The sequence below is a fragment of the Microbacterium testaceum genome, from assembly GCF_020781835.1.
Taxonomy (GTDB): Bacteria; Actinomycetota; Actinomycetes; order Actinomycetales; family Microbacteriaceae; genus Microbacterium; species Microbacterium testaceum_H.
This window is the reverse complement of sequence record NZ_JAJGNJ010000010.1, coordinates 1-56765: the sequence shown is the minus strand read 5'-3', so window position 1 is coordinate 56765 and position 56765 is coordinate 1. Positions and strand designations below refer to the sequence as shown.

Here is a 56765-nt window from a genome sequence, read left to right as displayed (position 1 = left end):
GCCGCCCCGTGACCACCCCGGCAGCCGCTCACACCCCACGAATGACGGAAGCCCCCGTCCCGAAGGACGAGGGCTTCCGGCGAGGAACTCCGCGACTCAGCGGGAGCCGAAGTTCTTGAAGCGCTGGTTGAACTTCTCGACGCGACCGGCCGAGTCCATGATGCGCTGCTTACCCGTGTAGAAGGGGTGCGAGGCGGACGAGATCTCCACGTCGATGACGGGGTACTCAACACCGTCGAGCTCGATCGTCTTGTCGCTCGTCACCGTCGAACGGGTGAGGAACGTCTCGCCCGAGCCGAGGTCGCGGAACACGACGGCGCGGTAGTCCGGGTGGGTGTCAGTCTTCATGGGAGGTCCTTTGAGAAGTGGTGCCCTGGATTCTGCCAGGACGGTCAAAGTCTGCGGCGCCGGAGGCACCAAAGGGCAAGTCTACCAGGCCCGGCGCCCGCTCACGACGCGAGTCGACGACGCTCAGGACGCGCGCGCCGCGTAGCGGCCGGCATCCTGCGTCAAGGTGATCTGCACACCGAACGTCGCGCTGAGGTTCTCGGCCGTGAGCGCCTCCGAGAGGGGCCCGGATGCCACGACCTCGCCGTCGCGCAGCAGCAGCACGTGGGTGAAGCCGACGGGGATCTCCTCGACGTGGTGGGTCACCATGATCATCGCCGGGGTGGTCGGCGCCTGCGCGTAACCCGACAGCAGCGACAGCAGCTCTTCGCGGGCGCCCAGGTCGAGGCTCGCGGTCGGCTCGTCCAGCAGCAGCAGTTCGGGGTCGGTCATGACGGCGCGCGCGATCTGGACGCGCTTCTGCTCGCCGTCGGACAGCGTCCCGAACGTGCGGTCGGCGAGGTGGTCGAGGCGCCACTCCGCGAGGACGCGGAGCGCGCGACGCTCGTCGATGTCGTCGTACTCCTCGCGCCAGCGGCCGGTCACCGAGTACGCGGCGGTCAGCACGACGTCGAGCACCGTCTCCTCGGGCGGCACGCGGCGCGCCATCGCGGACGAGGCGAAGCCGATGCGCGGACGCAGCTCGAACACGTCGGTACGCCCGAGACGCTCCCCGAGGATGGTCACCGTCCCCGCCGTGGGGTGCAGAAGGGTGTCGGCCAGCTGCAGCACCGTGGTCTTCCCGGCGCCGTTGGGCCCGAGGATCACCCAGCGTTCATCGTCCGAGACGGTCCAGTCGAGGTGGGACACGATGTCCCGGGCGTTCCGGCGGACGACGACGTCGGAGAACTCCAGAACCTGCGGCATGCGTCCAGCCTAACGGCCTGAGCCCACCGGCAACGGCGCGCCACCCCGACCCGGGGACAGCGTTGGAGACAGCGCGTCTACCGCCCCGCGACCTCGGCGTACAGCGCCGCGGTGGTCTGCGCGATCGCGGTCCAGCTGAAATCCTCGATCGCGCGTCGGCGCCCGGCCTCGCCGTACTCCGTCGCGCGGGTGACATCCGTCACCACCTCCGTGAGCACCCGGGCGAGGTCATCGACGAAACGCTCGGGATCGACGGGGGTACCGGTGCCGTCCTGCACCTGCTCGATGGGCACGAGGCGCCCCGTGACGCCGTCGACGACGACCTCGGGGATGCCTCCGGTCGCGGTGCCGACGACCGCCGCGCCGCACGCCATGGCCTCGAGGTTCACGATGCCGAGCGGCTCGTACACCGACGGGCAGACGAAGGTCGTCGCAGCCGTGAGGATCGCGCACAGCTCGTGACGCGGCAGCAGCTCGTCGATCCACACGACGCCGTCGCGGGTCTCCTGGAGCCCGCGCACGAGCCCCTCGACCTCGGCGAGGATCTGCGGAGTGTCGGGCGCTCCGGCGCACAGCACCAGCTGCACGTCCGGCGGCAGCTGCTCGGCGGCGCGCAACAGGTACGGCAGCCCCTTCTGACGAGTGATGCGCCCCACGAACACCACGGACGGACGGGCGGGGTCGATCCCGAAGCGTGCCAGCACGTCCGGATCGGAGACCGGATGCCACGCCTCGGTGTCGATGCCGTTGTAGATCACGCGCACCTTGTCGGGGTCGAGCGACGGGTAGCTGCGCAGGATGTCGGCGCGCATGCCTTCGCTCACCGCGACCACGGCCGCAGCGCCCTCGTAGGCGGTCTTCTCGATGTAGCTCGACACGGCGTACCCACCGCCGAGCTGCTCGGCCTTCCACGGGCGCAGCGGTTCGAGGCTGTGCGCCGTGACGACATGGGGGATGCCGTGCAGCAACGAGGCGAGATGACCGGCGAAGTTCGCGTACCAGGTGTGCGAGTGCACGACATCGGCGCCGGCGACGTCGGAGACGATCTCGAGGTCGGTGCCGAGCGTCTGGATCGCGCCATTGGCGGAAGCCAGTTCCGTCGGCACCGCGTAGGAGGTGGTGTCGGCCTCATCACGCGGGGCGCCGAAGGCCCGCACCTGCACTTCGGTGCCCTCGGCGCGAAGGGCCCGCACCAGCTCGGTCGCGTGGACACCCGCTCCCCCGTAGATCTCCGGCGGGTACTCCTTGGTGACGACGTCGACGCGCATGAGACGAACCGTAGCGCAGCGCAACCCCCACCGCGCGCCGGTTCCCGCGATCGCACTCGCCCCCTAGTGTTGTGCCATGCCTGCAGCGCCGAAGGTCTTCGGAATCATCCTCGCCGGCGGCGAGGGAAAACGTCTCATGCCCCTGACGGCCGACCGCGCGAAACCGGCCGTCCCCTTCGGCGGCCAGTACCGCCTGATCGACTTCGCGATCTCGAACCTCATCAATTCGGGCCTGCGGCAGCTCGTCGTGCTCACGCAGTACAAGTCGCACAGTCTCGACCGTCACATCTCCCAGACGTGGCGCATGTCCCCGATGCTCGGTTCGTACGTGGCATCCGTCCCCGCCCAGCAGCGCCTCGGCAAGCGGTGGTTCTCCGGCTCGGCCGACGCGATCCTGCAGTCGATGAACCTCATCCGCGACGAGAAGCCCGACATCGTCGTCGTCATCGGGGCCGACCACGTCTACCGCATGGACTTCGCACAGATGCTCGACGCGCACATCGCCTCCGACGCGCGGGCGACGATCGCCGGCATCCGCCAGCCGATCTCGCTGGCGAACCAGTTCGGTGTCATCGACACCGATCCGAGCGACCCCACGATGATCCGCGAATTCCTCGAGAAGCCGCAGAACCCGACAGGGCTCGCGGACGCCCCCCACGAGGTGCTCGCCTCCATGGGCAACTACATCTTCGATGCCGACGCGCTCGTGGAGGCGGTGACGCACGACGGAGAGCTGCCGACGTCGGCGCACGACATGGGTGGCGACATCGTGCCGTACTTCGTCAACCGCGGCGAGGCTGCGGTCTACGACTTCCAGCGCAACGATGTTCCGGGCTCGACGCCGCGCGACCGGTCCTACTGGCGCGACGTCGGCACGATCGAGTCGTTCTACGACGCCCACATGGATCTCATCTCGACGCTGCCGATCTTCAACCTCTACAACACCGACTGGCCGATCTACTCGCAGACCTTCAACGCGCCGCCGGCGAAGTTCGTGCGCGACTCGGTCGGCCGCATCGGCAACGCGATCGACTCGATCGTCTCGCTCGGGTCGGTGCTCTCGGGCACGCACCTCGAGCGCAGTGTCGTGGGTCCCTGGGCGCTCGCCGGCGGCGGATCGACGATCACCGACTCCGTGCTCTTCGACGGGGTGCAGGTCGGTGCGGGAGCCCGCATCCACCGCGCCATCCTCGACAAGAACGTGACCCTCGCCCCGGGCGCGACGATCGGCGTCGACCGCGAGCGCGACCTCGCCCGCGGGTTCACCGTCACCGAGACCGGCATCACCGTCGTCGGCAAGGACGTCCGCGTCCAAAGCTGATCCCGGATGCCGGAAGGGGCGGTGACCGCGATGGTCACCGCCCCTTCCGCGTGCGGGGTCGCGGGTCGTCAGACGCCCACGCGCGCGAAGGCGTCGCGGCTGATGCCCTGGGCGAGCACGGCCTTCGACCACTCGCGTGCCGTGTGCAGACTGTGGTCGCGGTAGTTGCCGCAGCTGAAGGCATCCGTGCCGGGGACGTCCTCCCACTCGACGTCTTCGGCGATCGCGCGCAGCGAGTCGGTGACCGCAGTGACGACGTCGCCCAGGTCGGGCTCGCCCCACATGATGAGGTGGAACCCGGTGCGACACCCGAACGGCGAGATGTCGATGACGCCGTCGATGCGGTCGCGCAGCAGGCTCGCGAGCAGATGCTCGATCGTGTGGATGCCGGCCGTGGGGATCTCTCCCTCGTTCGGCTGCACGAGGCGCACGTCGAAGTTCGAGATGACGTCGCCGCGCGGACCCGACTCGGTGCCGATGAGGCGAATGTACGGGGCGAGGACGGCGGTGTGGTCCAGCGTGAAGCTCTCGACGTCGGCCATGGAGATCCTTTCGGCGGCATTCGGGGACGCGTCGAGCCTACGCGCGCGGTCGACGATCGGTGTCGCATGCGTCTCCCGGTGACACGCTAGGGTCGAGGCCGTGCCCGCGCGTTTCCTCGTCGTCCTGGATGCCGATTCCACCCTCATCCGCAACGAGGTGATCGAACTCCTCGCCGACGAAGCCGGCCGCGGCGCCGAGGTGGCCGCGGCGACCGAGGCGGCGATGCGCGGCGAGGTCGACTTCGCCGCGAGCCTGCGCTCGCGCGTGGCCGCGCTGGCCGGAGTCCCGGTCGAGGCTTTCGCGCGCGCCGTCGCGCGCATCGAACCGACACCGGGCGTGCGGGATCTGATCGATGCCGTGCACCGCCGTGGCGGGCGCGTCGGCGTCGTGTCCGGTGGCTTTCACGAGGTGCTCGACACGGTGGCGCCGGATCTGGGCGTCGATGTGTGGCGCGCCAATCGACTCGTCGTCGCCGACGGCGCGCTCACGGGAGAGGTCGACGGCCCGATCGTGGATGCCGCGGCCAAGGCCGACACCCTGCGTCGGTGGGCGTCCGACCACGGTGTGCCGATGGGGCGGACGTTCGCGATCGGCGACGGCGCCAACGATCTGCTCATGATGGAGGCCGCGGGTCTCGGGCTCGCGTTCAATGCGAAGCCCGCCGTCCGTGCGAACGCCGACCTGGTGATCGGGCGCGTGGACCTCGCCGAGGTCATCGCGCTGCTGCCGCGCTGAGACCGGACGCTTCGCGTGTCGGAGGCCGTCCCTAGAGTGACGTCATGGACGTGATTCTGATTCCGGGCCTCTGGCTCGATGCATCGTCGTGGGATGCCGTGACACCGGCGCTCACCGAGGCGGGGCACCGCGTGCACCCGCTGACCCTCCCGGCCGCCTCCGACGCCCGCATCGACGACTGGGTCGCCGCCGTCGTCGATGAGATCGACGCGGCGGAAGGACCCGTCGTGCTCGTGGGGCATTCCGGCGGCGGCAACGTCGTGTGGGGCGCCGCCGATGCGCGTGCCGATCGTGTTCACCGCGTGGTGTTCGTCGACACCATGCCGCCGCCGCCGGGCGCCATGATCTCCGAGTTCCCGGTCCGCGACGGCGTGGTGCCCTTCCCCGGGTGGGACTTCTTCGATGAGCCCGACGTCGCCGACCTCGACGACGAGACGCGCCGACGCGTCGCCGCCCGAGCCGTCGACGTGCCCGGAGCGGTGCCCACCGATCCTCTCCCTCTCACGGACGACCGGCGCCACGGCATCCCCGTCACGGTCCTGTCCGGACAGCTCGACGCCGAGGCCGTCCACGCCGCGCTGGCGGAGTGGGGGGCGTGGGCCGACGAGTTCGATGCGATACGGGACACCGAGGTCGTGACGCTGGGCTCCGGCCATTGGCCGCAGTTCTCGCAGCCCGAGGCCTTCGCCCAGACGCTCCGGGAGGCCGTGCGCTGAGGAGAGATCTTCTCCTCAGTGCCCCATGCCGAGGCCGCCGTCGACGGGGATGACGGCACCCGAGATGTACGCGGCGTCATCCCCGGCGAGCCAGGTCACCACCCCGGCGACCTCGTCCGCCGACGCGAAACGCCCCGCGGGGATGTTCTTCTTGTAATCCGCCTGGGTGTCGGCCGGGAGCTCGGCGGTCATGTCGGTCTCGATGAAGCCGGGAGCCACCACGTTCGCCGTGATGCCGCGGCCGCCGAGCTCGCGCGTCAGCGATCGCGCGAAGCCCACCAGGGCGCTCTTCGAGGCGGCGTAGTTGATCTGACCCGCCGAGCCGTAGAGGCCGACCACGCTCGAGATGAGGATGACGCGGCCCCATCGCGCCTTGAGCATGCCTTTCGAGGCGCGCTTGACGACGCGGAACGCGCCGCCGAGGTTCGTGGACACGACACTGTCGAAGTCGTCCTCGCTCATTCGCAGCAGCAGGGTGTCCTTGGTGATGCCCGCGTTGGCCACGACCACGGCGATCGGGCCGAGCTCCGCTTCGATCTGTGTGAACGCGGCGTCCACCGCTGCGGCGTCGGTGACGTCGGCGCGCACCGTGAGCGTCCCCTCGGGGCCCTCGCCCGACCGTGCCGTGACCGCCACGCGCCACCCCTCGGCGACGAAGCGTTCGGCGATGGCCCGCCCGATGCCGCGGTTTCCTCCGGTGACGACGACGACGCGGTCCTGGGACATGTGAGACTCCTGCAGTGCGAGGGACGGAACCGGCCCAGCCTACCGACGACCCCGCACCGCCCGTCTCCCCGGGCGTTTGACACGGCCCGCACGGCGCTGGAACGCTGGAGGCCAGTCTGATGAAAGGGACACCCGTGAGCGACGACCAGACCCCCGCACCCCGCAGCGGAGACGACACGCCCACGGCCCCCGGAGCACCCGAGGCGGCACCGCGGACCGTTCCCCCCGCTCCGCCTGTCCCGCCGGCTCCGACGACGGACACGCCCTCCCCCGCAGCCCCGGCCGGCGACGCCCCGCCCGCCCCCGCGTACGGCGTTCCGCAGGCGCCCCCGGCCTACGGCCCGCCCGCGTCGCCGATCTACGACGCCCCGGCGGCCCCGAGCGCGCCGTCGTACGGCGCCCCGGGCGGCCCCGCCTACGGCTCCGCGCCGTACGGCACCGGATACGGGGCCGCCGTGCGCACCAACGTGCTCGCGATCATCTCGCTCGTGGCATCCATCGCCGGCTTCCTGTGGGTGCTCCCGGTCATCGGTCCGATCGCGGCGGTCGTGACGGGACACATCTCGCTCGCACAGATCAAGCGCACGGGCGAGAAGGGCCGCGGCATGGCGCTGGCCGGCACGATCGTGGGCTGGGTGGGCGTGGGATTCCTCGTCGTGTCCGTGGTCGTGCTGCTGTTCATCGGCGTGGGGATCGCCGCGAGCAACTCCTCTCGATACGGCGCCTAATCGCGACCGGCCCCCGCCCGACGGGCGTACCCTGGGTTCACCGTGAAGACATCGACCCGCGCCCAGTCAGCGACGTCGCTCCCGCAGGCCCCGCGGGACGACGCCGGATCCCGTTTCGCCAAGTACATGGTGATGATGGGGATCCGCATCGCGTGCTTCGTCGCGATGGCCGTGGTGACCCCGTACGGCTGGTACACGTTCGTGTTCGCCGCGGGTGCGATCTTCCTCCCCTATCTCGCCGTGATCGTGGCGAACGTGGGGCAGGATGCCGCGGTGTCCGGTGCCGTGAACCCGGAACGCATGATCGAGGCGGCACCGTCGACCCCCAGCGCCCCGGCCGCCGAGGCTCCGACCGTCATCCGTATCGCCGAGACCCCGCGCCTCGAGCAGCCGCGCGACGAGCGGTCGTGACCGGCGACACCGTCGAATGCTCCCGCGCCGGCTGTCGCGCACAGGCCGCGTGGGCGATCCGGTGGCGCAACCCGCGCATCCACCCCGTTGACCGGCGCAAGACCTGGGTCGCGTGCGACGAACACGTGGCGTATCTGCGGGAGTTCCTGAGAGCCCGCGACTTCCCGGTCGAGGTCGCCGCCCTGGCGGGTGACCCGGCGTGAGCGCGCGCAGCATGCCGGCGGCCGCGAGGTGGGCCGCCTACGTCGGAGTCGCGATCCTGTTCGCCATCGCGTGCGGATTCCTGTCGAACTGGCAGTTCTCGCGCAACGCGGAGCGCTCCGAGCAGCTGCGGCTGGTCGCCGACAACTACGACGCCGAACCGGTCGCCCTCGGCGACCTGCTCGCACCCGGAGGCGAGCTCGACCCGGGCGACGAGTGGCGCCCCGTCCGGCTGACCGGCGAATACGAGGCCGACGAAGAGCTGCTGGTGCGCAACCGCGCCCACGGCGGATCCGCCGCGTACGAGGTGCTCGTGCCGTTCCGCCTCGACGACGGCCGCGTCCTCCTCGTCGACCGCGGGTGGCTGCCACCGGGCGATCGCCAGCCCGAACCGGATGCCATCCCCGCACCCCCGAGCGGTCCGGTGGAGGTCGTGGTGCGACTGCGTCCCGGCGAGCCGGTGCCCGCCTCGGGACGCACCGCCGAGGTCGGGCAGGTGCCCACGATCAACCTCGGACTGGTCGCCGAGCAGACCGGCGCCCTCGAGCCCGGCGCCTATGGTCTCCTCGTGTCGGAGGACCCGGCTCCCGCGCAGGCTCCGCTGCCGATCGACCCGCCCAGCGACGACCCCGGGCCGCACCTGTCGTATGCGATCCAGTGGATCCTGTTCGCCGTGATGGGTTTCGGCTTCCTCGCCTACGTCATCGTCAGCGAGCGCCGCATCCGCCGCGAGGAGATCGAGGACGCGCGCGAGCGCGGCGAGGAGCCGCCCGCGCCCGGCCGCACCAAGCTCGACCCGGTCGCCGCGCACCGCGCGCGCAAGCGCCCACGCGACCGCGACGGGGCCGACGAGGACGCGCTGCTCGACGCGCGCTGATCCCGGGTCGCTGCGCGGCGAGCGGCCTCCGGAGCACCCGTCCGGCGACGTTACGCCAGCGTCACCAGATCCGCGTAGTCCCGGCCCCAGATGTCTTCGACTCCGTCGGGGAGGATGAGGACGCGCTCGGGGTTGAGCGCCTCGACCGCCCCTTCGTCGTGCGAGACGAGCACGACCGCACCCTCGTAATGCGCGAGCGCGCCGAGGATCTCTTCGCGCGAGGCGGGGTCGAGGTTGTTCGTGGGCTCGTCCAGCAGCAGCATGTTCGCGGACGAGACCACGAGCGTCGCGAGGGACAGTCGTGTCTTCTCTCCGCCCGAGAGCACGCCGGCCGGCTTCAGCACGTCGTCGCCGACGAACAGGAAGGAACCCAGCACCTTCCGCGCCTCGGTGGCGGTGATGTCGGGCGCCGCGGACATCATGTTGTCCAGCACCGACCGGTTCACGTCGAGGTTCTCGTGCTCCTGCGCGTAGTAGCCGATCTTGAGGCCGTGGCCGGGCTCGAGCTGCCCGGTGTCGGGCTTGTCGACGCCGGCGAGGATGCGCAGCAGCGTCGTCTTCCCCGCGCCGTTGAGGCCGAGGATCACCACGCGCGAGCCGCGATCGATCGCGAGATCGACGTCCGTGAAGATCTCGAGCGACCCGTACGACTTCGACAGGCCGGATGCCATGAGCGGCGTCTTGCCGCACGGTGCGGGCTTGGGGAACCGGAGCTTCGCCACCCGCTCGTCCTGGCGGACGTCATCCAGGCCCTTGAGCATCTTCTCGGCGCGCGCGACCATCTGGTGGGCGGCGGCGGCCTTGGACGCCTTGGCACCGAATCGCGCGGCCTGCTGCTGGAGGGCGGTGGCCTTCTTCTCGACGTTGGCGCGCTCCTTCTTACGGCGCTCCTCGTCGGCCACCCGCTGGCGCAGGTAGTTCTTCCAGTTCATGTTGTAGACGTCGATGACCTGGCGATTGGCATCCAGGTAGAACACGCGATTGACCGTCTCGCCGACGAGCTCGACATCGTGCGAGATCACGATGAGTCCGCCCTTGTACCCCTTCAGGAACTCGCGCAACCACACGACGCTGTCGGCGTCGAGGTGGTTCGTCGGCTCGTCGAGGATCATCGTCTGCGCGTCCGAGAAGAGGATGCGCGCGAGCTCGATGCGACGGCGCTGTCCGCCGGACAGCGTCTTCAGCGGCTGGTCGAGGATCCGGTCCGGCAGCGAGAGGTTGTGGGCGATGGATGCCGCCTCGGCCTCGGCCGCGTAGCCCCCCTGGGCCTCGAAACGCTCGGTGAGGTTGGCGTACTTCTTCATGGCCTTCGCGGCGACCGCCGGGTCGTCGCTGCCCATCGCGAGGGAGGCCTCCTGCATCCCGAGGGCAAGAGTTCCGAGCCCGCGAGCGTCGAGGATCCGGGTGCGCGCGAGCATCTCGGGATCGCCCGAGCGCGGGTCCTGCGGCAGGTAGCCCAGTTCACCGCTGCGGTCGACACCGCCGGCCGAGGGGAGCAGGTCTCCGGCGAGCACCTTCGTCAACGTCGTCTTGCCGGCACCGTTGCGGCCGACGAGACCGATCTTGTCGCCGTCCGAGACGCGGAACGACACCTCCGACATCAGCACGCGCGCGCCGACGCGGATCTCGAGATCGTGCACGGCGAGCACAGCAGACGTCCGTTCGCTAGAGGAAAGGGAGAAACGGCCGATGATGGCCAGCCACCCAGTATACGGCGACGCGAAACTACCTCGCCGTCGAGAGGTTTCCGAGGCCGGACGGCATCCCGGTTTGCGGTCGGCAGCGGGCCGTGATCTAAACTAAGCCTATCCTTACCTAACCCGCAGGAGGCCCTCTGTGTCCCGTTTCCGCGCGCTGGCCGCTCTCGCCGCCGCCACGGCCCTCGTCCTGACCGGCTGTGCCGGCACCTCCGCCTCCCCGGGCGCCTCGGAGGGCTCCACGACGGCGGACGGAAGCTTCCCCCTCACGCTCACGAACGTCTTCGGCGACACGACGATCGAAGCCAAGCCCGAACGCGTCGTCACGGTCGACTGGGGCAACCAGGACGTCGCACTGGCTCTCGGCATCGTTCCGGTCGCGATGCCCAAGGTGACCTACGGCGACGAAGACGGCGACGGCCTGCTGCCCTGGACCAAGGACAAGCTCGCCGAGCTCGGCGCGGAGACGCCCACGCTCATGGACGAGACGAACGGCTACGACTACGAGGCCATCGCCGACGCACAGCCCGATGTCATCCTCGCCGCCTACTCGGGCATGACGCAGGAGCAGTACGACACCCTCACCAAGATCGCGCCGGTCGTGACGTACCAGAGCGTCGCCTGGGGCACCACCTGGCAGGACATGACCGTTCTCGACGGCACGGCCCTGGGGCTGAAGGACGAGGCCGAGAAGCTGGTCGCCGACAAGGAACAGCACATCGCGGACGAGGCGGCGAAGTACCCCGCCATCGCCGGGAAGAAGTCGCTCCTGACCTACTTCGATCCGACGAACCTGTCGACCCTCGGCTTCTACAACACGCTCGACCCCCGCATGGGCTACCTCGAGGAGCTCGGGCTCGTGCCGTCCTCGTACGTGGCTTCGCAGTCGGCAGCGTCCGAGACCTTCTGGTTCACGCCCAGCACCGAGCAGATCGAGAACTTCACCGACGTCGAGATGATGGTCGCCTACGGCGCAGACGGCATGATCGCCGCGATGCAGGCCGACCCGCTGCTGTCGAAGATCCCGGCGGTGGCGAACGGCGCGATCGCCGTGATCGAGAGCGGCTCGACGCTCTCCTCGGCCATCACGCCGACTCCGCTGAACATCGGTACGAGCTACGGTGACGAATACATCGGTCTCGTCGGAGCGGCCGCCGAGAAGGCCTCGTCCTGATGCGGATCCTCGCGACGTCGGCACGATGACCGCTCTCGCTCCGACCTCGACCGCCCCCGGCGACGCCCGTCCGCGTCGCTGGGGGCGGCGGCGGGTCGTGGGGGTGGCGGCTCTGGTGCTCGTCCTCGTCGCCGCAGCGGTGCTCTCCGTGACCTTCGGCGCACGCGACGTCTCCCCCGCGGATGTGTGGGCGGGGCTCACCGGTTCCACCGACACTGCGTCCGCAGCGGCGGTCGCCAAGCGCGTACCGCGCACGCTCCTCGCGATCCTCGTCGGGGCGGCACTCGCCGCCGCCGGAGCAGTCCTGCAGGGCGCGACACGCAACCCTCTCGCCGACCCGCAGATCCTCGGCATCAACGGCGGTGCGGGCCTGGCGATCGTCGTCGGCATCGCCTTCTTCGGGCTCGGCTCCGCCACGGCGTACATCTGGGTCGGCATGATCGGTGCCGGAGCCGCCGCGGTCCTGGTCTACGCCGTCGGATCGCTCGGGCGCGGCGGGGCGACACCTCTGCGCCTGGCCCTCGCCGGAGCCGTGACGGCGGTCGCGTTCAGCTCCCTCACGAGCGCCATCCTGCTCCCGCGCGTGAACGTGATGAACGAGTTCCGGTTCTGGCAGATCGGCGGCGTCGGCGGCGCGACCGCCGACACGATCCTCCAGGTGCTGCCGTTCCTGCTCGTCGGGCTCGTGATCTGCCTCGCGAGCGCGTCGGCGCTGAACACCCTCGCGCTCGGCGACGAGCTCGCCGCCGGTCTCGGCGCCCGCGTGCGCACCGCCCGCCTGATGTCGTCCGCCGGCGCGGTCATCCTCTGCGGTGCCGCGACCGCCGTCGCTGGACCCATCGGGTTCGTCGGACTCATCGTCCCGCACATGATCCGGCTCGTCGTCGGGGTGGACCACCGATGGCTCCTCCCGGTGTCCGCCCTCGGCGGGGCCGTCCTCCTCACACTCGCCGACGTCATCGGTCGTGTCGTCGCCCGCCCCGACGAGATCGAGGTCGGCATCGTCACGGCGCTCGTCGGCGCGCCGTTCTTCATCGCCCTCGTCCGCCGCCAAAGGATGCGTGCCCTGTGAGCGTGACCTTCACCGCCGCACCGGCGGCCGCCCTGACCTCCGTCATCGCCGGCCGGCGGCGCCGTCGCACCCGTTGGACGCTGGTCACCGGCATCCTGGCCCTCCTCGTGATCGCCGCGTTCGCGCTGTCGCTCATGCTGGGCCAGACGAACTACTCCCCCGCCGAGGTGTGGGGCGTCCTCACCGGTCAGCGCGTGCCGGGCGCCTCGTTCACCGTCGGTGAGCTGCGCCTTCCGCGCGCCATGACGGCCCTGTTCACCGGCCTGTGCTTCGGCATGGGAGGCGTCGTGTTCCAGACGATGCTGCGCAACGCCCTCGCCAGCCCCGACGTCATCGGGATCAACACGGGCGCGAGCGCAGCCGCCGTCATCGGCATCGTGGTCCTGGGGCTCGGCGAGACGACGGTGTCGTTCCTCGCCATGGTCGCCGCCCTCGGCGCCGCTCTCGCGATCTACCTGCTCGCCTACCGCGACGGCGGGTCAGGAGCCCGGCTGATCCTCGTCGGGATCGGAGTCGCCGCGATGTGCCAGGCAGTGGTGTCGTACGTCATCGCGCGCGCGGCGGAGTACGACCTTCCCGCCGCGATGCGATGGATCACCGGCAACCTCAACGACGCCACGTGGGACCGTGCCCTCCCGGTCGTGTGCGCGGTGGTCGTCCTTGGGCCCGTGCTTCTCGTGCTGGCCCGGCGCCTGGAGATCCTGCGGATGGGTGACGACACCGCAGCCGCCCTCGGCCTCCCGGTCGAACGCAGTCGACTTCTGCTCATCGTCGCCGCGGTGGGCCTGCTCGCCTTCGGAACCGCGGCGGCGGGGCCGATCGCGTTCGTGTCGTTCCTGGCCGGTCCCATCGCCGTGCGCATCCTGGGCCCGGTGGGATCTCCCGTGCTGCCCGCAGGGCTCGTCGGAGCGCTGCTCGTCCTCGTCTCGGACTTCTGCGCACAGTACGCGTTCGGTACACGACTCCCCGTCGGCGTCATCACCGGCGTGCTCGGAGCGCCCTATCTCATCTACCTGCTCATGCGCAGCAGTCGATCCGGAGGAACCACGCTATGACCACCGAGCACACACCGGTCTCCTCGCCCGTCCGCCACACCGCCCGAGGAGCCCGCCGATGACCGTAGAGCGCAATCTCCGTGCCGAGGCCGTCACCCTCGGCTACGGCGACCGCACGATCGTGGACTCGCTCGATCTGCGGCTCCCGCCGGGGCGCGTGACGACGATCGTCGGCGCGAACGCGTGCGGGAAGTCGACGCTGCTGAAGGCGATGGCGCGCCTGCTCACGCCGACGGAGGGGCAGGTGCTGCTCGACGGCAAGGCCATCCATCGGATGCCCACGAAGCAGGTCGCGCGCGTCCTGGGCCTGCTCCCCCAGTCGCCCGTCGCCCCCGACGGCATCGCCGTCTCCGACCTGGTGAGCCGCGGTCGCCACCCCCACCAGGGCGCGCTGGCGCGGTGGACCCGGGCCGACGACGTCGCCGTCGCCCGCGCTCTCGAGGCGACCGACACGGCGCACCTCGCCGATCGGCACGTCGACGAGCTCAGCGGCGGACAGCGTCAGCGCGTGTGGATCGCGATGGCGCTCGCGCAGGAGACGGACGTGCTGCTCCTGGACGAGCCGACGACGTTCCTCGACATCAGTCACCAGATCGATGTGCTCGACCTGCTGACCGACCTCAACCGCCAGCGCGGGACCACCGTGGCGATGGTGCTGCACGACCTCAACCTGGCCGCTCGCTACGCGGACCACCTCGTCGCGATGGCCGGCGGACGTGTGGTCGCGGCGGGCGACCCCGGTGAGGTCATCACCGAGCCGACGGTCCGCGAGGTGTTCGGTCTCGACAGCCGCGTCGTACCCGACCCGCTGACGGGGCGCCCCATGGTCATCCCGATCGGCCGCCACCACACGCTGGTCGAGCCCGAGCAGGCCGTGCGCTGAGAAGTGCCCGCAGCCGCCGGGCGCGCCGCCCAGGCGCCGCCCGCACCGCTCGAAGCGATGCGGCTCAGCCCGTGCGCTCGACCTGACCGGCGCGCCAGTAGCCCATGAACGCCACGCGCTTCCGGTCGACACCGCACCCCTGCGCGAGCAGACGCCGCAGCACCTTGATCGTCTGCGATTCCCCCGCGATCCAGGCGTAGAACTCCCCCTCGGAGTCGGCGGGGCTGTCCCACAGCAGGTCGACGTCGACGTCGATGTCGTCCAACTCCTGCGGGCGGGGAGCGGCGGCGCGCGCGAGGACGTCTCCGGATGCCGTGGTCCAGGCCTCCACCGCTTCGATGAGGGCCTCACCGTGGGGACGGTCGTCGCGGGCGAGCCAGTTCACGCGTGCGGTGCCGGTGGACACCGGGAGCGCGTCGTCGATGCTGGGCACCTCGACGAAAGCGTCCACGACCAACCCCGGGGCGAGTCCCTCGAGGATCGCGCAGATCGCGGGAGCGGCGGTCTCGTCGCCGGCGAGCAGGAGCCGCTGCGCGGTGCCGGGGTGGAAGTCGATGCCCTGGGCCGACTCCGGGCTGCGGGCGTCGGGCCCCACGACGATGATGCGGTCGCCGACCGCGGCGGCCTCGGCCCACGCACCCGCGGGGCCGGCGTCGTGGTGCAGGACGAAGTCGATGTCCAGTTCGAGGGCCTCGGGGTCGATCCGACGCACGGTGTAGGTGCGGAACGGCATCCGCTCCTCGTCCGGCAGGTCGCGCCAGCGCGTGTACCACTCGCCGTTGTCGATCGCCGCGGGGTCGGTCTGCCCGATGTCGCACAGGGTGCCGTCGGGGCCGGGAAGCACGATCTTGACGCGCTGGTCGCGGCGGTCGGTCCCGAAGACCTCGAAGTCGCGGGACGTGAACGTGATGCGCGCGAAGTGCGGCGACAGCCGGCGTGCGTCCTTCACCTCGGCGACGTACGGGCGGTAGGCGGGACGCGTGGCTGTCTTCACCCGCTAAGGATATCCTTACCTATCCCCGGATGCCATGTCCGCCTTCCGCGGAAACCCCACCGCCGAACTACCTCGCCAGGGCGCCGATGCGCTCGATCGCCTCGCGAAGGACCTCGGGAGCGCACCCGACGTTGATGCGCACGTGCCCCACGCCCTCCTCGCCGAACAGGGGCCCGTGGTGGAGGGCGACCTTCGCCTCGCGACGGATGAAAGGCGCGGGGTTGTCCCCCCAGCCGTACGCCGACACGTCGACCCACGCGAGATACCCCGCCTCGGGAAGGCGGTACCGCGCGAGCGGCAGGTGTTCGGCCAGGAGATCGGCCAGCAGCCGACGGTTGTCGTCGAGCGCTGCCAGGAGCTGCTCCAGCCACGCATCGCTGTCGATCGCGAACGCGGCACGGTTCGCGATGATGCCGAACAGCCCCGCACGCCACTCGACCTCCCACGGCAGCGCGCGCACGACCGCCGCGGTCTCCTCCGATCCCGTGACGATCACCGCGCACTTCAGCCCGGCGAGGTTGTACGTCTTGCTGGCACTGGTCACCGCGAACCCGACGGCCGCGGCCTCCGCACCGGCATCCAGGAAGGGGGTGAACACCGCCGGCGCGTGCGTGAGCGGAGCGTGGATCTCGTCGCTGACGACGGCGGCGCCGTACCGGTGGGCGAGGCGGGCGAGTCCGGCGAGCGACTCCCGCGTGTGCACCGTCCCGGTGGGGTTGTGCGGGTTGCACAGCAGCACAGCCCGTGCACCGGCGGCGAGAGCCCGATCGATCCCGGCCAGGTCCAGGCTCCACCGCGCGCCGTCGTCGATGAGGGGGACGCGCTCCACGACGGCGCCCGCCTCTTCGACGGTGTCGTAGAACGGGGGGTACACCGGCGGCGTCACCACCACCCGGTCGCCCGGGGACGTCACGGCCCGCAGGACCTCGACGACGCCCATCATGACGTCCCCGGTCCAGCGGATACGAGAGGGATCCGGACGCCAGTTCCAGCGCCGCGCGGCGAAGTCGGCGAAGTCGAGGTCGATGCCCGGTCGCGGCGGGGTGTAGCCGGTGTCGCCGATCTCGACGGCGCGTGCAAGTGCCGCTGTGATCGCCGGAGCCAGCGGGTAGTCCGTCTCCGCCACGAACATCGGGATCACGTCGTCGCCGTACGATCTCCACTTCGTGCTCGAGCGCTGGCGCAGCAGGTCGAGCGGCAGGGCTTGTAGAGGGGCGACGCTCATGCTGCGAGCCTAATCAGAGAGAGCCGGATGCCACGGCACGACGTCAGACACGGAAACAGAAGCGCCCGCGACCGGTGTTCCGGTGCGGGCGCTTCCCGTGTGATCAGATCGCGAAGCCGAGGGCGCGCATCATGTCGCGGCCGTCGTCGGTGATCCGTTCCGGACCCCACGGCGGCATCCAGACCCAATTGATGCGGAACCGGTCCACGACGTTGTCGAGAGCCTGTGCCGTCTGCTCCTCGAGAACGTCGGTCAGCGGGCAGCCCGCCGACGTCAGCGTCATGTGGATGACGAGCGCGTCGTTCTCATCGTCCCACGCGAGGTCGTAGATCAGCCCCAGGTCGACGACGTTGATCCCCAGTTCGGGGTCCATGACGTCTTTGAGTGCCTCGGTGACCTCGTCGTACTTCTCGGGAGCGAGTGTTGCGGTCATGTAACGATCCTACGCGTCGATCGGCGTACCGGCTTCGAGGAAGCGGTCGTAGCCCTCTTCCTCGAGTCGGTCGGCGAGCTCGGGCCCGCCCTCTTCGACGATCCGGCCCTTCACGACGACGTGGACGAAGTCGGGGCGGATGTAGCGCAGGATGCGCGTGTAGTGGGTGATGAGGAGCACGCCGAGGTCGGTCTGCTCCTTGGCGCGGTTCACACCCTCGGAGACGATCTTCAGCGCGTCGACGTCGAGGCCCGAGTCGGTCTCGTCGAGCACCGCGATCTTCGGCTTGAGCAGCTCGAGCTGGAGGATCTCGTGGCGCTTCTTCTCGCCGCCCGAGAAGCCCTCGTTCACGTTGCGCTGGGCGAACTTGGCATCCATGCGCAGGTTCTCCATGGCGCCCTTGACGTCCTTGGTCCACGAGCGGATCGCCGGCGCCTCGCCGTCGATGGCCGTCTTGGCGGTGCGGAGGAAGTTCGTCACCGTGACGCCGGGGATCTCGACGGGGTACTGCATCGCGAGGAACAGACCCGCGCGGGCCCGCTCGTCGACGCTCATCTCCAGGACGTCTTCGCCGTCGAGGGTGATGGACCCGCTCGTGACGGTGTACTTGGGGTGACCGGCGATCGTGTACGCCAGGGTCGACTTGCCGGAGCCGTTGGGGCCCATGATGGCGTGGGTCTCGCCGGTGCGCAGCGTCAGCGTCACACCGTTGAGGATCGGGGTCGTGCCGGCATCCGTCTCGACCGTCACGTGGAGGTCGCGGATCTCGAGGACAGACATGGTGTTCCTTACTCGGTAGTTCGGGGAGTCGAAGGGGGCGCGGCCGTCAGGCCGTCGCCTTGGTGACGGCGGGGTCGATGAGCACGTCGTCGCCGTCGATCACGACCTCGTACACGGGGACCGGCTCGAAGGCCGGGAGGTTCAGGGGACGTCCCGTCTTCAACGAGAACGCCGAGCCGTGTGCCCAGCACTCCAACGTCTCGCCCTCGACGAAGCCGTCGGAGAGAGAGATGTCGCCGTGCGTGCACACATCGCCGATCGCGTGGACCTCGCCGTTGCCGTCGAGCACGACGGCGATCGCGACACCGTCGACCTCGACCCGGCGGGCCTCGTCCTGCACGAGCTCACTGAGCCCGCACACGCGGGACGCGCTCACGCCGCCGCTCCCTCGGCCAGTTCGCGCTCGATCGCGTCGATGAGCTCGGACTCGAGCTCCGGGATGCCGATGCGCTGGACGATCTCGCTGAGGAACCCGAGCACGACGAGGCGCCGCGCCTCGTCCTCGGCGATGCCGCGGGCCTGCAGGTAGAACAGCTGCTCGTCGTCGAACCGACCGGTGGCGCTGGCGTGACCGGCGCCCTGGATGTCGCCGGTCTCGATCTCGAGGTTCGGGATCGAATCGGCGCGCGCGCCGTCGGTGAGGACGAGGTTGCGGTTGGCCTCGTAGGAGTCGGTGCCCGTGGCATCCGGTCCGATGAGCACGTCGCCGATCCAGACACTGCGTGCGCTCGCGCCCTGCAGCGCACCCTTGTAGAGCACGTCGCCGACCGTGTGCGGGCCCTTGTGGTGCAGATAGACCTGCGACTCGAGGTGCTGGCCCGCGTCGGAGAAGGACAGGCCGTACAGCCGACCCTCGGCGCCCGCGCCGGAGAGCTCGACGGAGGGGTTCACACGGACCACGCCGCCGCCGAAGCTCACCACGACGTGGGTGAGCTTCGCGTCACGATCGACCCGCGCCTGGTGGGACGAGGCGTGGATGGCGTCGTCATCCCACTTCTGCACCGACACGACGGTGAGATCGGCGCCGTCGCGCACCAGGATCTCGACGTTCTGCGCGTGCTGCGCGGTGCCCTCGTGGCGCAGCACCACGGTGCCCCGGGAGTTCGGCTGCGCCTCGATGACCACGTGCGCGTGCGCGAGTCCGCCGGTACCCGTCAGACGCACGACGATCGGCTCGTCGAGTTCGACGTTCGTCGGGATCCGCAGCAGCGGAGCCTCCGGCTCGTGCACCCAGGCCAGGGCGGCCGGCAGGTCCTCGGGGCGGAAGTGCTCTCCGCGGGGAGCGTTACCCGTGGCCAGGCGGAGCTGCTCGACGGCGTCGGGCGCGCTCACCTCGACCCGCATGATGCCCTCGGGCCCGGCCTCGTCCACGAACAGCGGCGCCAGGCGGTCGATGGGGCTGAGCTTCCAATTGACCTCGCGGCCGGTGGGAACGCCGAAGTCGCTCGGGTCGAACGAGGTCAGACGTTCCGACCGGGTCTGCACGGGAACCGCGGATGCCACCAGAGCGGCAGGGTCGATGTGACCCTCCGCGGTACCGGCGGGGGTCTGGGTCGCAGTCGTCATCAGCCGACGGATCCTTCCATGCCCATCTCGATGAGCTTGTTGAGCTCGAGGGCGTACTCCATGGGCAACTCGCGAGCGATCGGCTCGATGAAGCCGCGCACGATCATGGCCATCGCCTCGTCCTCCGGAAGACCGCGGGACTGCAGGTAGAACAGCTGTTCCTCGCTCACCTTGGACACGGTCGCCTCGTGGCCGAGCTGCACGTCGTCGACGCGGATGTCGATCGCGGGGTACGTGTCGGAGCGCGAGATGGTGTCGACCAGGAGCGCGTCGCAGCGCACGGTGTTCGCGGAGTGGTGCGCGTTGGCATCCACCCGCACCTCGCCGCGGTAGCCGGCACGACCGCCGCCGCGCGCGATCGACTTCGACACGATCGACGACTGCGTGTAGGGCGCCATGTGGATCATCTTCGCGCCGGCGTCCTGGTGCTGACCGGGACCCGCGAATGCGACCGAGAGCGTCTCGCCCTTGGCGTGCTCGCCCATCAGATAGATCGACGGGTACTTCATCGTCACCTTGGAGCCGATGTTGCCGTCGACCCACTCCATGGTCGCGCCCTCGTGGGCGACAGCGCGCTTGGTGACGAGGTTGTAGACGTTGTTCGACCAGTTCTGGATCGTCGTGTAGCGAACGCGAGCGTTCTTCTTCACGATGATCTCGACGACCGCCGAGTGGAGCGAGTCGCTCTTGTAGATGGGCGCCGTGCACCCCTCGATGTAGTGGACGTAGCTGTCCTCGTCGGCGATGATCAGCGTCCGCTCGAACTGGCCCATGTTCTCGGTGTTGATGCGGAAGTACGCCTGCAGAGGGATCTCGACGTGCACGCCCTTCGGGACGTAGACGAACGATCCGCCCGACCACACGGCCGTGTTCAGCGCGGCGAACTTGTTGTCGCCGGCGGGGATCACGGTGCCGAAGTACTCCTCGAAGAACTCGGGGTGCTCGCGCAGGGCCGTGTCGGTGTCCATGAAGATGACGCCCTGCTCTTCCAGGTCCTCGCGGATCTGGTGGTAGACGACCTCGGACTCGTACTGAGCGGCGACGCCGGCGACGAGGCGCTGACGTTCGGCCTCGGGGATGCCGAGCTTCTCGTACGTGTTGCGGATCTCCTCGGGGAGGTCCTCCCACGTCTGCGCCTGCTTCTCAGTCGAGCGCACAAAGTACTTGATGTTGTCAAAGTCGATCTCCGACAGGTCCGCGCCCCACGTGGGCATGGGCTTGCGGCCGAAGAGCTGGTACCCCTTCAGACGGGTCTTGAGCATCCATTCGGGTTCGGACTTCAACGCGGAGATACCGCGCACGACGTCTTCGTTGATTCCTCGCTGGGCGACGGCGCCGGCGGCATCGGTGTCGTGCCAGCCGAATTCGTACACCCCCAGTCCCTCGAGTTCGGGACGGTCGATGAGCACATCGGTCATGGTGGTCACTCTCCTTCTCGGGCCTCAACGGTGTCATCCGCCCCGACATTCCCCGTCGGACTCCGGTCGGAGTCACAGGAAGGTCGCTGGTGGGCCCGCTCGAAGACGCTGACTGCGCGCCTAGAATGTCAGGGGTGCGGGACGCGCGAGCGCTGCACCCGAAGACCCTTCGATTCTACAGGCAACACCCGCTCCCGGCACGGTGCAGACCCATCGCCGCGCCCCCGGAGCCCGCCGCCAGGAGGCTGCGCGCATGTCCACCTCTTCCTCCCCCCGCACGCTCCATCGCCTCATCGACCGACTCCCCCGCCACGTCGATCGCCGCGTGCGCGTGTTCGCCTGGCTGTCGTTCCTCGCCGAGGTGCTCATCATCGGCACCGGCGGTGCGGTACGCCTCACCGGATCGGGCTTGGGGTGCCCGACGTGGCCGCGCTGCACGCCCGACTCGCTCGTCAACACCCCCGAGATGGGGATCCACGGGATCATCGAGTTCGGCAACCGCACACTGACCGGTGTGGTCGGCATCCTGGCGCTCGTCGTCGTCGTCCTGATGTGGCGCCTGCGGCGCGAGCGCCGCGCGATGTTCGTCCTCTCGCTCGTGGTGCTCGGCGGGATCGCCGCGCAGGCGGTCGTCGGCGGCATCACGGTGCTGACGGGTCTGAACCCGTTCATCGTGGGTTTCCACTACATCGCTTCGGTGGTGCTGGTGACCGTGTGCGCGGCCTTCCTCACGCTCATGTACCTTCCCGCAGGTCCCCGCGAGCGCGCCGTCCCCGGGTGGTTCGCCGGCCTCGTCCACGCCACGACCGGCGTGCTCGCCCTGACCATCGTCTTCGGCGTGCTCACCACGGGCGCGGGCCCGCACTCGGGCGACGCCGCCGCGGTGCAGCGCAACGGTTTCGACGCCGAGGTCCTCGAGCACGTGCACGCCTGGCCCGGGTACGCCCTGTTCGCGCTGACGCTCGTGATCGTGGTGCTCGCGTGGCGTCTGGGGCTTCCCGTGCGCCGATGGGCGACGGCTCTCCTGGCGGTGGAGGTCGTGCAGATCGCCGTGGGCCTGTACCAGGCACGCAACGGCCTGCCCGAGATCGCCGTGGGCGTCCACATGGTGCTCGCGGCCCTGACCGCCGCGACGATGACGGTCGTCGTCCTGCGCCTGAAGAGCCCCGCCTCCTCCGCCGATCGCTCGGCCGAGCGCAAGGTCGAGGCGGCGCGGCGCTGACCTTAGCGCGTTCATAGGCGATTCATCGAGCGCCCAGAGGCGACGCACCGGCGAGTGCGAGACTGTGGACCCTCCGGTGCCGACCGTGCCCGGAATCGAAGGAGTTCATTCCATGCAGACCCGCCCCCGCCTGCTGACCAGCATCCCGTTCTGGGCGCTCCTGGTCCTATCCCTGGCCGCAGTGATCGGCGGACTAGTCCTCGTCTTCCGCCAGATCGACGCGATGCAAGCGGTGCTGAACGACCCCAACGCCACCGTCGTGACCGTCTACGTCGCTCAGTCGTGGGCCATCGTGGGCGCGGCCGTGCTCGGTGCCGGTGCCCTCGGCATCGTCGCGACCCTCGCGGTCGCCACCGTGGTGTCCACCCGTCCGGGTGCCGACGTCTCGGTCGAGACCATCGACTGGGCCAGCGACGACGAGAGCGCCCCCGAGGCCCCCTTCGCCGCCGCCCCCACCGTGGCCGCCGCGGCGACCACCGCTCCGGCTGCTCCGCTCGTCCTCGAGGACGCGGACGTCGAGACCCCGTCCGACGCACCGGCCCCCGCAGAGGCCGCCACGGCTCGCGACGCCGACGAGGACGCGACGCGCCCCTGAGCACCGCCCCACGACGCAGAACGCCCGCTCCCCGATCCGGGGGCGGGCGTTCTGGCGTGCGGAGGCGCGGATGTCAGAAGGGCAGCAGCGGGTCGACCGCGATGGCGACGAAGAGCAGCGTGAGGTACGTGATCGATGCATGGAAGACGCGCATCGGACGCGGTTCGCCGCCCTGCACGGCGCGCGAATACAGGCGGTGCGACTCGTAGACGAACCAGCCGCCGAACACCAGCGCCGAGACGCTGTAGACCAGGCCCATGGATGCCACCGGGATCAGCAGCAGGGAGCACGCCACCGTGGCCCAGGCGTAGAGGATCACCTGCAGCCCCACCTGCGATCCGCTGCGCGTCGCGCCGAGCATGGGCACGTGGACACCGTCGTACTGATCGGCGTACTTCATCGACAGCGGCCAGTAGTGCGGGGGCGTCCACAGGAACACCAGCGCGAAAAGGATGAACGGAGCCCACGACAGCGATCCGGTGACCGACGACCATCCGATGAGCACCGGGAAGCAGCCGGCGATGCCACCCCACACGATGTTCTGCTCGGTACGGCGCTTCAGGATCATCGTGTAGATCACGACGTAGAAGAAGATGGCTCCGGCCGACAGTGCGGCCGCGAGGGGGTTCGTGAACGCCCACAGCCAGACGGTCGAGACGACGGCGAGCGTCCACGCGAAGGTGAGCGCGCCGCGGGGCGAGACCTCGCCGGTGACCAGCGGCCGGTTCTCGGTGCGCTGCATGTGCGCGTCGATGTCCCGGTCGAGATACATGTTGAACGCCGCCGCGGAACCCGCGCTGAGCGACCCGCCGATGACGGTCGCGAAGATGAGCCACAGGTCGGGCAGTCCGCGGGCGGCCAGGATCATCACGGGAACGGTCGTCACCAGCAGCAGCTCGAGCACGCGCGGCTTGGTCAGCGCGACGTAGGCCCGGAGGGTGCGTCCGACGGAGCGGCGATCGGTCGTCGCTGTGACGTGCGACGTCGTCGAGATGTCCATCATCCCCCGGGGTAGAGCGTGAGTATCCCCATGATTCTATGGCATCCCGTGCACAGACCCGGCCGTCTGTCGACCCCCTCGGGAACAGTCCCGGCCCTTCCTGCGTTCTCGCTATGCTGGCGAGGAACGCGCGCCCCGCGCCGACCACCCCACCCCACTCCCGCTCCGACGGCGTCGAGTGCGGCGTCGGATCGTGACCCCGGGCGCAAAGTGACGAGAAAGGCACCGTGTTGTCGGACTTCGAATGGGATGAGATCGATCGGCGCGCGGTGGACACCGCTCGCGTTCTGGCGGCGGATGCCGTCGAGAAGGTGGGCAATGGACACCCCGGCACGGCGATGTCGCTCGCACCGGCCGCCTACCTCCTGTACCAGCGGGTCCTCCGCCACGACCCGGCCGACACCCACTGGCCGGGCCGCGACCGGTTCATCCTCTCGGCGGGGCACTCCTCGCTGACGCAGTACGTGCAGCTGTACCTCGGCGGTTTCGGCCTCGAGCTGGAAGACCTCGAGGCCCTGCGCACCTGGGGCTCGCTCACCCCCGGCCACCCCGAGTACGGGCACACCGACGGCGTCGAGATCACGACCGGCCCGCTGGGTCAGGGTCTGGCCTCGTCCGTGGGCTTCGCTTACGCCGCCCGTTACGAGCGTGGCCTGTTCGACCCCGAGTCGCCTGCCGGCGAGAGCCCCTTCGACCACTACGTGTACGTCATCGCCGGCGACGGCGACCTGCAGGAGGGCGTGACCAGCGAGGCGTCCTCGCTGGCCGGCCACCAGGAGCTCGGCAACCTCATCGCGATCTACGACTCCAACCAGATCTCGATCGAGGACGACACCAACGTCGCCTTCACCGAGGACGTGCAGAAGCGTTACGAGGCCTACGGCTGGCACGTCCAGACGGTGGACTGGAAGAAGACGGGCCAGTACGTCGAAGACGTGGCCGAGCTCCACGCCGCGATCGAGGCTGCCAAGGGCGAGACGAGCAAGCCGTCGCTCATCATCCTCAAGACGATCATCGGCTGGCCCTCCCCCGGCAAGCAGAACACGGGCAAGATCCACGGTTCGGCTCTCGGTGCCGACGAGCTGCGTGCCACGAAGGAGGTGCTCGGGTTCGATCCTGACCAGCACTTCGCGGTGGCCGACGAGGTCCTCGCCCACACCCGCGAACTCGTCAAGCGCGGGGAGGCCGAGAAGGCCGCCTGGCAGGAGAAGTTCGACGCGTGGGCGGCGGCTCACCCCGAGCGCAAGCAGCTGTGGGACCGTCTTCAGGCGCGTGAGCTGCCGGCCGACATCGCCGACGCGCTGCCCGCCTTCGAGGCCGGCAAGGACGTCTCGACGCGTGCCGCCTCGGGCGCCGTCATCAACGCCCTCGCCGCCGAGCTCCCCGAGCTGTGGGGCGGTTCCGCCGACCTCGCCGAGTCGAACCTGACGACGATCAAGGATGCCAAGTCCTTCATCCCCGAGTCGTGGTCCACGCACGAGTGGTCGGGCGACCCCTACGGCCGAGTCCTGCACTTCGGCATCCGCGAGCACGCGATGGGCGCGATCCTCAACGGCATCGTGCTGCACGGCCCGACACGACCGTTCGGCGGCACCTTCCTCATCTTCAGCGACTACATGCGCCCGCCGGTGCGTCTGGCCGCGCTGATGAACATCCCCACGATCTTCGTCTGGACGCACGACTCGGTCGCCCTCGGCGAGGACGGCCCGACGCACCAGCCGATCGAGCAGCTCGCCTCCCTCCGCGCGATCCCGAACCTCGCCGTCGTCCGTCCCGCGGATGCCAACGAGACCTCGGTCGTGTGGCTCGAGATGCTTCGCCGCACCGCCGGCCCCGCAGGAATCGCCCTGACGCGTCAGAACATCCCGGTGTTCCCGCGCGGCGAGGGTGAGGCCTCGGGCGACGACTTCGCCTCGGCCGCGCACGCCGTCAAGGGTGCCTACGTGCTCGCCGAGGCCGCGAACGGCGAACCCGACGTCATCCTCATCGCCACCGGTTCCGAGGTCCAGCTGGCCGTTCAGGCGCGCGAGACCCTCGCCGCCGAGGGCATCCACGCCCGCGTGGTGTCGGCTCCGTCGCTGGAGTGGTTCGCCGAGCAGGACGAGGCGTACCGCGAGTCGGTTCTGCCGACGTCGGTGAAGGCACGCGTCTCCGTCGAGGCCGGCTCGTCCCTGACGTGGCAGGGCATCGTCGGTGACGCCGGCCGTTCGGTCGCGATCGACCACTTCGGCGCGTCGGCCGACTACAAGACCCTGTTCCAGAAGTTCGGCATCACCGCCGAGGCCGTCGTGTCGGCCGCGCGCGAGTCGATCGCCGCCGCCGCGAAGTAAGTTCCAGGAGAGAACGAGAACAATGAGCACTCCCACCGAACAGCTGTCCGCTCAGGGCGTCAGCATCTGGCTCGACGACCTCTCGCGCCAGCGCATCCAGTCGGGCAACCTCGCCGAGCTGATCGAGAAGCGCAACGTCTCGGGTGTGACGACGAACCCGACCATCTTCGCCGGCGCGCTCTCGAAGGGCGAGGCCTACGAGGGCCAGGTCCGAGAGCTCGCGGGCCGCGATGCCGGCGTCGACGAGGCGATCTTCTCGATCACCACCGACGACGTCCGCGACGCCTGCGACATCTTCCTCCCCGTGTTCGAGGCGACCGGCGGCGTCGACGGACGCGTGTCGATCGAGGTCTCCCCCGACCTCGCGCACGACACCGAAGGCACCATCGCCCAGGCCAAGGATCTCGCCGCCCGTGTGGACCGCCCCAACGTCCTCATCAAGATCCCCGCGACCAAGGCGGGCCTGCCCGCCATCACGGAGGTCATAGGGGCGGGGATCTCGGTCAACGTCACGCTGATCTTCAGCCTCGAGCGCTACGCCGAGGTCATCGACGCCTACCTCGCCGGTGTCGAGAAGGCGCGTGACGCCGGTCACGACATCGCGACTCTGCAGTCGGTCGCGTCCTTCTTCGTCTCGCGCGTGGACACCGAGGTCGACAAGCGGCTGGCCGCGATCGGCACCGACGAAGCCGCCTCCCTCAAGGGCAAGGCCGGCTTGGCCAACGCGCGTCTGGCGTATGAGCTGTACGAGCAGAAGTTCGCGGAGGACCGGGCGAAGGAGCTCCTCGCCGCCGGCGCCACCGTGCAGCGTCCGCTGTGGGCCTCCACGGGCGTGAAGGACCCGGCTCTGCCCGACACGCTGTACGTCACCGAGCTCGTCGCTCCCGGCACGGTCAACACCATGCCCGAGAAGACCCTCGAGGCCACCTTCGACCACGGCGTCATCACCGGTGACACCATCACCGGTGCGTACGCCGAGGCGCACGAGGTCTTCGACCAGCTCGCCGCCGCCGGCGTCGACTTCGCCGACGCGACCCAGACGCTGGAGGACGAGGGCGTCGAGAAGTTCATCGCCTCCTGGCACGAGCTCCAGGACACCGTCGCCACGGCGCTCGAGGCCGGAAGCGCCCAGGCGGCGAAGTGACCTTCGCCGTCAAGGTCAGCGGCCACGTCAAGTCGGTCGTCGACGCGGAGCTCCCCGAGCTGATCGGGTCGCTCGTCGCCTCGGGACTCACCGCGGGAGACGCCACACTGTGGGGGCCTGCGGCGGAGGAGGAGGCATCCCGTCGGCTGGGATGGGTGCAGGCGGTCTCCGTCTCGCGCCCGCTCGTGCCCGAGATCACCGCCCTGCGCGACCGGCTCGTCGCGCAGGGCGTGACGCGGGTCGTGCTGGCCGGCATGGGCGGCTCCTCACTCGCCCCGGAGGTCATCGCCCGCTCCGCGGGTGTGCCGCTGGTGATCCTGGACTCCACCGCGCCCGGCCAGGTGCTCGCCGCCATCGACGGCGACGCCGAATCGGGGGGTCTGCGTGAGACGGTTCTCGTCGTCTCGAGCAAGTCCGGTTCGACGATCGAGACCGACTCGGCCAAGCGCGCGATCGAGGCCGCTTTCCGCGATGTCGGCATCGATCCCGCCGAGCGGATCGTGGTCGTCACCGATCCCGGTTCACCGCTGGAGGAGTCGGCTCGCGCCGACGGCTATCGCGTCTTCACGGCCGATCCCACGGTCGGCGGCCGGTATTCGGCGCTCACCGCCTTCGGGTTGGTGCCGGCGGGGCTGGCGGGCGTCGACATCGACGATCTGCTCGACGAGGCGGATGCCACTCTGCTCGAAGTCGCTATCGACTCGCCGGAGAACCCGGCGCTCGTCCTCGCCGCCGCCATCGCCGGCGGAGGGTCCCAGCGTCGCGACAAGCTCGGCCTCGTGACGGACGGCAGCCACCTGCCGGGCCTGCCCGACTGGATCGAGCAGCTGATCGCCGAGTCCACCGGCAAGGACGGCACCGGCATCCTCCCCGTCGTCCTGCTGCCGGTCTCGCCCGAGATCGAGACCACGCCGGCCGACCTCCAGGTCGTCCGCCTCGTGGACCATGCCGACGCGTTCCACCTGTTCGACCGCCACGAGGGCGACGTGCTCGTCAGCGGCTCGCTGGGGGCGCAGTTCGTCGTCTGGGAGTACGCCACCGCCATCGCCGGCCGGCTTCTCGGCATCGATCCGTTCGACCAGCCGGACGTGGAGTCGGCCAAGGCCGCCGCCCGCGGCCTGCTCGACGCGCGCCCCGAGCCGACGGCCCCCGCACTGGTTCTCGACGGCGTCGAGGTCCGCGTGTCGGATCCCGCGCTGGCATCCGGGGGCACGCTCGCGAGCGTGCTCGATGCCCTCTGGGCGTCGGTGCCGTCGGACGGCTACGTCAGCATCCAGGCGTATGTGAACCGGATCGACCTCCCCCAGCTCGCGGGGCTCCGCGAGCTCGTGGCGGCGGATTCGGGTCGGCCGACCACGTTCGGGTGGGGACCGCGTTTCCTCCACTCGACCGGCCAGTACCACAAGGGCGGACCCGCCAACGGGGTCTTCCTTCAGATCACCGAACGCACCGACGTCGACCTGGAGATCCCCGGTCGTCCGTTCACGTTCGGGCAGCTCATCCACGCACAGGCCGCGGGCGACGCGAGCGTGCTGGCGGAGGGCCACGGCCGCCCCGTCGTCACGCTCACGCTCACCGACCCGCAGGTCGAGGTGCTCTCACTCTTCGAGGCGGCGCAGTAGAAGCATGGTCGTAGAGATCACACCCGGTCACAACCCCCTCCGCGATCCCGACGATCGCAGACTCAACCGCATCGCCGGTCCCAGCTCGCTGGTCATCTTCGGCGTCACAGGCGACCTGTCGCGCAAGAAGCTCATGCCGGCCGTGTACGACCTGGCCAATCGCGGGCTTCTTCCCCCCGGATTCGCGCTCGTCGGGTTCGCCCGCCGCGACTGGGAGGACCAGGACTTCGCGAAGGTCGTGCACGAGTCCGTGAAGCAGTACGCCCGCACCGAGTTCCGAGAGGAGACGTGGCAGGAGCTGCTGGAAGGCATCCGCTTCGTCCAGGGCGAGTTCGACGACCCCGAGGCGTTCCGCCGCCTGCGTGAGACCGTCGACAAGCTCGACGTCGAACGCGGCACGATGGGCAATCACGCGTACTACCTGTCGATCCCGCCGAAGGCGTTCCCCCTGGTCACGACGCAGCTCAAGGCCTCCGGACTCGTGGGCGAGAGCGCGGATGACACCACCGGCTGGCGCCGGGTGGTCATCGAGAAGCCGTTCGGACACGATCTGGCCTCGGCGCGCGAACTCAATGAGGTCGTGGAAAGCGCGTTCCCGGCCGACTCGATCTTCCGGATCGACCACTACCTCGGCAAAGAGACGGTGCAGAACATCCTCGCGCTGCGCTTCGCGAACGAGCTGTACGAGCCGATCTGGAACCGCAACTACGTCGACCACGTGCAGATCACGATGGCCGAGGACATCGGCGTCGGCGGACGCGCCGGCTATTACGACGGGATCGGCGCCGCCCGCGACGTCATCCAGAACCACCTGCTCCAGCTGCTCGCTCTCACCGCGATGGAGGAGCCGATCAGCTTCAACGCCGCGCATCTGCGCGCCGAGAAGGAGAAGGTCCTGGCGGCGGTGCGTCTGCCGGAGAACCTCGCCGAGGCGACCGCACGCGGGCAGTACGCGGGCGGTTGGCAGGGCGGCGAGAAGGTGCTCGGTTTCCTCGAGGAAGACGGCATGAATCCCGAGTCGGTCACCGAGACCTACGCCGCGATCAAACTCGAGATCAACACGCGCCGCTGGTCGGGCGTGCCGTTCTACGTGCGCAGCGGCAAGCGCCTGGGCCGTCGCGTCACCGAGGTGGCGGTGGTGTTCAAGCGCGCGCCGCAGCAGCTGTTCTCGCGAAGCCAGACCGAGGAGCTCGGACAGAACGCCCTCGTCATCCGCGTGCAGCCCGACGAGGGCGTCACCATCCGTTTCGGGTCGAAGGTCCCCGGCGACGGCACGCAGGTGCGCGACGTCACGATGGACTTCGGCTACGGCCACGCCTTCACCGAGGCGAGCCCCGAAGCCTACGAACGACTCATCCTCGACGTGCTGCTGGGCGATCCGCCGCTGTTCCCGCGGCACGAAGAGGTCGAACTCAGCTGGAAGATCCTCGACCCGATCGAGGAGTTCTGGGCCGCCCAGGGCGGACCGCTGGAACAGTACTCTCCCGGGTCGTGGGGGCCGGCATCCGCCGATGAGCTCCTCGCCCGCGATGGCCGCACGTGGAGGCGCCCGTGATCATCGACCTGCCCGACACCACCGTCAGCGCGATCTCGAAGAAGCTCGTCAGCGTTCGCGAAGAGGGCGGCGCCGTCGCCCTCGGGCGCGTGCTCACCCTCATCATCGTGACCCGTCACGGCGCCGAGGAAGAGGTCATCGAGGCCGCGAACGACGCCTCCCGCGAGCACCCGATGCGCGTCATCGCCGTGCTGTTCGGCGACGAGGACGAGGAGCCCCGCCTGGACGCCCAGATCCGCGTGGGCGGCGACGCCGGCGCGAGCGAGGTCATCGTGCTGCGGGCCCACGGCGCGGCCGCCTCGAACGCGGAGAGCCTCGTCACGGGTCTGCTCCTGCCCGATGCCCCGGTCGTCGCCTGGTGGCCCGCCGAGGCGCCCGCCGACCCGTCGATGTCGGCGATCGGCCGTATCGCCCAACGCCGCATCACCGATGCCTCCTCGCAGCCCGATCCGACGGCCTGGGTCGCCCACCTCGGCGAGCACTACGCCCCCGGCGACACCGACTTCGCGTGGACCCGCGTCACCCGCTGGCGCGAGCAGCTCGCCGCAGTGCTGGATCAGCCGCCGTACGAACCGGTCACCTCGATCGAGGTGGCAGGGTCGAGCGACTCCCCGTCGACGGCCCTGCTGGCCGCGTGGCTGGGGCTCAAGCTCGAGGCGCCCGTCGCCTACACCTACCTGCCGGCTGACGAGTGGGTCGGGGGCATCAAGTCGGTCCGTCTCTCGCGCCCGAGCGGAGACACGCTGTTGGAGCGTCCGACACCCGGCGTCGCCGTGCTGACCCAGCCCGGCCAGCCCACGCACGAACTCGACTTCCCGCGACGGACGCTCCGCGAGTGCCTCGCCGAGGAACTGCGGCGCCTCGACCCCGACGTGCTGTACGGCCGGGTTCTGACCCAGTGCACCGCGCTGTTGAGCACGATCGATGAGCGGAGCGGGCGATGACCGAGAACGGCTCCGCCAAGCGCGTCATCATCAAGAAGGATGCCGACACCCTCGCCGACTATGTCGCGACGCGTTTCGTCAACCGCATCGTGAAGCGCGTGGCCGAGGGCAAGCGCATGCACGTGTGCCTCACCGGCGGCACGATGGGCGGCGCGGTGCTCCGTTCGGCCGCGCGCGACCCGCGCATCGCCGAGATCGACTGGTCGCTCGTGCACTTCTGGTTCGGTGACGAGCGCTTCGTCGCCCGCGACTCCGATGACCGCAACGAGAAGCAGGCGCGGGTCGCGCTCCTGGACGGCCTGGACATCCCCGCCGAGAACATCCACTCGGCCGCTTCGACGGACGACGGCCTCGACCTGGATGCCGCGGCGATCGCGTACGCGGACGAGCTGGCGCAGTTCGCCCCGTCCGATCGCAGCGAGACGGGACCGTGGCCCTCGTTCGACATCTGCTTCCTCGGCGTGGGACCGGATGCGCACATCGCCTCGCTGTTCCCCGACCGGGCCGAGATCTCGGTCACCGATCGCGCGACCGTACCGGTGCGGGACTCCCCCAAGCCACCGCCGGAGCGCATCTCGCTGACCCGACCGGTGATCAACTCCTCCAAGCGCGTGTGGATGGTCATCGCCGGTGCCGACAAAGCCGCGGCCCTGGGTCTCGCCCTCGCCGGTGCGAGCTACCAGAGCGTCCCCGCCGCGGGAGCCAAGGGACGTCGCCGTACGGCGTTCTTCGTCGATGAAGCGGCCGCCGACCAGGTTCCGCCGCAGCTCATCGACCGCGAGTACTGATCGCAGAATCCAACGACAGAGACCGGATGCCACAGGCATCCGGTCTCTGTCGTCCTCGCTCTTACTGGCCGCGGCGCTCGCGCAGCTGCTGGAGGGCATCGTCGAGGAGCGACGCCGCCTCCTCATCGGTGCGGCGTTCCTTCACGTAGGCCAGGTGCGTCTTGTAGGGCTCTGTCTTCGCCAGAGCCGGCGGGTTGTTCTTGTCGCGGCCGGCGGGCAGGCCGGAGTGCGGGGAGTCGATCGTCTCGGGGATCTCGTCGTCGGGGATGCCCGCCGCGAAGTACCGGACGGTCTCGTTGCCGAGCGCGTCCCAATACGACACCGCCACGCGGTCGGCGTGGAAACCGTGATCCTGTTCACCCATCGGGCCCGCGCCGACGCGCGTGCCGCGGATGGCGTTGCCGCCAGTGGCCATGTCAGAGCTCCGCGAACTTGGTCAGGAGACCGAGACCGACGATGGTGATGAACCACACCAGCGCCAGCACGATCGTGAATCGATTGAGGTTGCGTTCGGCCAGGCCGGACGAGCCCAGTGCCGAGCTCATACCGCCGCCGAACATGTCGGACAGGCCGCCCCCGCGTCCCTTGTGGAGCAGGATGAGCAGGGTCAGCAGGAGGCTGGTCACGCCCAGGAAAACCTGCAGGACGAACTCGAGAATCTGCACTGTCGAAAGCCTTTCGCGAACGGTCGGGACGACCGCACAAGCGTCAAGTATACGGGGAGGCGGAGCGGACACACGGATGCCCGCGGCGCGCGGCCGCGGGCATCCCTGTGGTCAGACGCCGACGTGCTTCTGGTAGCGGATGATCGCGGCGAACTCGTCGACGACGAGGCTCGCGCCACCCACCAGGGCACCGTCGACGTCGGGCTCCCGCATGAAGCCGGCGATGTTGGCCGACTTGACGGATCCGCCGTAGAGGATGCGCGTGCGGGCGGCGGCGTCGGCACCGAGCTTGTCGGCCACGACCGCACGCAGTTTCGCACACACGTCCTGCGCCTGCTCGGGCGTCGCGGCCTGACCCGAGCCGATCGCCCAGACCGGCTCGTAGGCCACGACGATGTCGGCATCGGATGCCACGCCCTCCAGCGCGACCTCGAGCTGTCCGACGGGCACGGCGCTCGCGCCGAACTTCTCGAGGTCCTCCGAGGTCTCACCCACGCAGATCACCGGGACCAGGCCGTGGCGCAGGGCCGCCTGGGTCTTGGCCGCGACGACCTCGTCGGTCTCGTGGTGGAACTGGCGACGCTCCGAGTGCCCGATGATGACGTAGCGCGCGTCCAGCTTCGCCAGGAACTGCCCGGAGATCTCGCCCGTGTAGGCACCGGAGTCGTGGGCCGAGAGGTCCTGACCGCCCAGCGCGAACTCGATCTTGTCGGCGTCCAGGAGCGTTTGCACGGTCCGCAGGTCGGTGAAGGGCGGGAAGACCGCGACCTCGACGCTGCCGTTGTCGTGCTTGGCGTCCTTCAGCGTCCAATGCAGCTTCTGGACGAACGCGACCGCCTGCAGGTGGTCGAGGTTCATCTTCCAGTTGCCGGCGATGAGGGGCGTTCTGTTCACTGCCATCCGAGGACCTCCAGTCCGGGGAGCTTCTTGCCTTCGAGGAACTCCAGGCTGGCACCGCCACCGGTGGAGATGTGGCCGAACCGATCGTCGGCGAAGCCGAGCTGGCGCACGGCCGCGGCCGAATCGCCGCCGCCGACGACGCTCAGACCGTCGACCTGAGTGAGGGCCTGCGCCACGGTCTTGGTGCCGGCCGCGAACGCGGCCATTTCGAACACGCCCATCGGCCCGTTCCAGAACACCGTGCGCGAATCGCGGATGGCCTCGGCGAACAGCTCGGCCGTACGGGGACCGATGTCCAAGCCCAGACCGGATGCCCCGAAAGGCGTCTCCTCGAGCGCGACCGCGTCGGCCACCACATGCTCGGCATCGGCCGAGAACGACGCCGCGACGACGGCATCCACCGGCAGGACGATCTCGACGCCGCGCTCCTTCGCCGAGGCGAGGTAGCCCTTCACCGTCTCGATCTGGTCCTGCTCGAGCAGGCTCGACCCGACCTTGTTGCCCTCGGCGGCCAGGAAGGTGAACATCATGCCGCCACCGACGAGGAGCTTGTCCACGCGGGGCAGAAGATGCTCGATGACGCCGAGCTTGTCGCTGACCTTGGATCCACCGAGCACCACGGTGTAGGGGCGCTCGGGGTTCTCCGTCAAGCGGTCGAGGACTTCGAGCTCCTTCTGGATGAGGAGACCGGCAGCCGACGGCACGATCTGCGCGAGGTCGTAGACGCTCGCCTGCTTGCGGTGAACGACGCCGAAGCCGTCCGACACGAGCGCGTCGCCCAGCTCGGCGAGCTGGCGGGCGAACGCCTGACGCTCGGCCTCGTCCTTCGAGGTCTCGCCCGCGTTGAAGCGGAGGTTCTCGATGACGGCGACGTCCCCGTCCTCGAGCGAGGCGACGGCCTCGCGAGCGGACTCGCCCACCGTGTCCCGAGCGAAGGCGACCGGCTGTCCGAGCAGCTCGGACAGGCGCTGCGCAACCGGTTCGAGGGAGTACTTCGGGTCGGGCGCCCCGTCGGGCCGCCCCAGGTGCGAGCACACGACGACGCGGGCGCCGGCGTTGATGAGGGCGTTGAGGGTCGGCAGCGACGCGCGCACGCGGCCATCGTCCGTGATGACGCCGTCCTTGAGCGGGACGTTCAGGTCACAACGGACGATGACGCGCGTGCCGGCCAGCGACCCCAGCGATTCGAGGGTGCGCAGAGCCATGGAAGGTCAGAGACGCTCGGCGACGTACTCGGTCAGGTCGACCAGACGGTTGGAGTAGCCCCACTCGTTGTCGTACCAGGACGAGACCTTGACGAGGTTGCCCGAGACGTTGGTCAGCTCGGCGTCGAAGATCGACGAGTGCGGGTTGCCCTGGATGTCGCTCGAGACGATCGGGTCCTCGGTGTACGCGAGGATCCCGGCGAGGCGACCCTCGGCGGCGGCCTGCTTGTAGACCTCGTTGACCTGGTCGACCGTCAGGCCCTCGGTGGGCGTCACGATCGTCAGGTCGACGATCGAGCCGGTGGGGACCGGGACGCGGTAGGACGAACCGGACAGCTTGCCGTTCAGCTCGGGCAGGACGAGACCGATCGCCTTGGCGGCACCCGTCGAGGCGGGGACGATGTTGATCGCGGCGCCGCGCGCGCGGCGGAGGTCGCTGTGCGGGCCGTCCTGGAGGTTCTGGTCGGCGGTGTACGCGTGCGCGGTCATCATGAAGCCGCGCTCGATGCCGAAGGCGTCGTTGAAGACCTTCGCCAGCGGGGCGAGGCAGTTCGTGGTGCACGACGCGTTCGAGATGATGACGTCGGTCTCGGGGTTGTAGGTCTCTTCGTTGACGCCCATGACGATCGTGGCGTCGTCACCCGTGGCGGGAGCCGAGATCAGAACCTTCTTGGCGCCACCGGCGACGTGCTTCTTGGCGTCTTCGGCCTTGGTGAAGCGTCCGGTGGACTCGATGACGATGTCGACGCCCAGCTCACCCCAGGGGAGGTTGGCGGGGTCACGCTCTTCGAAGACCTTGATGGTCTTGTCGCCGACGGTGATGGAGTCTTCGGTGTACGAGACCTCTTCTGCCAGGACGCCCCCGACGGAGTCGTACTTGAGGAGGTGGGCGAGGGTCTTGTTGTCGGTGAGGTCGTTCACCGCCACGATTTCGAGGTCTGCACCCTGCGCGAGAGCCGCGCGGAGGTAGTTGCGTCCGATTCGGCCGAAGCCGTTGATTCCGATCTTGACGGTCACGGAATATCTCCTGAATCAGTTGTGCGCGAGAAGCGCGTGATTGCGGTGTTCGCTGGCGGACAACGGCGTCCCGGCGGGGTGTCCCGCCGGGACGCCCACACCGCTTACGACAGTACCAGCAGACCCGCCGTCTTCTCGCGGGCGGCCGCGAAGCGCTCCTGCGCATCGGCCCAGTTGGCGATGTTCCAGAACGCCTTGACGTAGTCGGCGCGAACGTTCTTGTAGTCGAGGTAGTAGGCGTGCTCCCACACGTCCAGGAGCAGCAGCGGGACGGTGCCCGCGACGATCTGACCCTGCTGGTCGAAGAACTGCTGGATGAGGAGGTTCTCCCCGATCGAGTCCCAGAACAGACCCGCCCAGCCCGAACCCTGCACGCCGAGGGCGGCGGCGGTGAACTGGCCGCGGAACGCGTCGAACGAACCGAACTGGTCGTCGATCGCGGCCTCGAGGTCGCCGGTGGGCTTGTCGCCGCCGTTGGGCGAGAGGTTGGTCCAGAAGATGGAGTGGTTCGTGTGACCGCCGAGGTTGAACGCCAGGTCCTTCTGCAGGCGGTTGATGTTCGCGAAATCGCCCTTCTCGCGCGCCTCGGCGAGGAGGTCGAGCGTGGTGTTCGCGCCGTTGACATACGTCTGGTGGTGCTTGCTGTGGTGCAGCTCCATGATGGTCGCGCTGATGTGCGGCTCCAGCGCGGAGTAGTCGTAGGGCAGTTCGGGCAGCGTGTACTTCGCCATGTTCTCTACTTCCGAATCGGCGCTGCACCGAGACCTCGGCGCAGCGAGGGTGACGTCTTCATCCTAGTGAGAGCCAACGCGCGGACGACGGGGTTGCTTCCCTGAACGACGGAGAGTATCCCGCCGGGCGCGTCGCGGAACGCGAACGGATGCCGAACCCCGGCATCCGTTCGACCCGTCCGCGCGGAACGTCAGTCGTCGGCGCCGACGGGGACGGCGGACTCGGTGCCCGGGATCCCCTCGACCTCGGCCTTCTTGTCGGCCATCGCCAGCAGGCGGCGGATGCGACCGGCCACGGCGTCCTTGGTCAGCGGCGGGTCGGCGTGGTGCCCGAGCTCGTCGAGGCTCGCGTCACGGTGGGCGAGACGGAGCTCACCGGCCTGCTGGAGGTGAGCCGGCACCTCGTCGCCCAGGATCTCGAGTGCGCGCTCCACGCGCGCGCAGGCCGCGACGGCGGCCTGAGCGGAGCGCCGGAGGTTGGCATCATCGAAGTTGACCAAGCGGTTCACTCCCGCGCGCACCTCGCGACGCTGGCGCATCTGATCCCACTCCCCCGCCGTGCGGCGCGCACCCATCTCGTAGAGGGCGCTGCGGATGGCCTCGCCATCGCGCACGACGACGCGCGGCACCCCGCGCACCTCGCGGGCCTTCGCGGGGATGCCGATCCGGTGGCCCGCGCCGACGAGCGCCATCGCGGCCTCGGACGACGGGCAGGAGATCTCGAGGGCGGCCGAGCGACCGGGGTCGCTGAGCGAGCCGCTGGCGAGGAAGGCACCGCGCCAGATGGCGCTGAGATCGGGCCGGGAGCCCGTGGTGAGCTTGTTGGGGAGGCCGCGCACCGGGCGTCGCCGCTGGTCGAGCAGGCCCGTCTGACGCGCGAGGGTCTCGCCCGCCTCGATCACCCGCACGGCGAAGTGACCGCCGTTGCGACCACCGGAGCCCTGCACGTGGTGCAGCTCGGGCCGAACGCCGTAGAGCTCCATCAGATCGCGGGCGACGCGGCGGGCCAGGATGTCCGAGTCCAACTCGGCCTCGACGGCGACGCGATTGGCGATCGAGTGCAGGCCACCCGAGAAGCGCAAGATCGCCGTCAGTTCGGCGACGCGTGCCGTAGGACGCGGGTCGCGTACGGTGATCAGCTCGGCCTTCACGTCGGCGGTCAGCGGCACGGTTCTCCTCGGTTCAGGACGATGGGGCAACGCCCGTGACAGCGCGGGTGGGGCTGTCGAGGCGGCGGGGACGAGGGTACAGCCTACTCGCGGCCGAGGTCACGGTGAGTCACGCGGACCGCGACGCCGGGCAGCTCGCTAATGCGCGCTGCGAGTTCGCGGGCCATGACGACGGATCGGTGCTTTCCTCCCGTGCAACCGACCGCGACGACGGAATGACGCTTGTTCTCTCGCTGGTAGCCGGCGAGCACGGGGCGCAGCGCCGCGCCGTACGCGTCGAGGAACTCCGTCGCTCCCTCCTGTCCGAGGACGTAGTCGCGAACAGCCGGATCCTCGCCTGTCAGCGGGCGCAGCTCCTCGCTCCAGAACGGGTTCGGCAGGAACCGCATGTCGGCGACCAGATCGACGTCGGTGGGCAGACCGTACTTGAATCCGAAGCTCATGAGCGTGACGGTGTGGCGCGCGGCGCCCTCTTCGCCGAAGAGCTCCACCGTGCGCAGCGACAGCTGGTGCACGTTGTATGTGGACGTGTCGATGACGACATCGGCCGCCTCGCGCACGGGCGTGAGACGCTCACGTTCACGGCGGATGCCGTCCAGGATCGTTCCGTCGCCCTGCAGGGGGTGCGGCCGCCGGACGGCCTCGAACCGACGGACGAGCACCGCGTCGGAGGCATCCAGGAACACCACCCGCACCTGACCGTCGGCCTGAAGCGCCCGCATCGCCTCCGGAAGGTCGCCGAACAGCGAACGTCCGCGGACGTCGACCACGACCGCCACCCGCGGAACGGCGCCGCCCGCTCGCTCGGTCAACTCGAGGAGGGGGGTCAGCATCCGCGGCGGGAGATTGTCGACGACGTACCAGTCGAGATCCTCGAGGGCGTTGGCGACGGTGGATCGACCGGCCCCCGACATCCCCGTGACGATCAGCACCTCGCCGCGTGCATCCCGTGCCGCCTGCATGATTCGCCCTTCCGTCGGAGTCCCAGCCTAGCGAGACAAGCGAGCGTGGATCGCCTCGGCGAGCGTCGGACCGATGCCCGGAAGCGCCGTGATCTCCTCGGGCGTGGCGTTCTTCAGCGCCGCCACGGAACCGAAGTGCCGCAGCAGCGCCTTGATGCGGGCGTCGCCGAGCCCGGGGACCTCGGTGAGCACGCTCGAGATGTCGCGCTTGCGACGTTTGCGCTGGTGCGTGATGGCGAACCGGTGGGCCTCGTCGCGCAGGCGCTGCAGAAGGTAGAGCGCCTCGGAGGTGCGCGGCAGGATCACCGGATAGTCCTCGCCCGGCAGCCACACCTCTTCGAGACGCTTGGCGATGCCGCACAGCGCGATCTCCTCATGGCCGGCGTCGGCGAGGGCACGCGCCGCGGCGGCCACCTGCGGCTGACCGCCGTCGACGACGAGCAACTGCGGACGGTAGGCGAACCGCGGACGCTTGCGCGTGGTGACGACCTCGCCGTCGGCGGTGGCCTCGGGGCTCTCGGCATCCGCGACGATCGCCCCGCCGAGTGTCTCGCGCTCCTCCTCGTCGGGACGGTCGAGGTAGGCCAACCGTCGGGTGAGCACCTGATACAGCGAGTCGGTGTCATCCGTGGTCTCGGCGACGCCGAACGAGCGGTACTGGTCCTTGCGCGGAAGGCCGTCCTCGAAGACGACCATGGATGCCACCACGTTGGTGCCGGCGAGGTGCGAGACGTCGTAGCACTCGATGCGCAGGGGCGCCTCGGCCAGTCCGAGCGCCTCCTGGAGATCGGTGAGCGCTTGCGAGCGGGCGACGTAGTCGCTCGTGCGCCGGGTCTTGTGGAGCATGAGCGCCTGCTGCGCGTTCAGGGTCGCCGTCTTCAGCAGATCGGATTTCGGTCCGCGCTGCGCGACCTGGAGCGAGACGGGGCGTCCGCGACGATCGCGCAGCCAGGCCTCGAGCTGCTCGGCATCGTCGGGCAGCTCGGGAACGAGCACCTGACGGGGGATGTCGGCGGGCGTGGCGTCGCCGTACGTACGCTGCAGGACCTGATCGACCAGGTCGGCACCGGAGATGTCGATCTCCTTCTCGATCGTGGTGGCCCGCACGCCGCGTACGCGCCCACCGCGCACGACGAAATGTTGCACGGTCGCGGCCAGCTCGTCCTCGGCGATGCCGAACAGGTCGGCATCGGTGTCGGCGGGCAGGACGAGCGCGCTCTTGCCCAGGACCGCGTCGATGGCCTGCAGCTTGTCGCGGTACCGCGCGGCGGCCTCGTAGTCCATGGCGGCCGACGCCTCCATCATCCGCGCGGTGAGCGCCTTGGTGAAGCGCTGGTCCCCTCCGGACATGAAGGCGACGAAGTCGTCGACCATGGCCCGGTGCTCCTCGATGGTCACCTTCATCGAGCACGGCCCGCCGCAGCGTCCGATCTGGCCGGGGAAGCACGGACGCCCGGACTGCATGGCCTTCTTGTAGGAGGCATCACTGCACGTGCGGATCGGGAAGACCTTGATCATCAGGTCGATCGTGTCGTGGACCGCCCAGACCTTCGGGTAGGGCCCGAAGTACTTCGCCCCCCGGATCTTCGGGTTGCGCGTGACGATGACGCGCGGAGCCTCATCGGCGAGGGTGATCGCCATGAAGGGGTAGGACTTGTCGTCGCGGTAGCGCACGTTGAACGGCGGATCGAACTCCTTGATCCACATGTACTCCAGCTGGAGCGAGTCGACGTCGCTCGGCACGACGGTCCATTCGACCGACGCCGCCGTCGTCACCATGCGTCGCGTGCGCTCGTGCAACGAGTACAGCGGCGCGAAGTAGTTCGACAGGCGCGCCCGCAGATTCTTGGCCTTGCCGACGTACAGCACACGCCCCTCGGCGTCACGGAACCGGTAGACCCCCGGGTTCGTGGGGATCTCACCCGGCTTGGGCCGATAGGGCAGGTGCGACACCCGTTCCCGGGATGCCACGGCTCAGGCTCCCGCGCGGGCCAGTTCCGGCTCGCGCTCGGCGGTGTTGCGCTGCGCTCCGGTGCGGCCGGTCTCGAGGAGCTCGGCGAGGAACGCCCCCGTGTGGCTCTCGGCGACCGTGGCCACCTGCTCGGGCGTGCCGGTCGCGACGATCGTTCCTCCGCCGGCACCGCCCTCGGGCCCCAGGTCGATGACCCAGTCCGAGCTCTTGATGACGTCGAGGTTGTGCTCGATGACGATGACCGTGTTGCCCTTGTCGACGAGGCCGTTGAGCACCTTCAACAGCAGCGACACGTCCTCGAAGTGCAGACCCGTCGTGGGCTCGTCGAGCACGTAGATCGAGCGGCCGTTGCTCCGGCGCTGCAGCTCCGTCGCGAGCTTGACGCGCTGCGCCTCGCCGCCGGACAGCGTCGTGGCCGACTGACCGAGTCGGACGTATCCGAGGCCCACGTCGACCAGCGTCTTCAGGTAGCGGTGAATGGCCTGGATCGGCTCGAAGAACTCCGCCGCCTCCGAAATCGGCATCTCGAGCACCTCGGCGATGTTCTTGCCCTTGTAATGCACCGAGAGCGTGTCGCGGTTGTACCGCTTGCCGTGGCACACCTCGCAGTCGACGTAGACGTCGGGCAGGAAGTTCATCTCGATCTTGAGCGTGCCGTCGCCCGAGCACGCCTCGCAGCGTCCGCCCTTGACGTTGAAGCTGAAGCGCCCGGCCTGGTAGCCGCGCACCTTCGCTTCCGGCGTCTCGCTGAACAGCGTGCGGATGCGGTCGAACACACCGGTGTAGGTCGCCGGGTTCGAGCGCGGCGTCCGGCCGATCGGCGCCTGGTCGACGTGCACGACCTTGTCGAGGTTGTCGAGACCCGTGACGCGCGTGTGCTTGCCGGGCACGCGGCGGGCACCGTTGAGCTTGGACGCGAGGACTTCGTACAGGATGCCGTTGACCAGCGTCGACTTGCCCGAACCGCTCACCCCGGTCACCGAGGTGAGCACGCCGAGCGGGAAGTCCACCGTGACGTTCTGCAGGTTGTTCTCCCGCGCGCCGACGACCGTGATCTGACGCTTCTTGTCGATCTTGCGGCGCTTCTTGGGCGCCTCGATCGACCGGCGCCCCGAGAGGTATGCGCCCGTGAGCGAGCGGTCGTCGTCGAGGAGCTGTGCGAGGGGCCCGGAGTGCACGACATTGCCCCCGTCGACGCCGGCGCGGGGGCCGATGTCGACGATCCAGTCGGCCGCGTGAATCGTCTCTTCGTCGTGCTCGACGACGATGAGCGTGTTCCCGAGGTCGCGCAGGGTCTCGAGGGTCTGGATGAGACGGCGGTTGTCGCGCTGGTGCAGACCGATCGACGGCTCATCGAGCACGTACAGCACGCCGGTGAGGCCCGACCCGATCTGCGTCGCGAGACGGATGCGCTGCGCCTCGCCGCCCGAGAGCGTTCCGGCGGCGCGCCCGAGGCTGAGGTAGTTCAGCCCGACCTGCAGCAGGAAGTCGAGGCGCGCCCGGATCTCGCGGAGCACCGCGGCGGCGATCGTCGCCTCCCGCTCCGTGAGGGTCAGCTTCGAGAAGAACTCTCGGGCGTCCGAGAGGCTCATGCGGGAGGCCGCGGCGATCGAGGTGCCGTCCACCAGCACCGCGAGCACCTCGGGCTTGAGCCGGTCGCCGTCGCACACCGCGCACGGGACTTCGCGCAGGTACTCCGACCAGCGCTGGCGCTGGGCGTCGGACTCGGCCTGAAGGTACTGCCGCTCGATGTAGGGGACGACGCCTTCGAAGCCCGAGGAGTACCGCATCTCGCGCCCGTAGCGGTTCTTCCACTTGACGGTGACCTTGTAGTTCTCGCCGCGCAGCACCGCGTTCTGCACGTCCTTCGAGAGGTCGCGCCACGGGGTGTCGAGCGAGAAGTCGAGATCGCGCGCGAGTCCCTCGAGGAGCCGCTCGTAGTACTGGAACAGCCCCTTGCCCTGGGTGGTCCAGGGCAGAATCGCGCCGTCGCGGATGGACAGCTCCTCGTCCCCCAGCATCAGGTCGACGTCGACGGACATGCGCGTGCCCAGGCCCGAGCACACCGGGCAGGCACCGAAGGGGGCGTTGAACGAGAACGTCCGCGGCTCGATCTCGGTGAGCTGCAGCGGGTGCCCGTTCGGGCACGCGAGCTTCTCGGAGAACGACTGCCACGCGGCGTCGCCCTCTTCGTCCACGAAGTTGACCTGCATGATGCCGCCGGCCAGCCCGAGGGCGGTCTCGACGGAGTCGGTCACGCGGCTGAGGATGTCGCCGGATGCCACGAGACGGTCGACCACGACGGCGATGTCGTGCTTGTAGCTCTTCTTCAGCGTCGGCGGCTCGGCCAGCTGGATGAGTTCTCCATCGACGACGGCGCGGGCGTAGCCCTTGGCGGACAGCTCCTTGAAGAGGTCGACGAACTCCCCCTTCTTCTGCGTCACGACGGGCGCCACGATCTGGTAGCGCGTGCGCTCGGGCAGCTCCATCAGCTGGTCGGCGATCTGCTGGACCGTCTGACGCTGAATGCGCGCGCCGCAGTCCGGGCAGTGCGGCACGCCGATGCGCGCCCACAGCAGACGCATGTAGTCGTGGATCTCGGTGATCGTGCCGACGGTCGACCGCGGGTTGCGGTTGGTCGACTTCTGGTCGATCGACACCGCCGGGCTCAGACCCTCGATGAAGTCGACGTCGGGACGGTCGACCTGACCGAGGAACTGGCGCGCATACGCGCTCAGGGATTCGACGTACCGGCGCTGCCCCTCGGCGAAGATCGTGTCGAACGCCAGGCTGGACTTCCCCGACCCCGAGAGGCCGGTGAACACCACGAGCGAATCACGCGGAATGTCGAGGTCGACGTTCTTCAGATTGTGGACGCGGGCACCACGAACACTGAGCTTTCCGCTGGTGTTTCCGGGAGACGAGACAGGAACGATGGGCACCCGACAAGTCTAGGTTCCCCCTCCGACATCGGTCCCGGGTTCGCCCCGGGCGCACATGTGTGCGACGTGCGCAACGCCGCGAAGAGGCGCAGAGCGCGCGGTCCGCCCGCTCATGGCGTCGTCCGCGACGGTGCGCGGCGGCATCCTGAACGGCGGCCGCGTCCGCGGTCGGCGCATCCTCAGCGATCCGCGTCACCTCGGCCTCGGAACCTCGGTGCCTGCGGAGGTTGCGCCGAACGCTGAGACGGCGACGAACGCGGAGACCCCGCGCCGGCGCGCGGGTCCCTCCGGCATCCACCGCACCCTCACCCGATGCCGAACACCGCCGGACGCGGAGCCGATCCCGCTGCGTCGCGCATCGCCGCATTCGATCGAGTCGGACCCGATCTCAGCTGGCCGGGTCGAACCGCCTCGCGAACGGGGCCAGTCCGTCGCGCAGGGCGACCAACGCGCTCTCGTCGATCCCGACGCGCTTCATGATCTGCGCCGGGACCGCCAGCGCGTGCTCGCGCAGTGCCCGGCCGTCCTCGGTGAGATCGATGTCGAGGACGCGCTCGTCGTCCGCCCGACGCGTGCGCCGGACCCGCCCCTGGGCTTCGAGCCGCTTGACCAGCGGCGAGAGCGTCGCCGGCTCCATCGCGAGCTCTCCCGCCAGGGCGCTCAGGGACCGCGGAGCGCGTTCCCACAACGCCAGCATGACGAGGTACTGCGGGTGGGTGAGCCCGAGCGGCTCGAGGACAGGGCGATAGATCGACACGACGTTGCGGGCAGCCGTGACGAGGGCGAAGCACACCTGGTTCTCCAACCGCAGCGGATCGTCCACACACCCTCCTCAATTAGTTAGTACACTAATGATCATGGCACAAAAGGATGCCGATCGACCCCCGCTGCGCGAACGCGTGCGGGAAGCCGGCGGGTGGTACCAGTACATCAACACGCGACTCATCCGCGTCGCCGGCCCCGCGTCGGTGGGACCGTATGACACGACTCCCGAGCCGGTCCGCACCGGACGCCCCTGCCCCTTGTGCGGCCACCCCATGTCGGAGCACAGCGTCGACCGAACCGGGCCGAAGCCGCTGCTCCACTGCCCGTGAAAGGAGCCGCGGTGCCCGTGGAGGTGACCGCGACCGCGGTCCCGATTTCTGCGCTCAGGGGAGGCGCAGCCGACCTGCCTCGTCCAACGGCCAACCGGGATTGACCGCGATCTCCCACGGGTGACCGTCCAAGTCGAGGAACACCCCGGAATACCCGCCCCACGCCGTCGGGCCACCGGCCCGGCCGAGCGACGCGCCTGCCGCGACGGCGGTCGCGAGGATCGCGTCCACCTCCTCGGGCGTGCGCACGTTGTGGGCGAGCGTGATTCCGCCCCATCCGCCTGCGTCCCCGACCGTCGAGTCCGCGGCCAGCTTCTCACGCGCCCACAGGGCGACGATCATGCCGTCGGCGTTGAAGAAGACGACCTCGCCTTCCACCGACGCCGGATGCGGTCGCCACCCGAGGCCCCGGTAGAACTCGAGAGCGCGCTCGAGGTCATGCACCCCCAGTGTGATCAGAGACACTCTCTGCTCCACGATGCTCCCCGTGTCCCGTCTCTGCCGCGGCCCGCGATCAGGCGCACTCCGGCCGCTCAGCGCCCGTCACGCGTGGCCCGCGCGCTCCATCGCCCGAAGCTCCTTCTTGAGATCCTGCACCTCGTCGCGCAGACGCCCCGCGAGCTCGAACTTCAGCTCGCTCGCCGCCGCGAGCATCTGCTGCGTGAGATCGGCGATCGTGGACTCCAACTGATCGGCACCCTCGGCCGCGATCCCGGTGCGTCGCAGCTGCGGTGTCGGGGACTTGCCCTTGCCCGCCTTGTCGTTGCGAGACAGCAGGCTCCGCGTGTCCGATGCCTCGCGGGCGAGCACCTCGGTGATGTCGGCGATCTTCTTGCGCAGAGGCTGGGGGTCGATGCCGTTCGCCGTGTTGTAGGCGATCTGCTTCTCGCGTCGTCGCTCGGTCTCGTCGATCGCGTTCTGCATCGAGTCGGTGATCTTGTCAGCGTACATGTGCACCTCGCCCGACACGTTTCGCGCGGCGCGACCGATCGTCTGGATGAGCGAGGTTCCGCTGCGCAGGAACCCCTCTTTGTCGGCATCCAGGATCGCCACCAACGACACCTCGGGGAGGTCGAGGCCCTCGCGCAGCAGGTTGATGCCCACGAGCACGTCGTAGACACCGGCGCGGAGTTCGGTGAGCAGTTCGACGCGCCGGAGCGTGTCGACGTCGGAATGCAGATACCGCACGCGCACGCCGTGCTCGCCGAGGAAGTCGGTGAGCTCTTCGGCCATCTTCTTCGTCAGAGTCGTCACCAGCACCCGCTCGTCGCGATCGACGCGGATACGGATCTGCTCGAGCAGGTCATCGATCTGGCCCTTAGACGGCTTCACGACGATCTCCGGATCGACGAGGCCGGTGGGACGGATGATCTGTTCCACGACGCCGTCGGCGATGCCCATCTCGTACCGGCCCGGCGTCGCCGACAGATATACCGTCTGGCCGATCCGGTTCTTGAACTCGTCCCACCGCAGCGGGCGGTTGTCCATGGCGCTCGGCAGACGGAATCCGTGCTCGACGAGCGTGCGCTTGCGCGAGGCGTCTCCCTCGTACATCGCACCGATCTGCGGCACCGTCACGTGCGACTCGTCGATGACGAGCAGGAAATCGTCGGGGAAGAAGTCCAGCAGCGTGTGCGGCGGATCGCCGGCATTGCGCCCGTCGAGATGACGCGAGTAGTTCTCAATGCCCGAGCAGAAGCCGAGCTGCTGCAGCATCTCGAGATCGAACGTCGTGCGCATGCGCAGGCGCTGGGCCTCGAGCAGCTTGTTCTGCGACTCGAGCTCCTTCAGTCGCTCGCCGAGCTCGTGCTCGATGGTCCCGATCGCGCGCTGCACGGTGTCGGTGCCGGCGACGTAGTGGGAAGCGGGGAAGATCGGCACGGAATCCATCTTCTGGATCACGTCGCCGGTCAGCGGGTGCAGGGTGTACAGCGCCTCGATCTCGTCGCCGAACATCTCGATGCGGATCGCGTACTCCTCGTAGACCGGGATGATCTCGATCGTGTCCCCGCGGACGCGGAAGTTGCCGCGGGAGAAGTCGACATCGTTGCGGTTGTACTGCATGGCGATGAACTTGCGGATGAGCGCGTCACGGTCGTACCGCTCCCCCACCTGCAGCGCGACCATCGCCCGCAGGTACTCCTCGGGAGCACCGAGGCCGTAGATGCACGACACCGTGGAGACCACGACGACGTCGCGCCGCGAGAGCAGCGAGTTCGTCGTCGAGTGGCGCAGACGCTCAACCTCGGCATTGATCGAGGAGTCCTTCTCGATGAACGTATCGGTCTGCGGGACGTACGCCTCGGGCTGGTAGTAGTCGTAGTACGAGACGAAGTACTCGACGGCGTTGTTCGGCATGAGCTCACGGAACTCGTTGGCCAACTGCGCGGCGAGGGTCTTGTTGTGCGCGAGCACGAGCGTCGGACGCTGAACGGCCTCGACGAGCCACGCCGTCGTCGCCGACTTGCCGGTGCCGGTGGCACCGAGCAGCACGACGTCGGTCTCGCCCGCATTGATGCGCGCGGCCAGATCGGCGATCGCCTGCGGTTGATCGCCGGACGGAGAGTATTCGCTGACGACCTCGAAGGGGCGGACGGAACGCGTGGCCTGCATGTTTCCAGCGTAGGCGGGGCCTCCGACATCGGGGCCCGCCCGGCGTTCGCCGTGCGCGAGCAGGGTCGCGCAAGAAGCGGGTCAGCGACGCGAGAGGCGCTCCCACAACTCATCGACCTGGCGGCGGGTCTCTTCCATGTCGCCCGAGGTGTCGATCACGACGTCTGCGAGCGCCAGCCGTTCGTCGTCCCCCACCTGAGCCGCGATGCGGGCGCGGGCCTCCGATTCCGATGACCCGCGCTGATCGATCAGGCGCCGGACCCGCTGCTCGACGGGAGCGTGGGCGACGACGACGAGGTCCCACTCGTCCCCGCCGCGGGCCTCAGCCAGCAGCGGTACGTCGTACACGACGACGGCCCGAGGATCGGCGGCGAACGCCGCGCGGAATCTCCGCTGTGACTCCTCGCGCACGGCGGGGTGCACGAGAGCGTTGAGCGCGGCCAGGCGCTCGGGGTGTCCGAAAACGCGCGCGCCGAGAGCGGGGCGGTCGAGTGAACCGTCCGGTCGGAGCACGTCGCCTCCGAACTCGGCCACGATGGCATCGAGCACGGGGGATCCCGGGGCCTGCACCTCGCGCACGATGGCGTCGGCATCGATGACGACGGCGCCCCGCTCGGCCAGCATCCGGGAGATCGTGGACTTGCCCGACGCGATTCCGCCGGTCAACGCGAGGAGGGTCACCCCTCGAGGATGCCACAGCCCTCGCGTCCGCCGGCCGGCGAGGCGCCGGGTGGTCTAGCATTCCCTCAAGGCCGCATCCGGGCCCCCGACCGGTAGGCGAGAGTGTCATCATGCCGAATCCGAACGTCGTGGTCGTCATCGAGGACGACGTCGATATCCGTTCGCTGCTCACCGCTGTCCTCGAGCCCGCGGGCTTCGTCGTGCACGCCGCCATCGACGGGCTCGCCGGAATCGAGGCGGTGCGGGAAACCGACCCCGCCGTCACGACGCTCGACGTCAGCATGCCCGGGCTCGACGGTTTCGCGACCGCCCGCCGGATCCGCGAGTTCAGCGGAACCCGCATCCTGATGGTGAGCGCACGGGTGGATGCCACGGAGGAACGCCTCGCGCGCGAGGCCGGCGCCGACGACTACCTCACGAAGCCCTTCCGTCCGCGCGAGCTCCGCGCCCGCGTCCAGGCGCTGGTCGCCGGGGACCACACGGCGGTCTGACCCGCGGCCGCGGTCAGCCCCCGATCGAGCCGAAAGGCTGCTCGCCGGTCTGCGCGGCGCGGCCGGCCGCGGCGTCCGCACGGTCGACCAGGGTCGGACCGTCCCCGCCCTCCGCCGACGCCAGGGCAACGCCGATGCCCACGACCGGCACCACCGAGGTCCCCACAGCGGAGAGGTCGGCTACGACGCGCTCGTGCAGAACGTGTACCAGCCGGCGGAGGTCCGCGCCGGGGGTGGTGGCGAAGGCGATCGCCAGGCCGGTGGCATCCGCTTCGCCGACGAGCGCCATGGTGGGGGCGTGCCGACGAACGGACGCTCGGAACGCGAGCGCCATCTCCTCGGCCTCCTCGGGCCCGAAGGCCGTCGCCACCCGGCGCAGATCGTCGACCCGGATGCCGACGACGCAGACATCCTCCCCGGCGGCGCGTGCGCGATCCGCGACGATGGTCACGGTGGCTCCGAACGACTCGCGCAGCAGGACGCCGTTGCGGTCCACGATGAGCTGACGGGTCTTGGGATTGCCCCGAAGGGCCGACTCGCTCGTGCGCAGCACCGAGGTCACGACCACAGCCGCCACGACCAGGGTCATCGTGAGCAGGGCCGATACCTGCGTCCCGAAGAACCCGAGGAAGATCTCGCTCTCCGGGCCCTGCACGATGAAGACGACCGTTCGGACGAGGAACCACACCGCCTCCACGCTGAGGACGACGGTGAGCCCCGCCGCGCTCCATCGACGACCGACCGCGCCGCGGCGGGTCTCGATGCCGCCGAGCACGGCGAAGAGCGCGTTGCCCAGGAACAGTGCCACGGCGCCCGCCCAGTCCCCCGCGGCCGGGCCCTCCACGAGCGCCAGCACGGCGACCGCGACGGGAACGAGGGAGGCCACCATGACGGGTACGCGCACGTCGCGTCCGTTGAAGGCCATGCAGCCCAGCCAGATGAGGGCGGTCGCGGCCACGAAGGCGCCGTTGCCGAGGGCCACCGCCACGAACGCATCCGGAACGGTGATCCAGACCAGGTAGGCGACCGCGGAGAACACGCCGGCGAGGAACGCCGCCGCCCACAGTCGACCCGGGAGCGCGTCCCTGAGCATGAGGGTGTCCAGCAGGTACATCACCGCCGACACCAGGATCACCAGGGCCGCGGCCGTCTGCAGGCTCAAGACGTCGAGGACCATGACGCCGTTCCTTCCTCCTGGGGCAGGCGCACCGTGAAGACCGTGCCCGTCCCCTGTTGCGTCTGCACGGTGATGTCCCCGCCGTGCGCACGCACGATGTCGCGGCTGATGGCGAGGCCGAGTCCACTGCCGTGGATCGAGGAGTTGCGGACGGCATCCGCGCGGAAGAACCTCTCGAAGATCCTTCCCTCCTCGCTGGGGGAGATCCCCGGGCCGTCGTCGGCCACGCGGATGACGACCGCGTCGCCCTCCCGCGTCGCCGAGACCACCACGACCCCGCCGCGCGCGTTGAACTTCACTGCGTTGGACACCAGATTGTCGACGACCTGGCGCAGACGGCGCGCGTCGACGACGGCCGGAGCGGAGCACACTCCCGTCGCGTCGAGCCGGATGCCGTGCGCCGACGCCAGCGGAGCGAGCGACGTCAGAGCGCTTTCGACGATGTCCGCCACGTCCGCCGTGGTGAGGTCGAGGTCGAACTCGACGCCGTTGCGGGAGGCCGCGGACATCGCCAGGATGTCCGCGACGAGCTCCCGCAGGCGGACGGCGTTGCGTCCCGCGATCTCCAGCTGCTCGCGTGTGGCGGCATCCAGTCGCTCGTCGTCGAGGGCGAGCTCGAGGTACCCGATCACCGAGGTCAGGGGTGTACGGAGCTCGTGGGACACGCTGGCAACGAGGTCGTCTCGCGCGCGCAGCGCCTGCTCCTCGGTCGTCACGTCGCGCGAGACGACCACGGTGCCGCCGTCAGTGGAGTCGCGCGCGGGGAGGCGGCGCGCGGTGACGTTCAGTGCCCGGCGGTTCTCTCCCGGCATCCCGAACCACACCAGTTCACCCTCGAACACCTGGCCCGCCCGCGCACGCGAGAGGGGGGTCTCGGAAGGGTCGAGACGGGTCGTGCCGTCCGCGGCGAAGGCCGCCGACGACGCGCCCAACGGATCCACGTTGGCCTGGAGACGCGCGTGGGCTTCGTTGCTCACGGCATACTCGCCGTCCGCGGTGATGCGGATGACGCCGAAGTCCACGGCGTCGAGCACCTCCGTCACCAGATCCTCCTGTCGTCGCGAGCGCTCGAGCGACCGGCGCAGTTCTGCCGACTGCTTCTCCAGCAGCGAACGATGAGCGCGTGCGCGTCGCGCCGCGAAGTGCGACATCGTCGCGAGCGCCACGAGGGTGAAGGGCAGCACGAACGTCGAGGCGGCGAAGCGCTGCGACTGGTCGAAGGCCTGGTAGCCCACCATCATCGAAACGGCGACGGTCAGGCAGATCACCCCGCGGACGCCGAACACCGCGCCGATCCAGATCGCCGGGAAGGCCCACAGGAGTCCCACCCCCGCGACCGGTGCGCTCTCTCGCATCAGTCCGATCGCGGCGACGTCCACGACGGGAACGGCCAGCAGGACCCACGACGGCATCCGTTCGGCGGGGATCAACACCACGAGCGCGGCGCACCCGAAGACCATGCCCGCACTCGCAACGAACAGCGTCACGTGCTGGATCTGCTCGAGGAGCAGAGTCACCACAGCCGCCAGCACCATGGCGGAGGCCTGAAGAAGCTGGCTCACCAGAAGAGCGCGATGCAGACCGATCCGCTCGCTCAGGGACGGGCCGGACATGGCCTCGACCCTATCTCGCGGACGGCCGCGCACGCCTTCGCCCACGCTGAGCGCGCCTCACATGACAGGGAGACCCGTCATCGAACGGGCGTGACGGGGACCTTGCGGGGCGTCAGAACCCGAAGTCGCCACCGAAATCGCCACCGAAATCGCCGAACCCGCCCGCGTCGGCTGCACCGGGGTCGTCGAAGGATGCCGCATCGCCCCCATCCGCGGCCGCACCGTCCTCGAACCCGGCGGCGTACCCCGGATCGAACAGCGATCCGACGAGAGCCGAGCCGATGACGTATCCGCCGATCGTGCCCAGCATCGACGCCCCGAGCATCGACCCGAAGCCCGAACCGCCCATTCCACCGCCGAACGATCGCCCTCCAAAGGTGCGCTCCATGAATCCCGGGCGCGTGTACTCGGCGCGAGTGGCTGCGCGCGCGAGCGTCGCCGGGTCGTCGCCCACCGGCCGCTCAGCCGCCGGGAGTCCGGCAGAGAGCTCCTGCAACACCTGCTGGCGTTGGCTGGGGGTCAGACGGGCGAAGGCTTCGGCGTGCACCTGCTCCACCGTTTCGGGCGGGGCGGTGCGCAGCAGGTAGCGGTATCGCTCCAGCGCCTGCGCGTCGTCGCTCGAGCCGGCTGACGCGGTTCCCGTGCTCCCCGGCGGGGGCGGCGGGACGTATCGGCCGCCTCCGTCGCGAGAACCGCTGGGGGGCGCGTACGGAGCGCGGGAGACGTGCTCGCGGCGCTCGTCGTCACTGCCGCCGAAGAGTCGATCGAGGAAGCCCATGATTGCCCTCCCGGTGTCTGGGGACTTCACGGTAAAGCGGATGCCTTTGAGTCGCCTGTGCGGCGGGAGTCAGGCCCGCACCTCAGCTCTGCCGCGCGAACGCTTCGCTGGTCCAGCGGGCGAAAAGATCCCACGGATCCACGATGCCCGCGGTCAGCGACGCGAGGTGAGCTTCCAAGGCGGCGCTCCGATCGAACCACTCGGATCCGCCGAGCCGCTCGGCGGCGAACTGCTCGTGGCGGCGTCGCTCGAGCGCCCGATCGCCTCGTTCGAACGCGAGCAGCTCGTCGTGCCGGATCGCTCGCAGACGCTGCCGTGGATGCGCGCTCGTCCCGATCTTGACCCTGTCGTGGAACCGCAGGTAGTAGACCACGTCGATCCGCGGAGGCGGGAGCTCGGTGTCGACCGGCTCGCCGTGGCGCCACTCGCACACGGCGCACAGCCACCCGCTCGGCCAGCGCACCCCGAGTCGGGATCCGCACAATCGGCACGGGGTGGGAAGGACATCCGTGACCCCGTCGCGACGCCCGGCCCACTCGGCGGCGACGATCAGGTGCTCCTCGCACAGTCCGACAGGAGCCCCCGGCGCAGCGACGTCGCGACAGTCGGGGGCGAGACACGATGCTTCGCTCATGCTCGGCAGCGTAGGTCCCACCCCCGACACCACCGCGGCGTCAGTCCTCGACGGGCTCCGGTGCCTGCATGCGCAGGAACAGACCCGCGTACGGTCCCAGTTCGAGCGCGAAGCTCTGCAGCTCGTCCACGCGACCCAGGATGTCGCCGGTCGCCGCATCGACCGCGGTGCTCTGCGGAACCAGCCACTCCGAACGCACGGTGCCCTCGATGCTCTCGCCCGAGAAGTTCAGCACGGTGATCTGCAGCGGCGCATCCTCGAGGCGACGATCGCCACCGTCGAGCCGGTGCACCATCACGAGCATGCTGGGGTGCCCGACCTGCGGGATGTCCACCTGCGACGCGACGGCGATCCCGTTCTCACGGCGGATCCGCAAAATGTCGCGCAGGCCGGCGAGGAACGAGTCGGGGTCGGCCTGCTGCTGCCCGAGTGATCCGTAGAGCGACCGGGCGCGCGGCATCCCGGAGGCCGAGGTGGACGCATCGGGCGCGACGTCGAGAAGGTCGTGGGCACCGCGCTCGATCCAGCGCGTGTCGCCCGACGCGATGAGGTGCCGCACCTCGTCGGCGTGCAGCGTGAGCGATCCGGTGAGATCCCATCCCGAGAGCGCGAAAACGCCCGGCTGCCAGGAGTTGTACTTGGCCAGCAGCAGGTGCGCATCGCGGATGGCGGGAACGTCGGCGTCCGTGATGTCGTCCAGGGTCGCCTTGCCCTGCGTCGCCGCGATCAGCGACGCGGTCGTGCAGGCGATGCCGTTCTGTGTGAAGACGAGGTTGTAGTCCGCGTCGACCGTGAGGGCCTGCGTCAGCTCGGCCCGTACGGTCTCGGCGATCTCGGCGCCGGTGGACTCCCCATGCCGGAAGGGGTACACCGTGTCGCGGTGTGTGGTGGCCCAGTGCACCAGCTCGTAGGTCAGCTCGTCGTGGTTCTGCATCCCGTGCACGAGCTGCACCGGCTCCACGCCGGTCTCCAGCGCCGTGGTCAGGGCGAGTCGGAGGAACTCCGTGTTCGCCGTCGCGAGCGCGTGGTGGTAGCCGGGCCGCGTCACGAAGTCGTACGACAGGTCGGCGCCGACGGCGCCCGTGTCGCGGATGTCCTCCATCGTGAGATTGAGTTCCTGGAACGTGAAGCCGCCGACCTTGCGGACCATCCCCGCAATGATGTGGTTGGCCGCGTGCGAGAGCGGGTGCCCTTCGGACCACGCGGGCAGACCCTCGGCGCTCTTCTCCACGCCGAGGAACCCGTTGGCATCCAGCCGCAGCGCACTCGTGCCCAGGTCGCCCAGGGAGTGCAGCGCATCGCCGATCACCAACCGCATCCCCGCGAAGGTCGGGTCCAGCCAGTTGATCGAGGGCTGCCCCTCCTTGAAGTAGTGCAGATACACCCACCGGCGCTCGAGGCCGTCCGTGCCGACGACCGGCGCCGTGGCGCTCCAGTTCGTCTCCTTGACCCCGGGGGTGTAGAAGATGACCCGCTGCAACTCGCCGATGATGTAGCCGCGTGCGCTGAGCTCGCGCTCGGTCTCGGAGTCCAGATTGACCGAATCACGCCCAGCGGGCACCTCGGGAAGAAGCCCCCAGTCCTCGCGCGGGATCTCGACCATGTGGTAGATGCCGGGGTAGTCCTTGTACGCCATCTCGGCGAGACGGAAATCTGCGCCCTTCCCCGTGTGACCGGGAACGATGTCGTCGATCACGCTGCCGCCGTGGGCGTCGGCCACGTCGGCCATGCGCCGGAAGGCGTTCTCGTCACCGAACTCGGGATCGATCTGCGTGCTGATGCGGTCGAAGTGGCCGTCTACGCTCGGTGTCTCCTGCCACCCGCTGATTCCGCCCGCGCGCTTGACGGGCCCGGTGTGGATGCCGTTGATGCCCACCCATTCGAACGCCTCCCACAGCGCCTCGTCACCGAGGGCGTCGAGGAACGACTCGCCCGGTCGGGCCATGAGCGAAATGGGGTACGCCGTGAACCACACGTCGGTCGATTCGATGGCGCGCCGCGCGTCGGGACGCGCATAGGGATTGCGCCACATCGACGGCTGCCCCGAGAGCTGCCGGCTCAGAACGTCGGCGTCCTTCAGCATCGACTGCCGGACGAGCCACTCCACGTACGAGGGGTTCGCACCGTTCGCGTTCCGCGGATCGGTGAGGAAGCGGCGCAACGTGCCGCCGCGGAACTGGTCACGCGGACGCAGGCGACGCGGACGGGCCGGATAGCGCTGTTCGTCGTAGCTGATCTCGGCCACGGGGTCGGCGGTCTCCTCGGCCGATCCATCGTCGATACCGTCCTGCGGCGTCCGTGCTGTCGTCAGCTCGTCGGCGTCATCCACTCGCGACCTCCTCATGTCGTCGTACCGACGCTAGTCGCGATGGACGACATCGTGGTGAGGGATTGACCCGGGGACGCGGAGCGTTCGCCTCACGCGACCCTGCCCGGGCGGAGCGCCGCCCACGCCAGGCCGGCGGCGGCTGCGCACATCGCGATCACCGTGCCGACGAACCAGACCCACCCTCCCGCCGCGAACACGACGCCGAGGAGCCAGCCGAACAGGCTCGAGCCGCCGTAGTAGCCCAGGTAGTAGAGGGAGGAAGCTTGTGCGCGAGCCTCCGGCGCGGCCGCGACCGGAGTCCACCCCGACGCAACGGCGTGCGCGGCGAAGAATCCCGCCGTGAAGATCACGAGGCCGACGAGGACGACAGCCGTCGAGGGGACGATCATCAGCGCCGCGCCGACAGCCGTCACGCCGATCGATCCCGTCAGCACCGCGAACCGCCCCCGCCGGACGGCGACGGCCCCCGCGCGCGGAGAAGACACCGTTCCCGCCAGATACGCGAGGAACAGCAGCGTCACGACACCGGGTGCGAGCGCGAACGGAGGATCGAGGAGGTGGAAACCGAGATAGTTGTAGACCGCCACGAACGCACCCATGAGCAGAAAGCCTTGCGCGTACAACGCAAGCTGCGCCGGCGATCGCAGATTCACGCCCAGACGACCGGCGATCGACAACCCCGGGGTGGCGCGGCGACGGCCCGGGACGAACCCCCGCGCGCGAGGAATCAGAACGAGGAACACCGCGGATGCCATGGCGCACAGCACTATGACGGATGCCACGCCCCACCGCCATCCGGCGGCTTCGCCCACCGGCCCGGCCACAAGCCTTCCTGTTAGCCCACCAACGGTCGTGCCGGCGATGTAGGACCCAGCGGCGGCGGCGACGTGACGTACGGAAACCTCCTCACTGAGGTAGGCCAGAGCGACGGCGGGCACAGCGCCGAGGGCGGCTCCCTCGAAGAGGCGGAGGATCAGCAGAGACGTCATGTCGGGCGCGAACGGGGCGGCCGCGCCCAGGAGCGTGGCCCCCACGACCCCCAGTGCCATCGCGGGAACGCGCCCGATGCGATCTGCGACGAGCGACCACGGCAGGACCGCAGCCGCGAGTCCGAGCGTCGAGGCCGACACCGTGAGCGCCGCTGTCGCCGGGCCCGTCCGGGTATCCGACGCGATCTGCGGGAGCAGCGCCTGTGTGGCATACAACTGCGCGAACGTCGCCACTCCCCCGAAGAAGAGAGCCACGAGTAGGCGGCGATACTCACGGCTCCCCGGGAGGTGTCCTGTGAAGCCGCTCACTCTGAGACCCTATCCCGGCAGGGGCGGCAAGGCTCGACAGGAGACGGCGCCGATCGCTCCTCACGAGGAGAAGCGATCGACGCCTCGGCAACGAATGTGTCCGTATATGCGAAATGGCCACCCAGCGTTGGGTGGCCATTTCGTGTGAAGAAGTCCGGCGGTGTCCTACTCTCCCACAGGGTCCCCCCTGCAGTACCATCGGCGCTGAGAGGCTTAG

Annotated in this window: 56 protein-coding genes and 1 rRNA gene (1 of these 57 running past the window's edge); 22 read left to right on the top strand and 35 right to left on the bottom strand. The window is 69.5% G+C overall.

What is annotated here, in order from left to right; translation table 11 throughout:
- Positions 1-12: the final stretch of an Lrp/AsnC family transcriptional regulator gene (locus LL239_RS14280; RefSeq protein ID WP_228164111.1), read on the top strand. It extends 438 nt beyond the left edge of the window; 12 of the gene's 450 nt are visible here — the last part of the coding sequence; its start codon lies beyond the left edge, outside the window; it ends in the stop codon at positions 10-12.
- Positions 13-96: 84 nt separating this feature from the next.
- Here the strand turns inward: LL239_RS14280 and LL239_RS14275 are convergent, their stop codons facing one another.
- From LL239_RS14275 to glgA, 3 genes are all read right to left on the bottom strand, one after another.
- On the bottom strand, positions 97-348 hold the full coding sequence (locus tag LL239_RS14275) for a type B 50S ribosomal protein L31 (RefSeq protein ID WP_228164110.1): 252 nt from the start codon (positions 346-348) through the stop codon (positions 97-99).
- Positions 349-471: 123 nt separating this feature from the next.
- On the bottom strand, positions 472-1254 hold the full coding sequence (locus LL239_RS14270) for an ABC transporter ATP-binding protein (RefSeq protein ID WP_228164109.1): 783 nt from the start codon (positions 1252-1254) through the stop codon (positions 472-474).
- Positions 1255-1331: 77 nt separating this feature from the next.
- On the bottom strand, positions 1332-2522 hold the full coding sequence (gene glgA, locus LL239_RS14265; protein ID WP_228164108.1) for a glycogen synthase: 1191 nt from the start codon (positions 2520-2522) through the stop codon (positions 1332-1334).
- Between the two features lie 76 nt (positions 2523-2598).
- Here glgA and glgC point away from each other — a divergent pair, with 76 nt between their 5' ends.
- Complete coding sequence (gene glgC, locus LL239_RS14260) at positions 2599-3843, top strand: glucose-1-phosphate adenylyltransferase (RefSeq protein ID WP_228164107.1); 1245 nt, start codon at positions 2599-2601, stop codon at positions 3841-3843.
- Positions 3844-3911: 68 nt separating this feature from the next.
- Here the strand turns inward: glgC and LL239_RS14255 are convergent, their stop codons facing one another.
- Complete coding sequence (locus tag LL239_RS14255) at positions 3912-4385, bottom strand: S-ribosylhomocysteine lyase (RefSeq protein WP_228164106.1); 474 nt, start codon at positions 4383-4385, stop codon at positions 3912-3914.
- Between the two features lie 100 nt (positions 4386-4485).
- Between LL239_RS14255 and serB the strand changes: the two genes are divergently transcribed.
- A complete protein-coding gene (serB, locus tag LL239_RS14250; protein ID WP_228164105.1) occupies positions 4486-5121 on the top strand; it encodes a phosphoserine phosphatase SerB in 636 nt (211 codons plus the stop codon).
- A 44-nt stretch (positions 5122-5165) separates the two neighbouring features.
- The gene (locus LL239_RS14245) at positions 5166-5837 is read left to right on the top strand and encodes an alpha/beta fold hydrolase (protein WP_228164104.1); all 672 of its coding nucleotides are present in this window, start codon (positions 5166-5168) and stop codon (positions 5835-5837) included.
- Between the two features lie 15 nt (positions 5838-5852).
- Here the strand turns inward: LL239_RS14245 and fabG are convergent, their stop codons facing one another.
- Positions 5853-6563, bottom strand: a complete 711-nt coding sequence (fabG, locus tag LL239_RS14240) for a 3-oxoacyl-ACP reductase FabG (protein WP_228164103.1) — start codon at positions 6561-6563, stop codon at positions 5853-5855.
- Positions 6564-6697: 134 nt separating this feature from the next.
- On the opposite strand from fabG, the gene LL239_RS14235 reads away from it, so the two are divergent.
- Genes LL239_RS14235 through LL239_RS14220 form a run of 4 tightly spaced genes read left to right on the top strand, consistent with a single transcriptional unit; the run spans position 6698 to position 8780 of the window.
- Positions 6698-7291 carry a DUF4190 domain-containing protein gene (locus LL239_RS14235; RefSeq protein ID WP_228164102.1) on the top strand — a complete coding sequence of 198 codons (594 nt, stop codon included), beginning with the start codon at positions 6698-6700 and terminating at the stop codon, positions 7289-7291.
- Positions 7292-7333: 42 nt separating this feature from the next.
- Positions 7334-7702, top strand: a complete 369-nt coding sequence (locus tag LL239_RS14230; RefSeq protein ID WP_228164101.1) for a DUF3099 domain-containing protein — start codon at positions 7334-7336, stop codon at positions 7700-7702.
- Complete coding sequence (locus tag LL239_RS14225) at positions 7699-7905, top strand: hypothetical protein (RefSeq protein ID WP_228164100.1); 207 nt, start codon at positions 7699-7701, stop codon at positions 7903-7905. The genes LL239_RS14230 and LL239_RS14225 overlap by 4 nt, the downstream gene beginning before the upstream one ends.
- Before the next feature lie 11 nt (positions 7906-7916).
- Positions 7917-8780, top strand: a complete 864-nt coding sequence (locus LL239_RS14220; protein ID WP_228164180.1) for an SURF1 family cytochrome oxidase biogenesis protein — start codon at positions 7917-7919, stop codon at positions 8778-8780.
- Between the two features lie 50 nt (positions 8781-8830).
- Here the strand turns inward: LL239_RS14220 and LL239_RS14215 are convergent, their stop codons facing one another.
- Positions 8831-10429 carry an ABC-F family ATP-binding cassette domain-containing protein gene (locus LL239_RS14215; protein WP_228164099.1) on the bottom strand — a complete coding sequence of 533 codons (1599 nt, stop codon included), beginning with the start codon at positions 10427-10429 and terminating at the stop codon, positions 8831-8833.
- Positions 10430-10616: 187 nt separating this feature from the next.
- Here LL239_RS14215 and LL239_RS14210 point away from each other — a divergent pair, with 187 nt between their 5' ends.
- Genes LL239_RS14210 through LL239_RS14195 form a run of 4 tightly spaced genes read left to right on the top strand, consistent with a single transcriptional unit; the run spans position 10617 to position 14661 of the window.
- Positions 10617-11651, top strand: coding sequence for an iron-siderophore ABC transporter substrate-binding protein (locus LL239_RS14210; RefSeq protein ID WP_228164098.1), 1035 nt, complete (start codon positions 10617-10619; stop codon positions 11649-11651).
- A gap of 25 nt (positions 11652-11676) precedes the next feature.
- On the top strand, positions 11677-12723 hold the full coding sequence (locus tag LL239_RS14205) for a FecCD family ABC transporter permease (RefSeq protein WP_228164097.1): 1047 nt from the start codon (positions 11677-11679) through the stop codon (positions 12721-12723).
- Positions 12720-13778 carry a FecCD family ABC transporter permease gene (locus LL239_RS14200; protein ID WP_228164096.1) on the top strand — a complete coding sequence of 353 codons (1059 nt, stop codon included), beginning with the start codon at positions 12720-12722 and terminating at the stop codon, positions 13776-13778. The genes LL239_RS14205 and LL239_RS14200 overlap by 4 nt, the downstream gene beginning before the upstream one ends.
- 58 nt (positions 13779-13836) lie before the next feature.
- Complete coding sequence (locus LL239_RS14195; RefSeq protein WP_228164095.1) at positions 13837-14661, top strand: ABC transporter ATP-binding protein; 825 nt, start codon at positions 13837-13839, stop codon at positions 14659-14661.
- A gap of 64 nt (positions 14662-14725) precedes the next feature.
- Here the strand turns inward: LL239_RS14195 and LL239_RS18070 are convergent, their stop codons facing one another.
- The 7 genes from LL239_RS18070 to sufB all read right to left on the bottom strand — a co-directional run bounded on the left by LL239_RS18070 (position 14726) and on the right by sufB (position 21077).
- On the bottom strand, positions 14726-15655 hold the full coding sequence (locus LL239_RS18070) for a siderophore-interacting protein (protein WP_228164094.1): 930 nt from the start codon (positions 15653-15655) through the stop codon (positions 14726-14728).
- A 67-nt stretch (positions 15656-15722) separates the two neighbouring features.
- Positions 15723-16880 (bottom strand): MalY/PatB family protein, encoded by a 1158-nt coding sequence (locus tag LL239_RS14185; RefSeq protein ID WP_228164093.1) that lies wholly within the window; start codon positions 16878-16880, stop codon positions 15723-15725.
- Between the two features lie 103 nt (positions 16881-16983).
- Entirely contained in the window at positions 16984-17313 is a 330-nt protein-coding gene (locus LL239_RS14180) for a metal-sulfur cluster assembly factor (protein WP_013586729.1), read from the bottom strand.
- Between the two features lie 9 nt (positions 17314-17322).
- Entirely contained in the window at positions 17323-18093 is a 771-nt protein-coding gene (gene sufC / locus LL239_RS14175) for a Fe-S cluster assembly ATPase SufC (protein ID WP_228164092.1), read from the bottom strand.
- A 46-nt stretch (positions 18094-18139) separates the two neighbouring features.
- A complete protein-coding gene (locus LL239_RS14170) occupies positions 18140-18469 on the bottom strand; it encodes a non-heme iron oxygenase ferredoxin subunit (RefSeq protein ID WP_228164091.1) in 330 nt (109 codons plus the stop codon).
- Entirely contained in the window at positions 18466-19659 is a 1194-nt protein-coding gene (gene sufD / locus LL239_RS14165) for a Fe-S cluster assembly protein SufD (RefSeq protein ID WP_228164090.1), read from the bottom strand. Before sufD ends, LL239_RS14170 begins: the two co-directional genes overlap by 4 nt.
- A complete protein-coding gene (sufB, locus tag LL239_RS14160; protein ID WP_228164089.1) occupies positions 19659-21077 on the bottom strand; it encodes a Fe-S cluster assembly protein SufB in 1419 nt (472 codons plus the stop codon). The genes sufD and sufB overlap by 1 nt, the downstream gene beginning before the upstream one ends.
- Before the next feature lie 253 nt (positions 21078-21330).
- Here sufB and LL239_RS14155 point away from each other — a divergent pair, with 253 nt between their 5' ends.
- Both LL239_RS14155 and LL239_RS14150 read left to right on the top strand, forming a co-directional pair.
- Positions 21331-22299 (top strand): COX15/CtaA family protein, encoded by a 969-nt coding sequence (locus LL239_RS14155; protein ID WP_228164088.1) that lies wholly within the window; start codon positions 21331-21333, stop codon positions 22297-22299.
- 112 nt (positions 22300-22411) lie between these two features.
- The gene (locus LL239_RS14150) at positions 22412-22894 is read left to right on the top strand and encodes a dinucleotide-utilizing enzyme (protein ID WP_228164087.1); all 483 of its coding nucleotides are present in this window, start codon (positions 22412-22414) and stop codon (positions 22892-22894) included.
- Between the two features lie 73 nt (positions 22895-22967).
- Here LL239_RS14150 and LL239_RS14145 read toward each other — a convergent pair whose 3' ends face one another.
- Positions 22968-23894, bottom strand: a complete 927-nt coding sequence (locus LL239_RS14145; RefSeq protein ID WP_228164179.1) for a heme o synthase — start codon at positions 23892-23894, stop codon at positions 22968-22970.
- 230 nt (positions 23895-24124) lie between these two features.
- Between LL239_RS14145 and tkt the strand changes: the two genes are divergently transcribed.
- Genes tkt through pgl form a run of 6 tightly spaced genes read left to right on the top strand, consistent with a single transcriptional unit; the run spans position 24125 to position 32277 of the window.
- A complete protein-coding gene (gene tkt / locus LL239_RS14140) occupies positions 24125-26224 on the top strand; it encodes a transketolase (RefSeq protein ID WP_228164178.1) in 2100 nt (699 codons plus the stop codon).
- A 22-nt stretch (positions 26225-26246) separates the two neighbouring features.
- A complete protein-coding gene (gene tal, locus LL239_RS14135) occupies positions 26247-27368 on the top strand; it encodes a transaldolase (RefSeq protein ID WP_228164086.1) in 1122 nt (373 codons plus the stop codon).
- A complete protein-coding gene (locus tag LL239_RS14130) occupies positions 27365-28990 on the top strand; it encodes a glucose-6-phosphate isomerase (protein WP_228164085.1) in 1626 nt (541 codons plus the stop codon). Before tal ends, LL239_RS14130 begins: the two co-directional genes overlap by 4 nt.
- Before the next feature lie 4 nt (positions 28991-28994).
- Entirely contained in the window at positions 28995-30545 is a 1551-nt protein-coding gene (gene zwf / locus LL239_RS14125) for a glucose-6-phosphate dehydrogenase (RefSeq protein ID WP_228164084.1), read from the top strand.
- Positions 30542-31489 (top strand): glucose-6-phosphate dehydrogenase assembly protein OpcA, encoded by a 948-nt coding sequence (locus tag LL239_RS14120; RefSeq protein WP_228164083.1) that lies wholly within the window; start codon positions 30542-30544, stop codon positions 31487-31489. The genes zwf and LL239_RS14120 overlap by 4 nt, the downstream gene beginning before the upstream one ends.
- A complete protein-coding gene (pgl, locus tag LL239_RS14115) occupies positions 31486-32277 on the top strand; it encodes a 6-phosphogluconolactonase (protein ID WP_228164082.1) in 792 nt (263 codons plus the stop codon). Before LL239_RS14120 ends, pgl begins: the two co-directional genes overlap by 4 nt.
- A gap of 61 nt (positions 32278-32338) precedes the next feature.
- On the opposite strand, the gene LL239_RS14110 is transcribed toward pgl, so the two are convergent.
- From LL239_RS14110 to LL239_RS14060, 11 genes are all read right to left on the bottom strand, one after another.
- Entirely contained in the window at positions 32339-32692 is a 354-nt protein-coding gene (locus LL239_RS14110; protein WP_063257886.1) for an RNA polymerase-binding protein RbpA, read from the bottom strand.
- Position 32693: 1 nt separating this feature from the next.
- On the bottom strand, positions 32694-32942 hold the full coding sequence (gene secG / locus LL239_RS14105; RefSeq protein ID WP_077049988.1) for a preprotein translocase subunit SecG: 249 nt from the start codon (positions 32940-32942) through the stop codon (positions 32694-32696).
- A gap of 111 nt (positions 32943-33053) precedes the next feature.
- Positions 33054-33842: a triose-phosphate isomerase gene (gene tpiA / locus LL239_RS14100; protein ID WP_228164081.1), complete on the bottom strand. Its 789-nt coding sequence runs from the start codon at positions 33840-33842 to the stop codon at positions 33054-33056.
- Complete coding sequence (locus tag LL239_RS14095) at positions 33833-35047, bottom strand: phosphoglycerate kinase (RefSeq protein WP_228164080.1); 1215 nt, start codon at positions 35045-35047, stop codon at positions 33833-33835. The genes tpiA and LL239_RS14095 overlap by 10 nt, the downstream gene beginning before the upstream one ends.
- Before the next feature lie 6 nt (positions 35048-35053).
- Entirely contained in the window at positions 35054-36064 is a 1011-nt protein-coding gene (gene gap, locus LL239_RS14090; protein ID WP_228164079.1) for a type I glyceraldehyde-3-phosphate dehydrogenase, read from the bottom strand.
- A 104-nt stretch (positions 36065-36168) separates the two neighbouring features.
- On the bottom strand, positions 36169-36795 hold the full coding sequence (locus LL239_RS14085) for a superoxide dismutase (RefSeq protein WP_228164078.1): 627 nt from the start codon (positions 36793-36795) through the stop codon (positions 36169-36171).
- A gap of 191 nt (positions 36796-36986) precedes the next feature.
- Positions 36987-37964, bottom strand: coding sequence for a DNA-binding protein WhiA (gene whiA / locus LL239_RS14080; RefSeq protein WP_228164077.1), 978 nt, complete (start codon positions 37962-37964; stop codon positions 36987-36989).
- A gap of 83 nt (positions 37965-38047) precedes the next feature.
- Positions 38048-38926, bottom strand: a complete 879-nt coding sequence (rapZ, locus tag LL239_RS14075; protein WP_228164076.1) for an RNase adapter RapZ — start codon at positions 38924-38926, stop codon at positions 38048-38050.
- A 27-nt stretch (positions 38927-38953) separates the two neighbouring features.
- Positions 38954-40897, bottom strand: coding sequence for an excinuclease ABC subunit UvrC (gene uvrC / locus LL239_RS14070; protein WP_228164075.1), 1944 nt, complete (start codon positions 40895-40897; stop codon positions 38954-38956).
- Between the two features lie 3 nt (positions 40898-40900).
- Positions 40901-43840 (bottom strand): excinuclease ABC subunit UvrA, encoded by a 2940-nt coding sequence (gene uvrA / locus LL239_RS14065; RefSeq protein ID WP_228164074.1) that lies wholly within the window; start codon positions 43838-43840, stop codon positions 40901-40903.
- Positions 43841-44228: 388 nt separating this feature from the next.
- Complete coding sequence (locus LL239_RS14060; RefSeq protein ID WP_228164073.1) at positions 44229-44663, bottom strand: MarR family winged helix-turn-helix transcriptional regulator; 435 nt, start codon at positions 44661-44663, stop codon at positions 44229-44231.
- A gap of 34 nt (positions 44664-44697) precedes the next feature.
- Between LL239_RS14060 and LL239_RS14055 the strand changes: the two genes are divergently transcribed.
- A complete protein-coding gene (locus LL239_RS14055; RefSeq protein WP_228164072.1) occupies positions 44698-44934 on the top strand; it encodes a hypothetical protein in 237 nt (78 codons plus the stop codon).
- 54 nt (positions 44935-44988) lie between these two features.
- On the opposite strand, the gene LL239_RS14050 is transcribed toward LL239_RS14055, so the two are convergent.
- The 3 genes from LL239_RS14050 to coaE form a co-directional block, all read right to left on the bottom strand.
- On the bottom strand, positions 44989-45399 hold the full coding sequence (locus LL239_RS14050; RefSeq protein ID WP_228164071.1) for a VOC family protein: 411 nt from the start codon (positions 45397-45399) through the stop codon (positions 44989-44991).
- A 78-nt stretch (positions 45400-45477) separates the two neighbouring features.
- A complete protein-coding gene (gene uvrB / locus LL239_RS14045) occupies positions 45478-47547 on the bottom strand; it encodes an excinuclease ABC subunit UvrB (protein ID WP_228164070.1) in 2070 nt (689 codons plus the stop codon).
- 81 nt (positions 47548-47628) lie between these two features.
- The gene (coaE, locus tag LL239_RS14040; protein WP_228164069.1) at positions 47629-48228 is read right to left on the bottom strand and encodes a dephospho-CoA kinase; all 600 of its coding nucleotides are present in this window, start codon (positions 48226-48228) and stop codon (positions 47629-47631) included.
- Between the two features lie 110 nt (positions 48229-48338).
- Here coaE and LL239_RS14035 point away from each other — a divergent pair, with 110 nt between their 5' ends.
- Positions 48339-48719 (top strand): response regulator transcription factor, encoded by a 381-nt coding sequence (locus LL239_RS14035; RefSeq protein ID WP_228164068.1) that lies wholly within the window; start codon positions 48339-48341, stop codon positions 48717-48719.
- Positions 48720-48732: 13 nt separating this feature from the next.
- Here the strand turns inward: LL239_RS14035 and LL239_RS14030 are convergent, their stop codons facing one another.
- The 7 genes from LL239_RS14030 to rrf form a co-directional block, all read right to left on the bottom strand.
- Entirely contained in the window at positions 48733-49896 is a 1164-nt protein-coding gene (locus tag LL239_RS14030; protein WP_228164067.1) for a hypothetical protein, read from the bottom strand.
- A complete protein-coding gene (locus LL239_RS14025) occupies positions 49878-51509 on the bottom strand; it encodes a sensor histidine kinase (RefSeq protein ID WP_228164066.1) in 1632 nt (543 codons plus the stop codon). The genes LL239_RS14030 and LL239_RS14025 overlap by 19 nt, the downstream gene beginning before the upstream one ends.
- A 112-nt stretch (positions 51510-51621) precedes the next feature.
- Positions 51622-52287: a hypothetical protein gene (locus tag LL239_RS14020; protein ID WP_228164065.1), complete on the bottom strand. Its 666-nt coding sequence runs from the start codon at positions 52285-52287 to the stop codon at positions 51622-51624.
- Between the two features lie 82 nt (positions 52288-52369).
- Positions 52370-52921, bottom strand: coding sequence for a GIY-YIG nuclease family protein (locus LL239_RS14015; RefSeq protein ID WP_228164064.1), 552 nt, complete (start codon positions 52919-52921; stop codon positions 52370-52372).
- 40 nt (positions 52922-52961) lie between these two features.
- A complete protein-coding gene (gene treS, locus LL239_RS14010) occupies positions 52962-55265 on the bottom strand; it encodes a maltose alpha-D-glucosyltransferase (RefSeq protein ID WP_228164063.1) in 2304 nt (767 codons plus the stop codon).
- 74 nt (positions 55266-55339) lie between these two features.
- Positions 55340-56548 carry an MFS transporter gene (locus tag LL239_RS14005; protein WP_228164062.1) on the bottom strand — a complete coding sequence of 403 codons (1209 nt, stop codon included), beginning with the start codon at positions 56546-56548 and terminating at the stop codon, positions 55340-55342.
- A gap of 152 nt (positions 56549-56700) precedes the next feature.
- Positions 56701-56765, bottom strand: a 5S ribosomal RNA gene (gene rrf, locus LL239_RS18210); the annotation flags it as partial.

Excerpts from the sequence above, each read along its gene's own strand:
- treS (WP_228164063.1), bottom strand. The coding sequence starts at position 55,265 with ATGAGGAGGTCGCGAGTGGATGACGCCGACGAGCTGACGACAGCACGG.
- LL239_RS14150 (WP_228164087.1), top strand. The coding sequence starts at position 22,412 with ATGCAGACCCGCCCCCGCCTGCTGACCAGCATCCCGTTCTGGGCGCTC.
- fabG (WP_228164103.1), bottom strand. The coding sequence starts at position 6,563 with ATGTCCCAGGACCGCGTCGTCGTCGTCACCGGAGGAAACCGCGGCATC.
- LL239_RS14155 (WP_228164088.1), top strand. The coding sequence starts at position 21,331 with ATGTCCACCTCTTCCTCCCCCCGCACGCTCCATCGCCTCATCGACCGA.
- LL239_RS14255 (WP_228164106.1), bottom strand. The coding sequence starts at position 4,385 with ATGGCCGACGTCGAGAGCTTCACGCTGGACCACACCGCCGTCCTCGCC.
- LL239_RS14180 (WP_013586729.1), bottom strand. The coding sequence starts at position 17,313 with ATGACCGCAACACTCGCTCCCGAGAAGTACGACGAGGTCACCGAGGCA.
- rapZ (WP_228164076.1), bottom strand. The coding sequence starts at position 38,926 with ATGCAGGCGGCACGGGATGCACGCGGCGAGGTGCTGATCGTCACGGGG.
- LL239_RS14025 (WP_228164066.1), bottom strand. The coding sequence starts at position 51,509 with ATGTCCGGCCCGTCCCTGAGCGAGCGGATCGGTCTGCATCGCGCTCTT.
- LL239_RS14015 (WP_228164064.1), bottom strand. The coding sequence starts at position 52,921 with ATGAGCGAAGCATCGTGTCTCGCCCCCGACTGTCGCGACGTCGCTGCG.
- LL239_RS14195 (WP_228164095.1), top strand. The coding sequence starts at position 13,837 with ATGACCGTAGAGCGCAATCTCCGTGCCGAGGCCGTCACCCTCGGCTAC.
- glgA (WP_228164108.1), bottom strand. The coding sequence starts at position 2,522 with ATGCGCGTCGACGTCGTCACCAAGGAGTACCCGCCGGAGATCTACGGG.
- glgC (WP_228164107.1), top strand. The coding sequence starts at position 2,599 with ATGCCTGCAGCGCCGAAGGTCTTCGGAATCATCCTCGCCGGCGGCGAG.
- pgl (WP_228164082.1), top strand. The coding sequence starts at position 31,486 with ATGACCGAGAACGGCTCCGCCAAGCGCGTCATCATCAAGAAGGATGCC.
- LL239_RS14035 (WP_228164068.1), top strand. The coding sequence starts at position 48,339 with ATGCCGAATCCGAACGTCGTGGTCGTCATCGAGGACGACGTCGATATC.
- LL239_RS14270 (WP_228164109.1), bottom strand. The coding sequence starts at position 1,254 with ATGCCGCAGGTTCTGGAGTTCTCCGACGTCGTCGTCCGCCGGAACGCC.
- LL239_RS14095 (WP_228164080.1), bottom strand. The coding sequence starts at position 35,047 with ATGGCTCTGCGCACCCTCGAATCGCTGGGGTCGCTGGCCGGCACGCGC.
- LL239_RS14205 (WP_228164097.1), top strand. The coding sequence starts at position 11,677 with ATGACCGCTCTCGCTCCGACCTCGACCGCCCCCGGCGACGCCCGTCCG.
- LL239_RS14275 (WP_228164110.1), bottom strand. The coding sequence starts at position 348 with ATGAAGACTGACACCCACCCGGACTACCGCGCCGTCGTGTTCCGCGAC.
- tal (WP_228164086.1), top strand. The coding sequence starts at position 26,247 with ATGAGCACTCCCACCGAACAGCTGTCCGCTCAGGGCGTCAGCATCTGG.
- LL239_RS14055 (WP_228164072.1), top strand. The coding sequence starts at position 44,698 with ATGGCACAAAAGGATGCCGATCGACCCCCGCTGCGCGAACGCGTGCGG.
- tpiA (WP_228164081.1), bottom strand. The coding sequence starts at position 33,842 with ATGGCAGTGAACAGAACGCCCCTCATCGCCGGCAACTGGAAGATGAAC.
- LL239_RS14185 (WP_228164093.1), bottom strand. The coding sequence starts at position 16,880 with ATGAGCGTCGCCCCTCTACAAGCCCTGCCGCTCGACCTGCTGCGCCAG.
- uvrB (WP_228164070.1), bottom strand. The coding sequence starts at position 47,547 with ATGCAGGCCACGCGTTCCGTCCGCCCCTTCGAGGTCGTCAGCGAATAC.
- LL239_RS14220 (WP_228164180.1), top strand. The coding sequence starts at position 7,917 with ATGCCGGCGGCCGCGAGGTGGGCCGCCTACGTCGGAGTCGCGATCCTG.
- LL239_RS14110 (WP_063257886.1), bottom strand. The coding sequence starts at position 32,692 with ATGGCCACTGGCGGCAACGCCATCCGCGGCACGCGCGTCGGCGCGGGC.
- sufB (WP_228164089.1), bottom strand. The coding sequence starts at position 21,077 with ATGACCGATGTGCTCATCGACCGTCCCGAACTCGAGGGACTGGGGGTG.
- sufD (WP_228164090.1), bottom strand. The coding sequence starts at position 19,659 with ATGACGACTGCGACCCAGACCCCCGCCGGTACCGCGGAGGGTCACATC.
- LL239_RS14085 (WP_228164078.1), bottom strand. The coding sequence starts at position 36,795 with ATGGCGAAGTACACGCTGCCCGAACTGCCCTACGACTACTCCGCGCTG.
- zwf (WP_228164084.1), top strand. The coding sequence starts at position 28,995 with ATGGTCGTAGAGATCACACCCGGTCACAACCCCCTCCGCGATCCCGAC.
- LL239_RS14030 (WP_228164067.1), bottom strand. The coding sequence starts at position 49,896 with ATGGTCCTCGACGTCTTGAGCCTGCAGACGGCCGCGGCCCTGGTGATC.
- LL239_RS14145 (WP_228164179.1), bottom strand. The coding sequence starts at position 23,894 with ATGGACATCTCGACGACGTCGCACGTCACAGCGACGACCGATCGCCGC.
- sufC (WP_228164092.1), bottom strand. The coding sequence starts at position 18,093 with ATGTCTGTCCTCGAGATCCGCGACCTCCACGTGACGGTCGAGACGGAT.
- LL239_RS14020 (WP_228164065.1), bottom strand. The coding sequence starts at position 52,287 with ATGGGCTTCCTCGATCGACTCTTCGGCGGCAGTGACGACGAGCGCCGC.
- LL239_RS14245 (WP_228164104.1), top strand. The coding sequence starts at position 5,166 with ATGGACGTGATTCTGATTCCGGGCCTCTGGCTCGATGCATCGTCGTGG.